Source organism: Microbulbifer discodermiae, assembly GCF_040742695.1.
Lineage (GTDB): Bacteria > Pseudomonadota > Gammaproteobacteria > Pseudomonadales > Cellvibrionaceae > Microbulbifer.
In genome coordinates this window covers 1-45,611 of record NZ_JBFLAB010000033.1, presented here as the reverse complement: position 1 = coordinate 45,611, position 45,611 = coordinate 1, and the positions used below count along the sequence as shown (strand labels likewise).

Below are 45,611 nucleotides of genomic sequence, written 5' to 3'. Positions count from 1 at the left end.
GAGGAACAGTTCGCGCCGTGTTTTGCGTTTCTTGATAGTGTATTCGGCTTCGGCGAAGGTCAGTTGGCTCATGATTGAATCTGTGTATGTTGGAAATGGGGTAAATTATGCCAGACTGGAGCAGTTTTTCAGAGGTTCCTTAGGAGATAGTGTAGTCAAACACCGATAATCGGCTGGCAGCGCCAGCCATGGTGGGAATATATGCTTAATAGGGTTGTGGGCCGTTGTAGTCGTCGCTATCGCCCTGCAGACTCAGCTCACCGGCCGCCTGCTGCAGGTATTCTGCATCGGATTCGGATTTGAGCTTGATCAGCAGGCGCAGGTCATTGGCGGAATCGGCGTGGGCGAGGGCGTCCTCGTAGGTAATTTCACCGCGGTCATACAATTCGTACAGGGCCTGATCGAAGGTCTGCATACCCTGCTCGGTGGAACGCTTCATCAACTCTTTCAATTTGTGGACTTCACCTTTGCGGACAAGATCCGAAGCCAGAGGCGTGTTGATCAGTATTTCCAGACAGGCGCGGCGGCCATCACCGTCCGGTGTCGGAACCAGCTGCTGAGCCACCATGGCCTTGAGATTCAGGGAGAGATCCATCCACAGCTGTTCGTGCCGGTCGGCGGGGAAAAAGTGAATAATGCGGTCCAGCGCTTGGTTGGCGTTGTTGGCATGCAGGGTGCAGAGACACAGGTGACCGGTTTCGGCGAAAGCGATAGCATGGTCCATTGTCTCGCGGGAGCGCACCTCACCAATCAGGATCACGTCCGGCGCCTGGCGCAGAGTATTTTTCAGGGCCACTTCGAACGAGTCGGTGTCCAGCCCCACCTCGCGCTGGGTGACAATACAGCCACGGTGCTGGTGGATAAATTCGATCGGGTCCTCAATGGTAATGATATGGCCCTTGGAGTTTTCGTTGCGATAGCCAATCATTGATGCCAGTGAGGTGGATTTACCGGTACCGGTGGCGCCGACAAAAATAATCAGTCCGCGCTTGGTCATGGCCAGATCTTTGAGCACGTCCGGCAAGCCGAGGCCATCGACGGTGGGAATCGTGGTTTCAATGCGCCGCAACACCATACCCACCAGATTGCGCTGAAAAAATGCGGAGACCCGGAAGCGTCCCACATTGCGCACGGCTATGGCGAAATTCAGTTCCTTGTTTTGCGCAAATTCCCTTCGCTGCTTGTCGTTCATAATACCCACGACCAGTTCGCGGGCCTTTTCCGGCGACAGGGCATTGCTAGTCACCGCCACCACCTTGCCGTGCAGCTTCAGGGAAGGGGGCACACCGGCGGTCACGAACAGGTCTGACGCGCCCTTTTCCACCACCAGCTGTAACAGTCGTTCGATTTCCATTTGCGCTACTGCTCTTATCTTGTTGTATTCGGCCGGGCCCCTGCCCGCTGGCAACAACCCGGTAACTTATTGAGTTGCCGGGTTAATGAGTTAGAAGTTTTCCGGCATCTTGGCCTTTTCGCGCGCGACCTCGCGAGTGATAACCCGACGGGCAACCAGGTCCTCCAGACACTGGTCCATGGTCTGCATACCGACGTTGGCACCGGTCTGAATCGCAGAATACATTTGCGCGATCTTATCCTCACGGATCAGATTTCGGATAGCCGGGGTGCCGCGCATGATCTCGTGGGCGGCCACCCGTCCACCCCCACTGCGCTTCAACAGGGTCTGGGAAATCACCGCCTGCAGCGATTCCGAAAGCATGGAGCGCACCATGGCCTTTTCTTCGGCCGGAAACACATCCACCACCCGGTCGATGGTTTTGGCGGCGGAGGTGGTGTGCAATGTGCCGAACACCAGATGGCCGGTTTCCGCGGCGGTCAGTGCCAGACGGATGGTCTCCAGGTCCCGCATCTCCCCCACCAGGATGATGTCCGGGTCTTCCCGCAGGGCGGAGCGCAATGCCTCGGCAAAGCCGTGGGTATCCCGGTGCACTTCGCGCTGGTTCACCAGGCATTTTTTCGATTCGTGCACGAATTCGATGGGGTCCTCTACGGTGAGGATATGTTCGTACTTGTTGTCGTTGATATAGTCGATCATGGCCGCCAGGCTGGTGGATTTGCCGGAGCCGGTGGGACCGGTCACCAGTACCAGACCCCGCGGGGTATCCGAAATCTGCCTGAACACCTGCCCCATACCCAGGTCTTCCATGGTCAATACTTTGGAGGGAATGGTCCGGAACACAGCACCCGCACCGCGGTTGTGGTTAAAGGCGTTCACGCGGAAGCGCGCCACCCCGGGCACCTCGAAGGAAAAATCGGTCTCCAGGAACTCCTCGAAGTCCTTGCGCTGCTTGTCGTTCATGATTTCGTAGATAAGGCCGTGCACCTGCTTGTGTTCCATGGGCGGCAGATTGATGCGGCGCACGTCGCCATCCACGCGGATCATGGGCGGCAGGCCGGCGGAGAGGTGCAGGTCGGAAGCATTTTGTTTGGCGCTGAAGGCCAGGAGTTCTGTGATGTCCATACTGCTACCTTATTCTTCTCAGGGGATTGCCGTAGAATCCACGCTTTCTGATGCCGGACTAGTATATGCGCAAAGGGGAGATCACCGAAAACCTTGTTCGCGTGCGTGAGCGGATTGTCACATCTTGCCGCTCTTGCGGCCGCGACCCCGACGAGGTGACCCTGCTGGCGGTGTCCAAGACGCGACCGGCGGCGGATCTGCGTCTGGCCTTCGCGGCGGGGCAGCGCCACTTCGGCGAAAACTATTTGCAGGAGGCGCTGGACAAGCAGAAACAATTGCGGGATCTGGCTATCCAGTGGCATTTCATCGGCCCGTTGCAATCCAACAAAACCCGGGCGGCGGCGGAAGCTTTCGGCTGGATTCACAGTGTGGATCGATTAAAAATCGCACAGCGCCTGTCCAGTCAGCGCCCGCCACAGATGCCACCGCTGAACTTGTGTCTGCAGGTCAATATCGACGGCGAGGCGAGCAAATCCGGTCTCGCCCCTAACGGGGTTCTGCCACTGGCCCGGGCACTGGCCGGACTGCCAAACCTGCGGCTGCGCGGCCTGATGGCAATTCCCGCCCTCAAGCCGGGCCGGGAGGCGCAGCGGGAATCGCTGCAGCGGCTGGCCAGACTGTTGCACGAGCTGGACGAGGCGCTGCCGGATCAGCCTCTGGACACATTGTCCATGGGCATGTCCGGGGACATGGAGGCGGCAATCGAGGCCGGTGCCACTATAGTGCGCATCGGCACAGATATTTTTGGCCCGCGTCCTGCCGCGCCGGGCAAAAGGATGGAGGAACACTAAATGGAGCGGGAAAAACTGGTCTTTATCGGTGGCGCCGGCAATATGGCTGGAGCCGTAATCGGCGGCCTGCTGACCAGCGGTTATCCGGCGGAGCAAATCCTGGCCACCGGTCGCAACAATGACAAACTGTCCAAATTCAAGGCGCGCACCGGGGTAGAGGTCACCACCGACAATGCCGCCGCTGCGTCCGTGGCAGACGTACTGGTGCTGTCGGTGAAGCCCCAGATGATGAAGGATCTGTGCACCACTATTGCCAGTCCGGTGCGCGAGCGCAAACCCCTGGTGATCACCCTGGCCGCGGGCATACCGCTTGCGGCCTACAGGCGCTGGCTGGGTAGTGGGGTGCCGATAGTCCGCGCCATGCCGAATACCCCCGCACAGGTGGGCGCGGGGGCAACTGGCCTGTTCGCCGCAGACGGGGTCAGTGCGGCGCAGCGGCAGATCGCAGAGGAGATGGCGACAGCGGTGGGCATTGCCGTCTGGGTAGAGCGGGAAAGCGGTATCGACCAGGTGATCGCGGTTTCCGGCTCAGGCCCGGCGTATTTTTTTCAGTTTATGGAGTCCATGATCGATGCCGCCGCAAAGGCCGGTATGCGGCGCGAAGACGCGGAGCGCCTCACCTTGCAAACTGCGCTGGGGGCGGCGAAACTTGCGCTGTCCAGCGATGTGGATGTGGCACAATTAAAGCGCAATGTCATGTCGCCCAATGGTACCACCGAACGGGCCATTCAGCGCTTCCTGAGCGGCGGCCTGCCGCAGCTGGTAGAGGAGGCCATGCGGGATTGCGCGACGCGAGCGGCGGAGATGGCGCGCGAGCTGGACACCTGACAGGTTGTTGAAAAAGCCTTCCCTGGCTTTCCTCAACCGGGGTTTGCGGCGTATGTCCGCAAACCCTCAACGAACAATCAAGCAGTTATACGCTTGATATGTGGCCCCATCAGGCCACATATCAAGTTGGATGTAATGCGGCTCCCCGGGGGCGCGAGCGGGCCAGTCTCTGCCGCTCCCGGACGTCGCGGGGACCATGCAGGAAACTCAGATGACCAGTACTTTCAGTAATATCGGTGTATTTCTCGTTGCCACCCTCGGCATTCTGGCCCTGTTCGCCGTCTTGTTGCGTTTTCTGCTGCAGCTGGCGCGCGCCGATTTTTACAATCCCATCTCCCAGGGCATCGTCAAGGTCACCAACCCGCTGCTGCTGCCCCTGCGCAAGCTGGTGCCGGGGGTATTCGGCCTCGATATGGCTTCGATTGTGCTGGCGCTGCTGGTGGGCTGGGTGATGATCATGGTCTGCGGCATGCTCGCCGGAGGTGGGTTCTTCAATCCCCTCAGTGCTCTATTATGGTCGCTTCTGGGCGCGGTATCGACGACCATAGCGATCCTCTTTGTGGGCATGTTGATTTCGATCATATTCAGCTGGGTGGCGCCCCAGAGCAGCCATCCGGCGCTGATGCTGCTGCGCCAGCTGCTAGAACCCGTCTATGCCCCGGTGCGCAAGGTGATCCCGCCGCTGGGCATGATTGATATCAGCCCTATCTTTGTCTTTATTCTGTTGACGGTGGCCGACAAGTTGCTGCTTGGTTTTGCACAAATGGCAAACATGCCAGCTTTCGTTTACAGCCTCTTCTGGCACATCCCCGGTTTCTGATACCTTCTGCGACGTTTTTCCTCGACTGCAGCACAGTTTTCGCAGTGCCGCGCTTCTATTCTGCCGCGGCTTAGTCGAGAATGAGCAGTTACAGAAAGCGCCACTAAAAAGAAGAAATCACCATGGAAGATGCCATTTTGCGTCGGCACATTGCCGACTATGATCGCTGGAGGAAATCGCTCGACAGCCAGTTTGCAGCGTTCAACCTCTGGCTGAAGGAACACTTTCCCAACTCCGCCGGGGCGCGCCAGGTGGTGCAGCAGGCTCGCGCCCTGTTGACGGAGGATCAGTTTACCCTGGTGCTGGTGGGTGAGTTTTCCCGCGGCAAGACAGAACTGATCAATGCCCTGCTGTCCCACACCTATGGCAAGCGCCTGCTGCCGTCCCGGCCGGGACGCACCACCATGTGCCCCACAGAAATCTTCAGCGACGGGGGAGAACAGGCCAGCCTGCGCCTGCTGCCGATCGAGACCCTGGCGACCAGCACCAGCCTGGAGAGTTTCCGCCGCATCCCGCAAAAGTGGGTAACCCATGAATTCAATGCCGAAGACGCAGAGGCAACCCGCGATGCCCTGCTGCGTGTGGCGGCCACCAAGTCGGTATTGCCCGAAGAGGCCGCGCGCTACGGTTTCGACCGCAACCACCTGGATGGCAAGGGCAATCTGGTTGAAATTCCAGCCTGGCGCTTTGCACTGCTGTGCCTGCCGCACCCGCTGCTGGCACAGGGACTGCGTATTATCGATACCCCGGGGCTGAATGTCCTGGGCAACGAGCCCGAGCTTACCCTCAGCACTCTGCCCAGCGCCCAGGCGGTGGCCTTTCTACTGTCGGCGGATACGGGTGTGAGCGGCACCGACCTCAATATGTGGGAGACACACCTGGTGCCTCTGCGCCAGCATCGCGGCACTGCGGTCATGGCCCTGCTCAACAAGATTGACACCACTTGGGACGACCCGGACGAGGATCCGGAGCAGCTGTTGTTGCAGATGCGGACCCAGGTGGGCGAACTGTTGAATCTGCCCCCGGATGGTGTGGTGGGCGTATCGGCGAAAAAAGCCCTGCTGGCCCATGCCCGCCGCGACCCGCAGTTGCTGCGGCAAAGCCACTTCGAAGAGTTCGAGGCGCTGCTGGTGCAGCGCTTGGTAGAACACCGCCAGAAATTGTCCGAACACCGCTCGTTGCACCAGGCCCTGACCCTGATGGCGGATACCCGCGATCTGCTCAAGCGCCGCCTGAACAGCAGTCGCACGGCGCTCACGCAACTGCAGCGCAACAAGGTCGGCAACGATACGCAGTTTGCGGAACTGGCCCAGTTGCAAAAAGCGGCGCAAGAGCAACACCGCACCTGCCACCACGAGCTGCTGACCCTCAAATCGAGCCAGCGCATGCTGGCGCGCAAGCGGGCAGCGCTGCTGGCCCCCATTTCCAGCCAACAGCTGCAGTTGTTGATCAATGAAACCAGCAACACCCTGCACCAGCGCTGGACGCCACTGGGGCTGGCCAAGGCCATCGACAGTTTTATGGAGGGTGTCGATCACCAGCTGGCCAACCTGGAGAGTGAAGTGGAGCGTGCCAACCGGGTCGTGGATGCGATTTTTGAACGCTCCACCCTGAAGAATGTGGACGTCAGCGCGCAGTATTTTAACGCCGGTATCTTCCGCCTCTCCCTGCACGGCCTGCACCGCCAGGCGGCCCAGCTGCGCCGCTCACCACAACTGCTGCTGGCACGTCGCAACCGCCTGACCCAGCGCTTCATCACCACCCTGGCCAACGAGGTGGGCCGCCTGTACACCCGGCTCACCGCGGCCACCGACACCTGGCTGGAGCAGGCGCTGGAACCGCTCAAGCAGCATGCGCAATACCACAAGCACCTGCTCAACCGGCATATGATCAGGCTCGCCGAACTGAAGCAGAAGACCCACAGCAAGCGCACAGACCTGCGCGCCCTGGAAACGGAGATACTGCGCAACGACAATGCGCTGACCACTCTGGAGGAGCTGCTGGGTCAGAGTACAGCCGCGCCCCTGCCGGCGGCCCCCGCACCCCGGGCCGACAATGTCACCCCCCTCAAGGCGCCTGCCAGCCACTGAGGCGGATCGCAGCAAGCCGCCGCCCCCCAGCAAACCCTGAGCGGGGCGGCGAAAAGGTCTCCGGGCGGCAAAACCGCTGGCACTGATTTGTATTCGTGCGCAGGGCTCCCGTACACTTGCCCCAGCCCTTCTTCAATTGCGATTTACCCAATAGCGTGGCCGCCTTGTCCCAGGAAAAACTGTCACCGCCCTCCGCGGCCGCCCACAACCGAAATGCTGCCACATCCGATAGCGTGGAGACCGGGTCCGTCGGCATAGTGGCGCCACAACAGCACAGTTTCGGCGAACCGCTGGCGCTCGCCTGCGGCCGCATTCTCCGGGAGTACACCCTGGTCTATGAGACCTACGGCGAATTGAACACCGAGCGCTCCAATGGGGTACTGATCTGCCACGCACTGTCCGGGCACCACCACGCCGCCGGTCGCCACAGCGCGGACGACAAGCGCCCCGGCTGGTGGGATCACTATATAGGGCCCGGCAAGCCAATCGACACCAATCATTTTTTTGTAGTCTCGCTCAACAATTTGGGCGGCTGCCACGGATCCACCGGCCCCGCCTCCATCAACCCCGGGACCAGGCGCCCCTGGGGGCCGGAATTTCCCACACTGCGCGTGCGCGACTGGGTACACAGCCAGGCGCGGCTGGCGGATCTGCTCGGCATAGAGCAGTGGGCCGCAGTGGTCGGCGGCAGCCTGGGCGGCATGCAGGCCATGCGCTGGGCGCTGGAGTACCCCCAACGTCTGCGGCACTGTGTGGTGATCGCTTCCGCCATGAAGCTCTCGGCACAGAATATCGCCTTTAACGAAACCGCCCGCCAGGCCATTACATCGGACCCGGATTTTTGCGACGGCCGCTATCTGGAGCTAAACAAACAGCCGCGCAAAGGGTTGGCAGTGGCGCGGATGATCGGCCACATCACCTACCTGTCGGATGACGGACTGGGCAGCAAGTTTGGCCGCGAACTGCGCTCCGGCACTCTGGAACCGGGGGTGGAAGAGCAGGTGGAGTTTCAGATACAGAGTTACCTGCGCCACCAGGGGGACAGTTTCTCCGGCAGTTTCGACCCCAATACCTATATCCTCATGACCCGTGCGCTGGATTACTTCGACCTGGCCCGCGAGTATGACGACGACCCGGTGGCCGCCTTTTCCCACGCCCGCTGTAAATTTCTGCTGGTATCCTTTACCTCCGACTGGCGCTTTGCGCCAAAGCGCTCGCGGGAAATCGTCGACGCACTGATGCACGCCAACCTGCCGGTCAGCTACGCGGAAATAGAATCCTCCATGGGCCACGACGCCTTTCTGCTGCCGAACCAGCGCTACCAGCGTATCTTCTCCACCTATATGCACCGGGTGGCGAAGGAGTCCGCACTGGGCAGGGAACAGTGATGCGTATCGATCTCGATGTCATCCAGGAACGGATAGCGCCGCACACCCGCGTGCTCGACCTGGGTTGCGGCGACGGTCTGCTGCTGCAACAACTGGCGGAGCGCAAACAGGTGCAAGGCTACGGCCTCGAAATCGGCGCCGAGCAGATAGCCCTGTGCCTCGCCCGGGGTGTCAACGTGGTGGAACAGAATCTGGACCGAGGGCTGGGCAACTTTGCCGACAACAGCTTCGATACGGTGGTGATGACCCAGGCCCTGCAGACCCTGCGCCAGCCACATCTGGTGGTGCGGGAAATGCTGCGGGTGGGGCGCGAATGCATCATCACCTTTCCCAACTTTGCACAGTGGAAGGCCCGCTGGCACCTGGCGTTCTCCGGGCGCATGCCGGTGTCGGACCTATTACCCTACGAATGGTATGACACGCCCAATATTCACTTTTGTACTTTCCGGGATTTTGACCTGCTGTGCCGACAGAACGACTGGACTATCCTGCACCGCGAGGTAGTATCAGAGTCCAAACTAGGCCGGATTTTCAAAGATGTATTGCCCAACCTGTTTGGCGAGACCGCAATTTACCACCTGACTCGCTAGACTTAATGGGTAGACAACCAGGCGCCAGCAGCAGTCCGCAACCAGCCGCTCTGAGGGCGCACCAAAATCGACCAAGGAGGTGAATCTTGAAGCGCATACTGACAGCAGTCACCGCCGCGGCCCTGCTTATGTGGGCCATCAGTGCGGCGACGCAGGAAGCCAAAATCATCAAGAGTCACGATGATTTCGGCAATTACCGCGTGATCTATACGGTGTTCAACAGCGAATTTATCAAGCCGGAGATCGCACAGAGCTACCGGCTGGTTCGCGCTGGTGACCGGGCCTTCGTCAACGTCACCGTGGTGGAACACCCGGAGGGCAAACACGGCCTCGGGTCTGAACTTACCGGTACCGCCACCAATCTGATGCAGCAAGCTCGACCGCTGAAATTTATGGAGATCCGCGAGGGGGACGCGGTTTATTATCTGGCCCCGCTGCGCTTCGAGGACGAGGAAACACTGACTTTCGCCATCGACGTGAAGCTGCCCAACGGCCAGACCGAAAAAGTCACCTTTCGCCGCAAGCTGGAAAGAAATTAACCCGCCCGGCACGAGTTGCCGGCACACCGCAAGCGAGCGCCAGGCGCTCGCTTTTTATTGATCAACAGGAAATTGCCCCCCAGTGGAAAAAATAGTGTTGGCCAGCGGCAACGCGGGCAAACTGAAGGAGTTCGCCCAGCTATTTGCCGGCTGGGATATCCAGGTAGTGCCGCAGGTGGAATTCCGGGTGCCGGAGGCGGAGGAAACCGGCCTTAGTTTTATCGAAAATGCGCTGATCAAGGCGCGTCTCGCCAGCCGCGTCAGCGGACTGCCGGCACTGGCCGACGATTCGGGCCTGGCGGTGGATGCGCTGCAGGGCGCGCCGGGAATCTATTCCGCGCGCTACGCCGGCGGGGACGCCACGGATGCCGATAACAATCGCAAACTGCTGGCGGCCATGGCAGCCGTTGCCGATGACCGCCGCGGAGCCAGCTTCCACTGCGCACTGGCGTTTGTACGCCGCCACGACGACCCTGTGCCACTGGTTTGCAGCGCCCAGTGGCGAGGTAGAATTTTGCGCCAACCGGCCGGCGAACAGGGTTTTGGCTATGACCCGCTCTTTTTTGTGGATTCCGAGGGACTGACCTCCGCGCAGTTGCCCCGGGTGCTCAAGAATCGCATCAGCCACCGCGCACAGGCCGTCGCCCTCTTCTCCAGCCTGTGGGCCGAAGCCGCTCGCTCCGGAACCCTTGAGTGACATGCGACAGCCGGAGCTGAAGCTGCCGCCGCTGGGCCTCTATGTGCACATTCCCTGGTGTGTGCGCAAATGCCCCTATTGCGACTTCAATTCCCATGCCGCCGGCAAAAACCTGCCGGAGGCGGAGTATGTCGCACAGCTGCAGCGGGACCTGCGCAGCCAGTTGCCCTGGGTACAGGGGCGCCGACTCGGCTCGATTTTCTTCGGCGGCGGCACGCCCAGCCTCTTCTCACCGGCGGCCATTGGCGCAATCCTTGAGACCGCGGCGGCGGACATCGGCTTCGCCACCGATATCGAAATCACCCTGGAAGCCAATCCCGGCACTAGCGAACAACAGAAATTTGCCGGCTACCGGGCGGCCGGCGTCAGCCGCCTCTCCATCGGGGTGCAGAGTTTTGACGACCGGCAGCTGGAGAACCTGGGCCGCATACACAGCGGTGACGATGCCACAACGGCTGTGGAGGCAGCGCGCCGGGCCGGTTTTGACAATCTCAACATCGACCTGATGCATGGGCTGCCGCAGCAGACCGAGGAGGCGGCACTGGCAGACCTGCGCCGGGCGGTCTCGCTGACCCCGGAGCATATCTCCTGGTATCAGCTCACCATAGAGCCAAACACAGCTTTCTACAGTGCACCACCGGCGGTGCCGGCCAGCGGCCATATCGCTTCCATGCAGGGCAGCGGGCGCGGCTTTCTGGCCCTGGAGGGCTATGGGCGCTACGAGGTGTCCGCCTACAGCCGCGCCGGGCGGGTGTCGCAGCACAACCTTAACTACTGGTCATTTGGAGACTACCTGGGCATCGGCGCCGGCGCCCACGGCAAAGTCACCCTGCCCCAGGCGGGCATTCTGCGCAGTCGCCGCACCCGCGCGCCGCGACACTACCTGGCCGCCCCCAAAACCCGGGACGGCACTGGGCTGCTGCCACCAACCAGCGCGGCGGTCGAGCGGGACGAGTTGCCGCTGGAGTTCCTGATGAACGCCCTACGGCTGGTAGAGGGGGTACCCCTGGAGAGTTTCGGCCACTATACGGGTCTGCCCATCGCAGTGCTGGAGCGCCAGTGGCCGGCGCTGGAGGCACTGGAACTGGTGCAGCCATTGCGGGGGCGGATCGCCGCCAGCCAGTTTGGCTACGACTACCTGGACGAGATTCTGCAGCGCTTTCTCGAGCAGTCTTGAAAGCTGGCGCCCATGCCCCCATATGGCAGGAAGTCGCGCCTTGCGAGTGAGTCGGGGCCTTCTTATCATGTGCCCAGGTGCCCGCGGGCTCAGCACACCGACCAACCCAAGAACAGGAAAGCAACATGAGCGAGCAAATCGTCAACGTCACCGACGCCGAATTCGAAGCAGAGGTATTGCAGGCCGAAGGCCCGGTACTGGTGGATTTCTGGGCCCAGTGGTGCGGTCCCTGCAAAATGATCGCTCCGGTGCTGCAGGACCTGGCCGGCCACTATGGCGACAAGCTGAAAATCGTAAAGGTAGACGTCGATTCCAACAAGGAGTCCGCGGCCAAATACAATGTTCGCGGGATTCCCACTCTGCTGTTGTTCAAGAACGGCTCTGTGGAAGGCACCAAGGTTGGCGCCCTGTCCCGCGCCCAGCTGACTGAGTTTATCGACAGTCAGCTGTGAGACGAACGCCATCCTGCGTCAGGTCAAATACCTCTTGCAGGATGGCATTCTGCCGTTATACTGGATACTATTCTTTAAACCGCTCAGGCACCAAGGCAGTTGAACTGGTCCGAGCTGAGCCAACGCCCTCCTTCGCAAGGTCCCTGAATATCGCCGACACGTAAGCTTCTCAAGTTGAACTTTTCCGCAGCAGTGTTATTTGCGGTGGAAACAGTAAGTTCTCCTGACTGATCTCGCACCCGGTGAAACTGGTAAGGCCCAAGCGTGGGTAATAGTGAGCAATTTTCAAACCCCTCCCCAAGAATCTGGTGTGTTCGCGCCAACTCATAACAGAAACTTTATAAAGCAATTCGTATGAACCTATCCGAATTAAAAACAAAACCCATTGAAGAACTGATCGAAATAGCCACTGGCATGGGCCTTGAGAACCTGGCCCGTTCGCGCAAACAGGACATTATTTTCAATATCCTCAAGCGCCACGCCAAAAGCGGTGAAGACATATACGGCGATGGCGTATTGGAAATTCTTCAGGATGGGTTTGGCTTTCTGCGCTCCGCCGACTCCTCCTACCTGGCGGGTCCGGACGATATTTACGTTTCCCCCAGCCAGATTCGACGTTTCAACCTGCGCACCGGCGACTCCATTTCCGGCAAGATCCGCCCACCCAAAGAGGGGGAACGCTACTTCGCACTGCTGAAAGTCAGCGAGATCAACTTCGACAAGCCCGAAAACGCCCGCAGCAAGATCCTGTTTGAAAACCTCACCCCGCTGTTTCCCAACGAACGCCTCACCCTGGAGTGTGGCAACGGCTCCTCCGAGGACCTGATCGGCCGCATCATCGACCTGGTGGCCCCTATCGGCAAGGGCCAGCGGGGCCTCATTGTCGCCCCGCCCAAGGCCGGCAAGACCATCATGCTGCAGAACATGGCCCAGGCCATCACCCGCAACAATCCCGAGTGCCACCTGATCGTTCTGCTGATCGACGAGCGCCCGGAGGAAGTCACCGAGATGCAGAGGTCCGTGCGCGGTGAAGTGGTCGCCTCCACTTTCGACGAGCCGCCGGCGCGACATGTGCAGGTGGCCGAGATGGTGATCGAAAAAGCCAAGCGCCTGGTGGAGCACAAGAAAGACGTAGTGATTCTGCTGGACTCCATCACCCGCCTGGCGCGCGCCTACAACACCACCGTGCCCAGCTCCGGCAAGGTTCTGACCGGCGGTGTGGATGCTCATGCACTGGAGCGCCCGAAGCGCTTCTTTGGTGCCGCCCGCAACATCGAAGAGGGCGGCAGCCTCTCCATCATCGCCACCGCGCTGATCGATACCGGCTCGAAAATGGATGAAGTGATCTTCGAGGAGTTCAAGGGCACTGGCAACATGGAATTGCAGCTGGACCGCAAGATCGCCGAGAAGCGCGTCTATCCCGCCATCAATGTACGCCGTTCCGGCACCCGTCGCGAGGAGCTGCTGATGCCGGAGGGCGAACTGCAGCGGGTGTGGATACTGCGCAAGCTGCTGCACGACATGGAAGACCTGGCGGCGACGGAATTCCTGGTGGACAAGCTCAAGGACTTCAAGACCAACGACGAGTTCTTCCTGTCCATGAGACGCAAGTAACAGCGCCGGTGATACCCCTGTCCGGGTTGAGCAGAGGATAAAACACGACGAATCAGGCGATTGTTTGCGCCGAATCCGATTGAAAAGGCGCATCAATAAGCATATAAAGGCCCACAAGCTAGTGCCGCACAGGGAATTGGCACGCAACGAATTGACCTCTGTCAGCCGCTATCCGGCCGGCAAAAGGGGGCAATCTCAGATGAATGATCTGGTGGAGCTGGTCATTCGTTTGTGACTTTACGACAGCCCACGTATTCAGTGAGAACTTTTTGTGAATATCTATATTGGAAATCTGGCCTACGGCGTAACCTCTGAAGACCTGCAGGAAGCATTTGGCGCCTTCGGGGAAATCTCTCGGGCTACTGTCATTACCGACCGTGAGACTGGCCGCTCTAAAGGCTTTGGTTTCGTCGAAATGCCGAACGACGATGAAGCACGTAAGGCAATCGAAGAGATGAACGATCATCCGCTATCCGGCCGCAACATTCGTGTTAATGAAGCCAAGCCGCGAGAAGATCGTCCGCGCCGGCCACGCTTCTGAGCTGATTCGCGCTCAAGGATTTTGCCCCGCCACAGTTCCGGCGGGGTGTTTCATACCCCCCTCTCCTGAGTTCCCCCAGCAGGGAGCCACTCCCCCTTTTGTGCCCGGCCATTTACACTGTGCCAACCCAATAGACCCCCACCCAAGCGATGAAATACAAAGACCTGCGCGACTTTATCCAGCTGCTGGAACAAAAACACCTGCTCAAGCGCATCGAGCATCCGGTCGACCCGCACCTGGAAATGACCGAGATCGCCGACCGTGTATTGCGCGCCGGGGGCCCGGCGCTGCTGTTTGAAAACCCTGTCGGCTTCGACACCCCGGTGCTGGCCAACCTGTTTGGTACGCCGGAGCGGGTGGCCCTGGGCATGGGTCGGCGAGATGTCAGCGAACTGCGCCAACTGGGGGAACTGCTGGCGTTTCTCAAAGAGCCGCAGCCACCGGAGAGTCTGCGCGACGCCTGGGGACAGCTGCCGCTATACAAGCAGGTGCTCAACATGAGCCCCAAGGTCGTTTCCCAGGCCCCCTGCCAACAGGTCAGCCTGAGTGGCGACCAGGTCGACCTGCACCAGCTGCCCATCCAAACCTGCTGGCCCGGCGACGCCGCCCCCCTGGTCACCTGGCCCCTGGTGATCACCCGGGGGCCTGAGAAGCGACGCCAGAACCTGGGCATCTACCGCATGCAGCTGATCGGAAAAAACCGCCTGATCATGCGCTGGCTGTCACACCGCGGCGGCGCCCAGGACTATCGTGACTGGTGCCTCCGCCACCCCGGTGAACCCTACCCGGTGGCGGTCGCCCTGGGAGCCGACCCGGCCACCATCCTCGGCGCCGTGACCCCTGTGCCGGACACACTGTCCGAGTACGCCTTCGCCGGACTGCTGCGCGGCGGCAAGACCGAAGTGGCCAGCGCCACTCTCAGCGATCTCCAGGTACCCGCCAGTGCGGAATATGTGCTGGAAGGCTTTATTTACCCCGACGACATGGCCGACGAGGGCCCCTTTGGGGACCACACCGGCTATTACAACGAAGTGGACCGCTTCCCGGTATTCACCGTCGAAAAAATCACCCACCGGGAAAACCCCATCTACCACAGCACCTACACGGGCCGGCCCCCCGACGAACCCGCCATTCTCGGCGAGGCCCTGAATGAAGTCTTCGTGCCCTTGCTGACCAGGCAGTTTCCGGAAATCGTCGACTTCTACCTGCCGCCGGAGGGCTGCTCCTACCGACTGGCGGTAGTCAGTATGAAAAAACAATATCCCGGCCATGCCAAACGCGTGATGATGGGTGTCTGGTCCTTTCTGCGTCAGTTTATGTATACCAAGTTCGTTATTGTCACCGATGACGACATCGACACCCGCGACTGGAAGGATGTGATCTGGGCCCTGAGCACTCGTATGGACCCTGCGCGGGACACCGTCATGATGGAAAATACCCCCATCGACTACCTGGACTTCGCCTCCCCCGTATCGGGCCTGGGCTCCAAAATTGGTTTCGATGCCACCAACAAGTGGCCCGGTGAAACCGATCGCGAGTGGGGCCAGCCCATCCGCAAGGATCCCACAGTGGTAAAAAAGGTGGATGAGATGTGGACCAGCCTGGGGCTTTGAGGCTTCGCATATTTGCGCAGCTTTTCAACGGTGGCAATCCAGTTGATGAGAGATCATCAACCGGATTGCCGGGTTGATCACTGCCCGCACGGGAGCCAGGCGCAAGCCGACCCATCGATCTGTATACGATAACAACAAACCTAAATATCATGGCAATTCACGATACCGCGGCCACCGCCCTCAACTCCGATAACTTTCTGTCCGATGAAGACAGCTCCATCTGGTGGCCAGTCCGGAGCATAGAACAGCACAGCCTGAGCTTTCACACCGGTGGATACCACGACGATTTCTTCTCCATACTGGGGATTGAGCGGCCCGATACACTCGACCGCGCCGTGCCAAAACGAAAAGCCGAGTTCCTGGCCGGGCGCTACTGTGCCAGAGAGGTGTTGCTGCGCCTGGGGGAAAAGAAGACCTTCGTCGACATCTGCGCGGATCGCCAGCCCGGGTGGCCCGGCGGCATTATCGGCTCCATCAGCCACAGTAACGGCAGGGCCGCCGCCATAGCCAGCCGTGACAAATCCATTGTCGGCGTCGGTATCGATATCGAGGACCTGGTGGCCCCCCGCCTGGTAGAGGAACTCCATCCACAGGTGCTGAACAGCAGCGAGCGGCAGTGGCTAAACTGGGGAGAGTTGGACCCTGCCATCGTATTCACACTGATTTTTTCCATCAAGGAAAGTTTTTTCAAAGCCCTGTACCCGCTTGTCAGACGTTTTTTCGGTTTCGATGCAATCAGCATCTCCGCGATTGAGCCAAACAGCCGCAGGGCCCATTTCAGTATCAATCCACAATCCATAGTCGGCGAATTTCTTCCGTCGGCAGACTATACCGCCCATTACCATCAACCCAGTGAAAACAGCCTCGCCACCTGTGTCGTCATAGCGGGAGAAACCCAAGGAGGCCGTTGAAGGAGACCGCAAAAATGGTTCATGGAAAATGCCACTGCGGCAATGTCAGCCTGACAATTGACAAGCCTTCCGCCGAGGCAACCCAGTGTAACTGCTCAATTTGCAGTCGCTATGGGGCAATCTGGGGCTATTTCCAACCGGCCCAGGTCGCCGTGAGCATCGGTGAGAAAGGCGTGTCCGCCTACAGCCATGGGGACCAGTGCATCCGCTTTATCAGCTGTAGTCACTGCCACTGCGCCACCCACTATCACACGACTACCACCGTTTCCCCGGCCAGACTGGCGATCAACTACAGAATGTTTGATGCCGAAATACTGGAGGCCATCAAAATCCGCTATTTTGATGGCGCCGGACGGAGACCAACGCGAGTCCTTGCAAAGCAAAACGGTTCCACCTAGTTGCACGGCTTTGCAGGAGCGGCAATCCAACGGATGAGCGATCATCGATTGGATTGCCAGATTATCAATCGCGTTTATACAAGGCCTCAATGGTACTGGAAGCCAGTGAATGGGCCTTGACCATATATCCGGTCAAAGCCGCCGAAGCATCTTCCGACAACTCCAGTCTTTTTGACAGGGCATGTATCGTAAACTGGTAGCGATGCGCACCGTCCCCCTCTGGAGGGCAGGCGCCACCAAATCCCTTTACACCGTAATCGTTCCTCATCTGCATACTGCTTTCCGGCAGGCGTTTCTGCCCCGCATCACCCGCGCCCCCGGGCAGAGCATTCACATCTTTGGGAATATTCACCAGCTGCCAGTGCCACCAGCCGCTGCCGCTGGGGGCATCGGGATCATAGGCCAGCAGTGCAAATGCTTCGGTTCCCTCCGGTGCACCAGACCAGGACAACTGTGGGGACAAATTACCCCCACTGCAGCCAAAGCCTTTGAACTCCTGCGCTTTCGGCATAAATTCGCCATGGGCGATTTCCGTACTTTTCAGGGTGAGTGCATCCGCCAATGCAGAACCACTGATCAACATGACCAGCAGCGCCGATTTGCTAGCTAGGTGCCACATAAGACCTCCGACACAAGAATGGCTAAAGAGGGCCTATCATAGGCGTCAGGGGACAACCGGATTCGCCCGAAACGGTCAACCATTCGCCCTAATTCGGCATCCTGGTCCTTCTCAGCTCTGTCGGGGTGAGGCCAAACAGCTGTTTAAACTTATCGGTGAAGCGGGATTGGGAAAGGTAACCGCACCGTTCAGCGATAATTCCCACGGGTTCCAGGGTGCTTTGCAACAGGTGCAGGCCGTGACCAAGCCGTGCTCTGTCCTTAATAACCTGCAGGCTGGTCCCCTCCCCGTGCAGCTTCCTGCGCAGGGTAGATTCACTCATCGCCAGCCTGGATGACAGGGCATCCGCGCTCGGGTTGGCCGACATATCGGCGGCGATGATCGTGTAGAGTTGATGGCTCAGGCTCGGGGACTTTACCACTGCGCCCAGTTGCGTATAGCCCGAGTGATAAAGCAACTGCAGGATTTCCCGTCTGCGCATCGCCCAAAGCTCGGGGGGAGCCAATCCCGACCACTCCACCAACTGCTGTAAAGTCTTCCGTAAAACCGCATCCATATCACCGGTGAAAAAGGTTTTCGCCGCGGTCTTTTTGCTTGTGAAGATATCGAAATCCGCAAACTCAAACTCGATAATCATTGCAAAGTAGGCGATATCATCCGGGATATTGCGCATCTCTACCTTGGGATTGTTGGATAAAAAAAGAAAGCTACCGGCTGGACAACTGAGTTTGCTGTCCCTGCCCAGCTTTTTACAGCCTTCAAGAATACAGATCAGGGTGGGATTAATAACCGGAACATTAAAAATATGCTGCTCCTTGATGGAGGCATAAACCGAAAAGGGCAAGGGGTTTGCCCGCTGCAGTGCCCGCCTCGATAAATCGATTAACTCTTGCATCTGGCGTGACACCTCAAATCCCGTAAGTTTGTCAGCTATATCATAGCCCCTGCGCGCTATTGACCCGGTCGGCGGTGCAAAGGGTAGTGCGTCCCCGCGCCAAAGGAACCAGTCTCCCCCTATTGGCAGGGCATATTCGGGGGTTGGGGATCATAACGTCCGGCAGACTGCAGAGGCAAGCCACTTTCGGCTTGCCTCACGGCGGGAATATTGGCACCCCGCCTATCGGCACAGCAAAACCTCTGTGCTTCCTGCAACACCAAAAGATAACGCTGCTGGGAAAGCGTTTGCTATGGCGACTATTACCCTGACCATACAGTCGACGCCCTCTTATCCAACAGCCTGTCTCCTTTGAAAATTGCGCAGTCAATCGAAATCACCTGTATTTCAAGCACTTTCGCCAGCCTCTACCCGTTGGTGGCACAACCCTGTACCAAATTGACCCAGTAATTTTTTGGCAAACTGTTAGTTCGCGGGTTAATTTTCTGGACCACGATTAACGTGAAACAATTCCGACTCATCGTTCAGGTCAGTATTAGGGCACTTCTAACGCAAACCTGTGGAGTTTCCTCAAGACATTCAGTAAAAATCCTTATATTCTCGCCGCTGACGTTCCTGTTAATCATTCAATCCCAATGGTTGTGACGTCTAATAAACTTCCCATAATTTCAACAATAATGGAAATGGATAATGAAATTCACATTCACAAAGGTCTGGGCGTCGATTCCCATACTGATGGCCGGTATCTCTTCCCACCTAGAGGCCAATACCGTCGAAGCCTCCTACGCCCTGGCCCAAGGCTGTTATGCGATTAAAGCCCCGCAAACTGGTCGCTATATGCATCCCGGTGGTGGCGACTACCGCTTCGATGCTATTGATGTGACCGCTGCGTCCCACTTTTATTTCAAGCCCACCAGGCTTGGCATGTATATGCTGCGGGACAGAACCGGCAACTTTCTCACCACTCGGGGACCTCTGGATATAGCGCGCAATACCGCCGCCTCCGAATGGGCCCAGTGGTCCGTCGAGCCGGCCGGGAACGGCCATTTCAGGTTATTCTCGACCAAGTTCTGGAAGGACCTGCGATATAACAAAGGCGATGGCGGCACTTATTTATTCGACCTGTTCAACCTGGGCAATCGCAATAGTGAAAACGTTTTCGAACTGGTTGAACAGAATGACTGCGCACCTTTCCCGGAAGCGCAATTGAATGCGGAAGTGAATCCGGCGGCCCCCGCCACCGGGGATGCAAGTCAGCCAGTGGTGGGTTTTGCGGATGTACACACCCATTTGAATTCCAATGAATTTATGGGTGGCAAGTTTTTACACGGCCGCCCTTTCCATCCCTACGGCATTCAAAATGCACTGGACGACGGCAGTGGCATACACGGCCCCTATGGCGGCCTCGACATTATCGGCAACCTCCAGGATGGCGGCAATCTCGATGCCCGGCATGCCACCGGCGGCTGGCCCAATTTTCCCTACTGGCCCAACTACCACACCCAGTCCCACCAGCAGGCCTACTACAAGTGGATAGAGCGGGTGCATAGGGCCGGTTTAAAGCTGATGGTTACCAATATGGTGCAAAACGAAGTTTTGTGCGAAGTGCAAAGGGTCGTAAACCCGGTATCCTGGGTCAATCCCAATGCCTGTGGTGACTCCCCCAGTATCGATCTGCAGTTGAGGCGCGTCTATGAAATGCAGGACTATATCGATGCCCAGGCAGGCGGTGTAGGCAAGGGATTCTTCCGTATCGTCACCAGTGCCGCAGAAGCCCGCTCAGTGATTGCCAGTGGCAAGCTCGCCGTCGTCCTGGGGGTAGAGGTATCCAGCGTCCTGGACTGCGATGAGGGCAGCGGCTGCTCCGAGGCCCGGATCGATCAAAAGCTACAGTACCTGTATAGCCGTGGAATTCGCAGCCTCTTCCCAATCCACAAGTTTGACAATGACTTCGGCGGCCCCCATATGCAGGGCGCGGATGAAATTATCAATATCGGCAATAAGCTGCAAACCGGCCACCTCTACCATATAGAGGCCTGCCCCCCGCAAGAGCCCAGCGGGCGCAAGCTGCCCAATGGCTTCCCGTTGCTGGGCAATGTGCCTTTTATTCGCGATATCATCAACCTGCTGGGTGCGAACCCGAATTACGACCAGAGCATAGACCAGCACTGTAATCGCAAGCACCTCACCGCCATGGGGAAATACCTGATTCACCGCATGATCGACAAGGAAATGATTATCGAGGTGGATCATATGTCTGCGGGCGCTTTCGCCGACACCATGGATATTGTCGAGAGTCGCGGTTACTCCGGTGTGATTTCAAGCCACTCCAATCCAAAACTCAATGGCGCTTTAAGCCCATTGCAGCGGCGTTTGTTGAATGCTGGCGGTGTCATGTTTCCCTACAACGGCCCCAGTAACTACAATATCCACAATATCGATATTATTCGTACTGAACTGGCATCAACCCCCTACCTAATCGGCGTGGGTATCGGTACGGATACCAATGGCCTGGCGCCACAGGCGGGACCCAGTACCACCTCCGGCACCAACCCCATCACCTACCCTTTCCGCTCCTACGATGGCCGCGTCCTTTTTGATCAGCAGACAACGGGGAATCGCAGTTTTAACCTCAACACCGAGGGCTTAGCCCACTATGGCCTGCTGGCGGATTTGGTGGAGGATATGCGAATCAATGCCTCCCCGCAGACAATGGAAGCATTTTTCAATTCCGCTGAAGCCTATTTGCAGATGTGGGAACGCGCCACGCCCACAAGCAACCGCCAGTATGTACAGATCCGGGACAAGCGCAGTGGCCAGTGCCTCGATGTGCCCGGTGTGGACAACGGAGTTACCAACCTCGCAAAGGTTCAACTGGAAACCTGTACACGCAACCATTTTGACCAGCATTGGCTGGTGGATTGGAGCACCGGCCTGATTCGCAACCGCATGAATGACGATCTCTGCCTGACCCACGCCGATGGCACTTCCGTCAATGGATTAAGGGCCTCTATTTACGCCTGCTCCATTGACCACCGCTGGACCCTGGACGGTGACGTGATACGTGACGCCAGCAACCCCAACATGGTCCTGGATGGTTATGGAAACACCAAAGGCGCCACCGTTGGCATGTGGGCCTTCCACGGCGGTATGAATCAGCGCTGGGCCATCACCGAAGTGGCGGCGGCGAATTCCGGCTATAGAAACCTGGCTCCGGAGGGCACCGCCACGCAATCCGATACCAGTTATGGCGGTTATGCCAGCAGGGCCATCGATGGCAACCTGAGTGGCCGCTGGGGGGATGGCAGTGTCACCCATACCAGTGCCAGCGCCAATTCCTCGTGGACGCTGGACCTCGGCTCTATCAGGAAGATTGAGAATATTGCCATCTGGAACCGCACCGACTGCTGTACCGAGCGCCTGCAGGATTTTCATGTATTTGTATCCGACCTGCCTTTTACCGGATCAAATATCGAAGACGCACGAGCGCAGAGTAACGTGAGGGAGTTTTTCCTCCCCGGCCCCGCCGAACGGCTGAAATATGTCATTAATGTGGGTATGGGACGCTATGTGCGTATCCAGCTGACCAGCTCCGACCAGGCACTTTCACTGGCTGAGGTACAGGTATTTGGCCAGTAAGCCGCTGTACTAACCCAGCAATTTATTAACCCGGCAATGAAGCAAATTGCCGGGTTAATACGGTACAGGGATGTGCTAACGCCGGATAGCTTAAACAACCTGTCGGGGTTAGCGACGATCAATCACCGTTACCGAACCCTGGAAGTTCTGTATCAAGGCCTCGCGAATCACCGCCGCAATACGGCGATAGAGATGTCTTTCAGCACTACCGGGGCGGTAAACCAGAGCATGGTCACAGTACAAAACATTACCTGAAAACCGAATCACTTTTAGCTCTTCAGGCCGATGTATCTCGCTGTGAATGTACAGCGCAGGTAAAAAAGCCACGCCCATATTCATGCTGATCATTTGGCGCAGTGTATCCAGGCTGGTACCTTCGTAGTCGCGATTAAGCCGCGCCCCTGTTCGCTGGCAAATCCGCTTTACCTGTTGCTGCACATGGTGGCGATCATCCAGGCCGAGCACTTCCACACCGGCAAGGTCGGATTCATCGATAACCCCCTCCGAACCGATATCCATCTCAGTAGGCGCAACCAGGGACAATGGCTCGCGACAGAGCACCTCCATTCCCAAATTTTCATTTGCAAGTGGCAAGGTTGCCAGTATCAGGTCATGGCGCCCCTCTAACAAACCCGCCTCTAAATCCGCCTGGGACTCTTCCCGCACATACAGCTTTAACCTGGGAAAGGTACTGTGTAAGGCGGGTGTGATGCGCGGCAGCAAATAGGGGCCAAGGGTCGGCGGCACACCCAGGCGGTGGGTGATGGCTGCGCTATCGGATAGGGAGTGTGCAAGCTCTTCCAAATCGCGCCACTGGGAAATGAGATTGCGAGCTGGATGCAACAGCTCTCGGCCCTGTGGCGTTAGCGTGGTCTTGCTGCGCGAGCGCTCCAGCAAGGTGACACCAAGCTTTTCTTCAAGGGCGTTGAGCTGGGTAGAGATAGTGGGCTGTGTGACGCCCAACTTTTCGGCCGCCTTGCGGATAGAGCCGTACTCGGCGACACCGGAGAAATACTGAATCTGTTTGAGATTACTCATCTAAGTACCACTTTTCGGTCAGCCGGCACAACTAAGCAACACCCATATTCAAGAGGCATCGCGGGGTTACGGCCTTCCCAATGATGAAGAACCAACAGCGATAGATCATATCTATATATGGTGATAAGGGATACAGCTTTTGAACTATTTCAGTGATAGTAAATTTCTATAGGGTAGTCACATAGGTTTTAGATTCTCTTCCTTCTGTCGAGCGGGCAGAATCCTCAACACCATTTGGCAACAAACAACTCAACCTCTGTGTTTTGTGAGGTAAACCATACCCATGAGGAACCTTTTTCGCATCGACCTGTCCCACTGGCGCGGCGACCTATACGGTGGCCTGACCGCCGGTATCGTCGCCCTACCCCTTGCCCTGGCTTTTGGTGTCGCCTCCGGCTTAGGCCCTATGGCAGGGCTTTACGGTGCCATGATTGTCGGTTTTTTCGCATCCTGGATGGGCGGCACACCCACCAACGTATCCGGGCCCACGGGGCCTATGGTGGTTGTGTTGGCAAGTTTGTTTGCCAGTTTATCGGGTGATGTGGGACTGATATTAACCACCGTGTTTATAGCGGGCCTGCTGCAGGTAGCATTTGGCTTCCTTGGACTTGGACAGTACATACGTCTGGTGCCCTACCCGGTTATCTCCGGCTTTATGAGTGGCATCGGCCTGATCATTATTACTTTGCAGAGCAGTGCATTTCTGGGGCACAGCTCCGAAGGCAACGGCCCCGTAGCAGCACTGCTGTCCCTACCCGGCGCAATCAGCCATATCAACTATTCTGCCCTGTTTATTGGCGCACTCAGCCTGGCCACTGTCTATCTGTGGCCCGCCAAGTGGGGCCGCTTTTTGCCAGGACCACTGGCTGCGTTGATTTTGGCAACAGTGATTGGTCTGGCGCTACCCAACCTGCCGGTGCTGGGAAACATACCCACAGGCCTCCCCTCATTCCAGATGCCCAGCTTTGATATGGATATGTCAGTGCTGATTCTCGAAGCCGCTTTCATCCTCGCCATCCTGGGCACCATTGATTCCCTGTTGACTTCACTAGTTGCCGACAACATGACCCGAACCCGGCACGACTCCAACCGCGAGCTTATTGGGCAGGGTGTTGGCAACGCAGTATCCGGTTTATTTGGCGGAATTAGCGGCGCCGGCGCCACCATGCGCACGGTAATCAATATCCGTACCGGTGGCAGCACGCGCTTGTCGGGCATGGTGCATTCCGCTGTACTCGGCGCAGTTATCTTGGGCATAGGCCCATTGCTGTCTGAAATACCACACGCCGCACTGGCCGGTGTACTGGTGAAGGTGGGAATGGATATTGTCGATCTGAATTATTTAAAACGTGCTCACCGCGGGCCTCGCTGGGACCTGCTGCTGATGGTATTGGTACTGAGCCTCACAGTGATGGTGGATTTGATTACCGCAGTGGGCCTAGGTGTTGTATTGGCCGCTTTGGCCTTCGTCCGCCAGATGGCTCAATTACAGTTGCAACAGCTCGGCGGACAAGGCTTCACCAGTAAGGATACGGAAGAAGCGCGATTGCTCAAGGAAGCCAAAGGCAAGGTAACCCTATTCGAATTTGACGGCCCACTCAGTTTTGGTGCGGCAGCCGACCTTGGCCACCATATACGCAGCCTTTACGAGGGCACGTCCAGCGAAAGTATCATTTTAGATTTCAACCGCGTCCCCTATATTGACGTATCCGCAGCGATGGCAGTAGAAACCATTGCCCGGGATGCGAACGATGCGGGCAAAAAGCTACTGGTTTGCGGTATGTCTGCTCAAATTGCGCAGACCCTAGATGGATTAGGCATGCGCGAACTCATTCCCGCGTATACGCGATTCGAAGCGCGCTTCGAAGCACTGCAAAGTGCTCTACAGAGCGCCGGACTTGATAAACAGCAACACAGCACCCGCCATTTAACACTTGGGCTACCTGCGGCCACCAGTTAATTATGTTTTGGCAAACAGGGGGATGGCGCAGCCTCTTTTTCCCTAGCAGGTTGTTGAAAAAGGCATCCTGCCTGTTTCAAAACACGAAAAGCGAAAAATGTGATTTTCACTTTTCTCCCAAAATCAACGACTAAGGCGTCGTCGATTTTGCCGGAACATCCATATTCCGGTACCAGGCGTCGAAATTCTTCGAATTTCAACAGCCTGCTAGATATAAAACACAGAAACCAGGAGCAAAAATGAACGAAGCAACAGCGAAGGGCGTATTTAAACTGTGGAACGATGCGCTTGCCAGCGGTTCGCCCAGCAGGGTTGCTGCACTCTATGCGGAGGATGCGATTTTGTTACCTACTATTTCAAACCAAGTGCGTCACAGCACCCCCGAGCGTGAAAACTACTTTCACCAATTTCTGCAAAAGGGCCCTCAGGGCGAACTGGTGGAATGCAATGTACGCGAACTTTCTGCTGATACCTTTATCAACTCCGGAACTTATGAATTTACATTCGCAAACGGCTCTAGCGCCGCAGCGCGCTTCACTTTTGTTTATCGACGCACAGGTAATCAGTGGTTAATCGTCGAGCACCACAGCTCAGCAATGCCTGAATAGTCCACCTTCTGTCAGGTCTGCTTAAAGAGAATCGAAGTTCAAAATAGCCACCGTCTTCCTTTTTCAATGGGCATCATTCCCGATGGTCACTGTATATCCCGTAGCAAGTATTCTGATCTATCCAGATACAGGCGGCCGGAGTAACTGCGTCGGATGGTGAGGCGCTGGGCAGTGAGAGATCCCTCTGCTGGGTCAGGTCGCTGCTCCAGTCGCCCTGGTGATGGCTGCCATTTACTCCAACCCCATTATTTCAGGCCCGTTCTACGGGACATTGCATCGAGCCCACCCACAGCATTGCGTTTGAAAAGCAACCGGGCTTCCTGCACGGCAGCGACTTACTGGCGAACTCGACGCCAAACCTGAGCCTGCACCGAATTAATCCGCGGCTCCTTAACGCCTGAGAAGACACGCGGGCTTTTGACATCACTCTTACAGTAGTTACTATATGATTAATTATTTCGATCTAAGTTTTTCAATAATCTGCGCATCCACCCACATTATTTCAAAATCTGGAGGAACACAACGGCGACAATAAAAAAGATATTTTCCGTCCGGCGTTACGTACCCTCCACCGTCCTCACCATCCGTGTTTATCTTTTCTCCGAAGTTAATGGCTGCACCCCATGAACCATCTTCCTGCCGAAAACTGATATACATATCACTATCACCGTACCCGCCGTCTCTTTCACTATCCCAAATTATGTAAGATTCATCCGGAGCAATGAAGGGGTGAGCAGTCCATTTACCAGTATTTATCTCTTCACTAAAGGGTCTCGGCGCTTCACGCTTGCCGTTTACCAGTCGTGAATATCGCAGAATACCATCTCCGTTTGTACCCACCTCATCAAAAACATAGGTTCCTTTTAACGAAGCCGTAAGGCGCATGATGCGGAAGTCTTCAAACAGAGGGCCAAGGCTCTTTAACTCTGACCAACCGTCACCGATGCGCTCCCTAAATTGTTTGCCATTATGCATAGTCTTCCCATCAGGTGAGATAAAGCCTCCCCAGGGCACTATTGACTCATGCCATCGATTATTGTTGGATTTAAAAACAACATTCGACGATTTTCCACTATTGTTGTTTCTCCTACCAAAGTAGTACTCCTTCATGTCGGGTGTGAAACTACCGCCCCAATCACGATATTCTGTTGAGACACTAGGCGCGAAAACTTCAGGGATCAAGCCAGGGGGCTTTTGTCCAATATAAGGGCCTTCTAGAACTGCAAGTTCTTCTTGACTAAAACTTTTGCCACTTATAACTAGAGTAGAGAGCAACAGGATAATTGATTTACAAACATCTTTCATAGTTCATCCTTATTTTCATATGGTGTGGTTTAACAAGTCATCAGTTTATTTGAAACCAACCTATAAACTTCTGACGTCCTTATGACTTTCAGATGATTTTTTTCTCACAGTGATGATCAACTCACTAGCAGGTTGTTGAAAAAGGCATTCTGCCTGTTTCAAAACACCAAACGTGAAAAGTGTGGTTTTCACTTTTCCACCAAAATCAACGAGTTAGGCGTCGTCGATTTTGCCGAAACGTCCATATTCCGGTGCTAGGCGAATATAACGCCCAAAGCACCGCGGCGACGCTTGCCGCGTCCGCTGACTTTGTCGCCAGACAAGAAACGTCTCAATAGGCGTAAAAAACCAGCTCAGTGGCCGGTTTGGATGGGTCAGTAGGCCGCCACCACACCCGCAGTGACAATGGGAGAAAGTAATCGCTTTCACAAGCGAGTTTAAAGCGCGCTCAATCCCCGTCCCCGGAGCTGTTGGACTCGGAATCCTGGTCCTCCTGTAACCAGTGCCCCAGCTTGCCCTTTTTCGTCGACAGATACTCGATATTGTGGGGGTTGCGGCCTGTCTCATGGGGCAAACGCTCCACCACTGCAATACCGAGATCCTGTAATGCCTTCACTTTACGCGGGTTGTTGGTCATCAGGCGCATGGACGTGATTCGCAGGTGGGTCAGCATGGCCCGCAAAATAGAGTAGTCGCGCATATCGGCACCGAAACCCAGTTGCTCGTTGGCCTCGACGGTGTCGGCGCCGCAATCCTGCAGGTGATAGGCGCGGATCTTGTTCAACAGGCCTATACCCCGCCCCTCCTGGCGCAGATAGAAAATTGCACCGCGCCCCTCCATGGCGACACGGTGCAGGGCGTGCTGAAGCTGGGCGCCACAGTCGCAGCGCAGGGAAAAGAGTGCGTCACCGGTGAGACACTCGGAGTGAATGCGGGCCAGTACCGGGGCGTCGGTATCCAGGTCCCCCATGGTGAGCACCAGGTGCTCCTTGCCGGAGTCGGTGTCTTCAAAGCCGTGCACTGCAAACATGCCCCAGGAAGTGGGCAGTTTGGAGGACTCCACATAGCGAATGGTCAAGCTGTTACCTCTTCAGTCAATGGCGCGCGCGCAGTATTAGCATTCCCTGCTGTTGCTCCATGTCCACCCGGCTAAGAAAACTGTTACCCAACAGCACAATGCCGGGAAAGTCGTCGGTGTGCACAGTGGCATCCACATTATCGAGTTTGATACCGCCGATGGTGACGCTGCGCAACCGGATGCGATAGGCATCGGCGATACCATTGGCGGTGGAAACCCGGATGGGCTCTGCCCGCTCCAAATTAAGTCCCAGGCGCCGGGCGGTGGGATAGTTGAAGGCCATGCTGGTGGCACCCGTATCCACCAGCACCGATACGCGACGACCATTGACCCAGGCACTGGTACTGTAGTGGCCGCGGCTGTCCGGCAACAACCGCACTTCCGCGCGGCTGTTGCGCGCGTAGCTGGCGGCGACCGGCGCATCGAGGGTGAGTTTGCGCTCGCGGCCGCCAACCAGCACCCGGGCGTAACTGCTGGTGGCCTCGACCAGTTCGACCCCCTCGGGGGATTTCTGCCCCGCCTTCAGCAGGCGCTGGCGGCCGTCCACCTGCAGCAGGGCACTGCCATCGAACAACCCCTTCAACTGTACCTGCTGCGCGGCCAGGGGCAGAGGGATCAGGCACAGCCAGCACAGAAACAGGCGGGATATCATTGCGGTCTCCTAAGCCCTAGGCCACCCAGAGGGCAGTGAGCTGCAGCACCAGCGCTGCGTAGCCAGCTGCCAGTATATCGTCCAGCATGACGCCCCAACCACCGCGCACCTGGCGGTCGGCCCAACGGATGGGCTGCGGCTTGGCGATATCGAACAGGCGGAACAGCAAAAATCCGTACAGTGCCCAGCCCCAGCCGGCCGGGGCCATAAACATGGTGAGCCAGTAACCCACCATTTCATCCCAGACTATGCCGCCGTGATCGTGCACCCCCAGCGCCCGGGACGCCGCACCGCAGAGGTAACAGCCCAGCAGTGCCGCCGCAACCACTATGGCCAGATACCAGGCGGGTGGCAGGCTCTGCAACAGCCACCAGAAAGGAACCGCCATCAGGGTGCCGGCGGTGCCCGGCGCTCTGGGCGACAGGCCCGAACCAAAGCCGAACGCCAGCAGCAGAGTGGGGCTGCGCAACACTTGTCGTAGAGTAGGCTGAGTCATCACTGAAAATGCCGGTAGCCACTTTGTTTGCAATGCCAGGGGCGCCCCTGCAGCCGGCAGCGTACCGGCTCTCCATCGCCCCGGCGTTCAGTCACCCGGCCTATGTGCACCGGTTCGAAACCGGCCGCCGCGCAGCGCCGGTACAGCTCTTCGGTGCGGCTTTTGGGCAGGGTAAAACACAGCTGGTAATCGTCTCCGCCCGCTGCCGCCAGCGCCAGCGCCTCCTCCCCCGCCAGCCGCCGGGCCAGCCCGGCGACCGGCAGTGTCTCCAGCGCCAGTTCCGCGCCGACACCGCTGGCGCGACAGAGGTGTCCGAGATCCGCCAGAAGTCCGTCGGAGATGTCGATGGCGCTGTGGGCTAGATCGCCGACTATAGTGGCGAGGGCCAGTTGTGGTGCCGGCCGGTAGTAGGCGTCGCACACCTGGTGGGACTCGGCCTCACTGACCCGGCGCTGCCCCAGAATCACCGGCAAGGCGGCCGCCGCCGCGCCCAATGGCCCTCCGACAAATATATCGTCACCGGGTGCGGCGCCGTCGCGCCGCAGCGGCTGTTGTGCACTGCCGGTCACCTGCACGGTGATCGATAATGGCCCGGCGGTGGTATCGCCCCCAACCAGTGAAATATCGAATTCAGCGGCGGTCTCCAGCAGGCCGGCGGCAAAGCCCTGCAACCAGGCGGCGTCGCTGCGGGGCAGGGTCAGCGCCAGGGTAAACCAGAGGGGCCGGGCGTTCATGGCCGCCAGATCGCTGAGATTGACCCGCAGGGCCCGCTCGGCAACCAGTTCCGGGGGGGCCTGGCGGGGGAAGTGAACCCCCTCCACCAGGGTGTCGACACTGGTGGCCAGCAGGCCCTCGGCGGGGGCACTCAACAGGGCGCAGTCGTCGCCGATCCCCAGCACCACCCCGGGCCCCCGGGGGGCGCGGGCAAAATAGTCGCGGATAATTTCGAATTCACCGGGGTTGGCCTGCACCCTGCTCTCCGCTGTTTCTGGCGGCCGCCACTTCCGCCGCGCGCAAATCCTCGGCGGTTTTGTCCAGGATGCCATTGATAAATTTGAAGGCGTCGGTGGGGCCAAATTTTTTCGCCAGCGCCACGGATTCGTTGATGACTACCTTGTAGGGCACGTCGACACGCTGCTGCAGTTCGTAGGTGGACATGCGCAACAGGGCGCGGGAGACCGGGTCCAGATCGTCGATCTGCCGGTCCAGGTGCGGCGCAAAGGCGGCTTCCACCCGGTCGAGATTTTTCGCCACTCCGTGGAAGAGATCGCGAAAATACGGCACATCAGTTTTGCTCATATCGTTGTCGGCGTGAAATTCGGCCTCAATTGCGTTGAGACTGGCGCCAGCCATCTGCCACTGGTAGAGCGCCTGCATAGCGAAGTGGCGCGCCTTGCGGCGCGCAGATGCGGTCACTGTCATAACCCTGTATCCGATAAACTTGCAGCCGGTTAAATCCTGCCCAGCAGGGAGACCATTTCCAGTGCGGTTTGCGCCGCTTCGGCGCCCTTGTTGCCGGCCTTGGTGCCGGAGCGCTCCACAGCCTGTTCGATGGAGTCCACGGTGAGCACACCAAAACTGACCGGGATGCCGCTGTCCAGGGACACCTGGGCCAGCCCCTTGGTGCACTCGCCGGCGACGTATTCAAAGTGCGGCGTACCGCCGCGTATGACGGCACCGAGGGCGATAATCGCGTCAAAATTTCCGCTGGCGGCGAGCTTTCTGGCCACCAGGGGCAGTTCAAAGGCTCCCGGCGCGTAGCAGATGGTGATCTTCTCTTCCCCGATGCCCTGGCGGCGCAGGGTATCCAGCGCCCCGTCTTTCAGGCTCTCCACTACAAAACTGTTCCAACGGCTGACCAGCAGTACAAACCTGCCCCGGCTGTTGACGAAATCACCTTCGATTACCTGGATGTCGCTCATTGTCGTGTCCTGCCTAGTTCCAGTCAGCGTTCAGATACTCTTCCACTTCCAGATCGAACCCGGAAATGGCATTGAATTTAAACGGCGCGCTCATGAGGCGCATTTTGCGCACTTTGAGATCGCGCAGAATCTGGGAGCCGGTGCCCACCTGCTTGTACACCAGCGCCTGGCTGGGGCGCTGCTGTTTGCCGCTGATCAGCCAGTCGATGCTCTCTTCGATCTCTTCGGTAGTCTCGTTGTGGCAGATAAGCACCACGACGCCCTTGCCCTCCTCGGCCACCCGTTGCATGGCGCGGCGAAAGGTCCAGGGGATAAATTCTTCGTCGCCGCGGCGGATGGTCAGCACATCGCGCAGGGTGTTGCCCACATGCACCCTGACCAGGGTAGACTCTTCCGGCGCGGGCTTACCGAGTACAAAGGCGAAATGGCGCTCGCGCCGCGCCTTGTCCAGATAGGTGCGCAGTTTGAACTGGCCGAACTCGGTCTGCACCTGGCGCTCGTTGGTGCACTCGACTGTCTTTTCATTGAGCGCGCGGTAAGTGATAAGGTCGGCGATGGTGCCGACCTTGAGATCGTGGGTGCGGGCGAATTTCTCCAGGTCGGGGCGGCGCGCCATGGTGCCGTCCTCATTCATGATCTCGACGATCACCGCCGCCTGCTCGAAGCCGGCCAGGCGCGCCAGGTCGCAGCCGGCCTCGGTGTGGCCGGCGCGGCTGAGCACACCGCCGGGCTGGGCCATGATCGGAAAAATGTGGCCGGGCTGCACCAGGTCCTGGGGTTTGGCGTTGCGCGCGGCCGCGGCGCGGATGGTGCGGGTGCGGTCGGCAGCGGAGATACCGGTGGTGACCCCCTCGGCGGCCTCGATGGAGACGGTGAAATTGGTACTGAACTGGGCGCCGTTGTCCCGCGACATCAGCGGTAGATCCAACTGCTCGCAGCGCTCCCTGGACATGGGCATACAGATGAGTCCGCGCGCATGGGTGGCCATGAAATTGATATCTTCGGCGCGCACCTGCTCCGCCGCCATCACCAGATCGCCCTCGTTCTCGCGGTCCTCGTCATCCATCAGTATGACCATGCGGCCCTGACGGACGTCGTCGATCAATTCTTCAACCGTATTTAATTCCATCGTACTCTCTCGGCGGTTCGGGGATCTGCCCCGGTATCGAAATTCGGAATGCGCTAGCGGCCCGTGGAAAAACCGTGCCGGGCCAGTAATTCGACTGTCAGGCCGGCACTGTCTGACGCCGCGGCCCCACCACCCAGCAGCAGGCGCTCCAGGTAGCGCGCGATCAGGTCCACCTCCAGGTTGACCCGGGTGCCGGCCCTATAACCGCCGATAATGGTCTCCTGCAGGGTGTGCGGCACTATGGTCAGCTCGAACTCGGCGCCATCCACGGCGTTGACGGTGAGACTGGTGCCGTCCACGGTGATGGAGCCCTTGTGGGCGATATACCTGGCCAGTGTGTCGGGGGCTCGCAGGCGAAAACGCTCCGCCCGCGCCTCGCGCCGGCGCCAGATCACTTCGCCGATGCCGTCCACATGGCCGCTGACAATGTGCCCGCCGAGGCGGGTACGGGGCGTCAGCGCCTTTTCCAGATTGACCCGGTCGCCCCGCTTCCAGCTTGCGACACTGGTGACGTCCAGGGTCTCGGCAGAGACATCGGCCCAATAGCCGTCGCCGGGAAGCTCCACCACCGTGAGGCAGACACCATTGGTGGCGATGCTGTCCCCGAGCTGCACGTCCGACAAATCCAGCCGGCCGGCTTTGACCCGCACCCGCAGGTCACCGCCCTGGGCTCTGAGCTCGGCTATCTCACCGATGGCTGCAATAATTCCAGTAAACATCAGAATCGGCCCTAGCGTTCAATATCCGTGGTGGCGGTTATACGCCAGTCGTGGCCTACCGCGCGCATATCGGTAATGGTGACAGGCAGAACCGAGCCCATGCGCGCGATGGGCAACTCAAACAGCGGCCGCGCACTGCTGCCCAGCAGCTTTGGCGCCATATAGACGATCAGCTCGTCCACATGGCCGCGATAAAGGAACTCTCCCGACAGGGTAGCGCCGCTTTCTATCAACACCTCGTTGCACTGGCGGCGCGCCAGTTCCCGCAGCAGTGCCGAGAGGTCCACGCGACCGCCGCTATCGGCGGGCAGGGCCAGCACCTCGGCACCGGCCCCCTGCAGGCGCTCGCTTCGGGAGGAGTCGGCCCGCTCTGTGGTGCAAATCAATGTGGGGGCATCCCCCTGTAAAATAAAGGCGTCCACCGGTGTGCGCAGCTGGCTGTCCACAATCACCCGCAGGGGTTGCACCCGGGCGGCCTCTTCCGCGGAGAGCAGTTCCAGCGCCATCTCATCGGCGCGCACATTCAGGTTGGGGTTGTCGAAACGCACGGTTTCGACACCGGTGACGATTGCACAGCTGCGCGCCCGCAGCCGCTGCACGTCGGCCCGGGCCGCCGGACCCGTCACCCATTTCGATTCACCGCTGGCCATGGCGGTACGCCCATCCAGGCTCATGGCCGACTTGCAGCGCACCATTGGCAGTCCCAGTGTCATGCGCTTGATAAAGCCGGGATTGAGGGCCCGGCACTCTCTCTCCAGCACAGGCCCCTCTACCTCAATACCGGCCTCCCGCAGTTTTTGCAGACCTGAGCCGCTAACAGAGGGATTTGGATCCTCCATACCAAACACCAGCCGCGCCACGCCGGCGGCGACCAGCGCCTCGACACAGGGGCCGGTCCTGCCCGTGTGACTGCAGGGCTCCAGGGTGACGTAGACAGTTGCGTCCGCAGCGCGTCCGCCGGCAGCCTGCAGGGCTTCGATCTCGGCGTGGGGCAGGCCGGCGCGGCGGTGCCAGCCCTCCGCCAGGATCGCACCGGCGGCATCGGCGATAACACAGCCGACCCGGGGATTGGGCATGGTGGTGTACAGCCCCCGCTGCGCCAACTGTACGGCGCGAGCCATAAGGGACTCCGCTGTGGGGATCATTTGATCTCCGACGGCTTGCGGGTCAGGCGCTCGATTTCCCTTCCGAAGTCACTGACGTCCTCGAAACGGCGATAGACCGAGGCGAAGCGCACATAGGCTACCTGGTCCAGTTCGCGCAGCTGCTCCATCACCAGCTGGCCGATGGCCCTGGCGGGCAGCTCGCGCTCGCCGGCGGCCCGCAATGAATGCTTGATATGCGCCACCGCCGTCTCCACCTGCTCGGTGCTGACCGGGCGCTTTTCCACCGCCCTCTGAATGCCGGCGCGGAGTTTTTTCTCGTCAAAGGACTCGCGCTTGCCGTTCTGCTTGATGACCCGCGGCAGCAACAGCTCTGCGGTCTCAAACGTGGTGAAGCGTTCGCGGCAGCCCAGGCATTCGCGCCGGCGGCGCACCTGGTCGCCCTCCGCGACCAGCCGGGAATCGACCACCTTGGTATCCTCTGCGCCGCAGAAAGGGCAGTGCATGGAGCTGTGTCCCTGTATCAAAATAGACCGCAGTCTACCACAGCCATTGCACTGGGACCGCGGCCCGGACAGGCCGATACAAACCGCAACCCGGCAAACCGGGCGGCGGTTCAATGTCGATCAGTCGTTTTTATACACCGGAAACTGCGCGCAGATATCCAGTACTTTTTCTTTCACCTCGGCAATGGTCGCCTCTGCATCCTTCTTCTCCAGCGCATCCAAAACATCACAGATCCAGTGGGTGAGCTGGCGGGTTTCGTCCACACCAAAACCGCGGGTGGTGATGGCCGGTGTGCCCACGCGCAGGCCACTGGTGATGAACGGCGAGCGGGGGTCGTTGGGTACCGCGTTCTTGTTCACGGTGATATTGGCCCGGCCCAGGGCTTCATCCGCATCCTTGCCGGTGTATTCCTTGCCGATCAGGTCCACCAGCATCAGGTGGTCGTCGGTACCTCCAGACACGATGTTGATGCCCCGATCGAGAAAGGTATCCGCCATGGCGCGGGCATTCTGTACCACGGCCTTCTGGTAGGCCTTGAATTCCGTACCCATCGCCTCTTTGAAGGAGACCGCCTTGGCGGCGATGACATGCATCAGTGGGCCGCCCTGACCGCCGGGAAATACGGCGCTGTTGAGTTTCTTTTCAATCTCTTCGTTGGCGCGCGCCAGAATGATGCCGCCGCGCGGGCCGCGCAGTGTTTTGTGGGTGGTAGAGGTGACCACATCCGCATGGGGAACGGGGGACGGGTATTCACCCGCTGCCACCAGACCCGCCACATGGGCCATATCCACCAGCAGATAGGCGCCGACCCGGTCGGCAATAGCGCGGAAACGGGCCCAGTCCATCACACGGCTGTATGCGGAAAAGCCCGCCACCACCATCTTTGGCCGGTGCTCCAGCGCCAGCCGCTCCACCTCTTCATAGTCCACTTCGCCGGTATCCGGATTCAAACCGTACTGCACCGCCTTGTAGATCTTGCCGGAGAAGTTCACCCGCGCGCCGTGGGTCAGGTGACCGCCGTGGGCAAGGCTCATGCCCAGGACTGTATCCCCGGGCGCGCACAGCGCCTGGTAGACGGCGGCATTGGCCTGGGAACCTGAATGGGGCTGCACATTGGCGTAGTCAGCACCAAACAGCTTCTTCGCGCGCTCAATGGCGAGGGTCTCGGCCTTATCCACATACTCACAGCCACCGTAATAACGCTTGCCCGGGTAGCCTTCCGCATACTTGTTGGTCATGGTGCTGCCCTGAGCCTCCATCACCAACGGGCTGGTGTAGTTCTCGGAGGCAATCAGCTCGATATGCTCTTCCTGGCGGCGGTCTTCTTCCTGGATAGCCTGCCAGATTTCGGGATCGAATGAGGCCAGTGTCACGGACGAATCAAACATGGTATTCCCTCGGCAAAGCGGGTTGCTGGCGGATGCCAAATTCCACGATTTCAACGGTTAATCGGGCATTCAAACAGACCTTACGCGACCTTTTTGATCGCTGCCCCACCCCTGGCAATTGCGCCAGGTGGCTGGTATGACAGGGGCCGGTGGCGCATTGAGGCGGCCCAGGGCCGGCAACTCCGGCGCCGTGGCTACAGTGTAGTGTCGCCACACCCCGCAAGGGCGCGCATTGTACACCAACACGTTACGGGTTTGGGGGCCGGCTGCGCAGCCCCTCTTCGCGGCAGCACTCCGGGGGAATCAGCGCAGCGCCCGGTGGGCCGGAGATACGGGCGGCAGGACGCCGCCCGCAGGGATCAGAAGGATAGCGTCATGCTGCCGGACCAAAAGCCTACGTCCTGCTCAATTACGGTGTATTCCAGCTCCAGATTGGTGTTGGGGCTGATATTGAAACCAACGCCACCGCCGAGGGAAATACCCGTATCGTTGTCACTGGCACTGCCAATACTGACATCTTCGAACAGGAGACCCAGGCGACCCTTGAAATAAATATCGCCGTGGGAGCGGTAGGTGCCGTAGCCTGCCAGCGTCTGGATATCCACATCCGCTGGACCGCGAAACAGATCTGCTTCACCGCTGACCAGGGAGTTGGTGTACTCGGCTTCAAACCCCCAACCGGACGGGGAAGTGAAACCTCCGCGCAGACCGACATTGAACGGGCTGTCAGCATTCCCCAAGTCGATATCCATTATGCCCGCAGTGACACCCCAGTAGGCACCGCCCTGTTGCGCCATGGCGGCAGCGGAAGTCAGGCTCAGGGCAAGCGCAGCCGCGCCCATTACAAAATTACGCATCATAATCTCCTGTGTTTTGTCGGATAAAATTGCGCGGATTGTAGCGGGCTTCTCAGGCGCCGAACAGCCACGGGTTCACATCAATACCCGGGCGACATAAATCGATTCTACGGGCCGGGCTACGAAATCCATCGACATCACCAAACTCAATGTCAGCCGTTCGGAACCCAAACCCCTTCCGCCTGATCCAAATCAAGCGGGGCAACTGCGCGGCCGGGACAATTGTTCGGTATAGACCCGGCAACGCTGACACGGGGGCGGCGAATACTGAAGCAGGGAACCTCTGAAATCTGATAGTGGAGAAAGTGATATGCAAGAAGCCGACAGACACGGTTTATCCATTGGAATTCAACGCACCAACGACACTGTGTTTCTCTATTTGAAAGCCACCGGCAAGCTGACCCACCGGGATTACGAAATCATCGTGCCGATGATCGACCGCGCCCTGGAGGCGGTCACTGAGCCAAAAGTAAAAGCACTGTTCGACGCCCGGGAACTGGAAGGTTGGGAACTGCGCGCGGCCTGGGATGATTTCAAGCTGGGGCTAAAGCACGGCAATCAGTTCTCCCGCGCGGCCATCGTCGGCAATCAGCACTGGCTGCGCGCCGCTTCGGCAGTGGCCGGCTGGTTTGTTTCCGCTGAGATAGAGTTATTCGACTCGCCCGAGCAGGCGGTGTCCTGGCTGGAAAAACCTGTATCGGAAACCGGCGCAGACCCGGGCTAGGGCCTGTTCACACTAAAGGAAAGCCGGGGAAGGCTTTTTCAACGAGCTGCTAAAGGTTTACCGCCCGCCCAACGGCGTTCTCATCGCAGACAAAATGCGTACCGGCCAGCTCGCTCAAGGCGATGATGTCCAGAATTTCCACGTCGCGGCCGGATACCCGCAGCAACCCATCGCGCTGAAAGGCGGAAAACAACCGGCTGACGGTCTCCGCCGTTAGGCCCAGGTAATTGGCAATATCCGTCCGCGGCATGGACAGCACGAAGCGGCTGGCGGAATAGCCCCGGCGCGCATAGCGACTGGAGATATTCACCAGCAGTGCGGCCAACCGCACATTGGCCGAGCGCTTACCCAGCAGCAGCAGAATTTCGTTTTCCTGGCGCAGCTCCTCGGAAAAGAGTGCATAGATCTGCTGCTGCAACGCCGGTATCTGTTGCGCCAGCACTTCCAGCTGGGCAAATGGGAAGACGCACACGCTGCTGTCTTCCAGGGCCCGGGCAAAGCTCGGGTGACAGCGGGTGCTGTAGGCATCCAGCCCCAGCAGTTCGCCGGGCAGGGCGAAGTTGGTCACCTGGACGTCGCCGTCCGCCGACAGCACTGAGCACTTGAAACTGCCGGAGCGGATGGCATAGAGGTTGTGGAAAGGGTCGCCGGCTCGGTACAGGGCCTCCCCCGACTTTACCGTGAGCCTGGCGCCGGTGAGCGCCTCCAATCGCTCCAGGTCCGGCTCGGGCAGCCCCGCTGGCAGGCACAGCCGCCTGACCGTACATTCACTGCACTTCACCGCCGCCGAATTTCTCGCCATATCCGCGCCCCTGCCGCCATTACATTCACCAGGCGCCATTGTAACCGCTGAACACTTTTTAGTCGCCATATGCCAGTCAAAGCACCCGGGAATAGCGACCGGTATCCGCCTCACTGTGCAGATAGCTGTCGAACGCAGAGGCGGCATTGCGGGCGAACCAGCGGCCCTCCTCGGTCAGGTAGAGGGAGTCCGCATCCTGGCGCAACAGGCCGCAGTCGAACATGGGCTGCAGGCGCCGCAGCTCCTCCGCGAACCTCTTCTCAAAGGGCCCACCGGCGCGGTCTGCCAGATCGCTTTTATCCAGGCGCATGCGGCACATCAGCTCCATCACCAGATGCTGGCGCAACCGGTCGTCTTCGCTCAGGGTCCAGCCTCTGTAGGCAGCACTGCCACAGGCGCGAATCCGCTCCACATAGTCCTTCAGGCGGTGGTGATTCTGCCAGTAGCCATCGGCGCTATAACTGATGGCGGAGGCACCCAGGCCGATCAGCGCATCGGCAGGCATCAGGGTATAACCCTGGAAGTTGCGCCTCAGCCTGCCCTCCCGAGCGGCCAGGGCCAACTCGTCGTGCGGAAGAGCAAAATGATCCATGCCCAGGAATTGGTATCCCGCCGCACCCAGCTCTTCCAATGCCGCCAGTTGCATTGTGATCTTTTCCTGTGCCGACGGCATGGCATCGGAATCGATCAGTCGCTGGGCTTTGAACCGAGCGGGCAGATGGGCGTAGTGATAGAGCGCTATGCGGTCTGGGGCCAGCTGCAGCACTTTTTTCACTGTGGCGCGCATGGTGTCGGCACTCTGGTGCGGCAGGCCGTAGACCAGGTCGTAGGAAATGGATCCAAATCCACAGGCCCGCGCGGCCTGGGTCAGGTTCGCCACCGAGCGTTCGTCACAGACCCGGTTGATCGCCTGCTGAACCCGCGGATCGAAATCCTGTACACCCATACTCAGGCGGTTAAAGCCCAGCTCGCGCAGGGTTTCGAGGGTCTCCGGATCCAGGGTGCGGGGGTCCGCCTCAACACTGTACTCGACTTGGCCCGGAGGATGCAGGTTGAACACTTCCGCCAATCCGGAGACCAGCCGGCGCAGGTCGGCATCGGTCAGGAAGGTGGGCGTTCCACCGCCTAGATGCAACTGGATAACGGGCAGGTCCGCCACCTTGTCGCGGTACCAGTGCGCCTCTTCCAGCAATCGGTCTATGTAGCTGGACACCAGCCCGTACTGCTGGGTAATCACCTTATTGCAGGCGCAGAAGTAGCACAGGGAGCGGCAAAAGGGGATATGCACATAGAGCGACAGACTGGTACTACCGCGCAGAGCCCGCCAGGGTTCTGCGGGCGAGTTGCCGGCCTCCAGGGGCAAAAACCGGTCCGCAGTGGGATAAGAGGTATAGCGGGGACAGGGGCCGGCGAAGCGGCTGAGCATTTCGACGGACAGGGCGCCGGCACCGTCTTGCGGGCAGGCGTCAACTGGGGCCATAGGGCAACCTCATGCAACGATATGGTCGCGGCGAGGGTAACCGACCGGCTGCAGCACCCGCTTGATCCACATCAATCTCCGTATCGGTCATCGGGACTCGGTAGCAGGACTCTGACTACGCCATAGGGCCCATGGGCGAAACCCTTTGGGCGACTCTTCTCCCTTGATTGACTTTCCCGCCAAATCTTTCGCAGACCGGCTTCACCAACAGGCTGGCTATATATTAACCACAAAAAAACAGGCGCCAGTTAAATTAATAAAATTTCACAACAAATTGGTTTTTTTTAAAAAAAAATAACGCTTAAACGATTTAAGGCGGGATATTTCCCCCGCCATGTCGGCCAACAAATAGTCGTTACGGCTATTTTTAAATCAACACAATCAACTGAAAGAACTGACAATTAATTCTTAAAATTCCCCATGCCTATTTAGTACATTAAAGTCGATTAGTTCCTTAAAAGAAGTAAATATACAACAGATAAGTACGTCATATATCTCACATAAATACCTTGCATTTCTAAGGATAAATCATGATCAAGACCCCACTGAGTGTTGCTATTGCGGCTCTCGGCGCTGTCGCCGCCGCCAGTGTATCGGCACAGAACTCTGCGCCTGACCCTACCGTAGAAGAGGTTGTCGTTACCGGCTCGCGCATCCAGCGCGCTAACGATGTCAGCATCAGTCCGGTAGCTACCGTGGATGCCGATGAATTTAAGGCAACCGGCACGGTGCGCGTCGAAGACCTGATCAACGACCTCCCCCAGGTTGCCGCCACCCAGACCGCCGGCGTAGCCAACGGCGCCACTGGTACCGCCACTGTTTCCCTGCGCGGCTTGGGCTCGCAGCGCACCCTGGTACTGATCGACGGCCGCCGTATGCCAGCCGGCTCTCCGCTGGCAGGCGGGTCCGGCGCCGACCTGAATCAGATCCCTGCAGCTCTGGTGGAGCGGGTTGAGGTTCTGACCGGTGGCGCCTCCGCGACCTACGGTTCGGACGCTATCGCTGGGGTTGTGAACTTCATCATGCAGGACGACTTTGAAGGGGTGCGCTTCGAGGCCCAAACCGGCATCTACCAGCACAACAACGATAACAGCGGAATTCAAAGCGTGGTGGAAAACGCCGGCTTCGAAGCGGCCGATGGCAGCGTGACCGACGGCGAAACCAATGACTTCTCCTTAATCATGGGCGCCAACCTGGACAATGGCCGCGGCAATGTTACCGCCTATGCCAACTATCGCAGGATAGACCCAGTGCTGCAGGCCGACCGCGACTACAGCAGTTGCGCGCTGGGGGGCAGGCCCGGCGCCTTTAGCTGTGGCGGTTCCCCTACCACACCCGAGGGTCGTTTTACCGATTTTGGCCTGAACGAGGGCGACACCACCGAAGGATTCGAGTACGCGGTTGACGGGAACAATTTCGTTCCGCCCACCAGTGACTACAATTTCGGCCCACTGAACTATTTCCAGCGCCCGGACGAGCGCTGGACCATGGGCGCCTTCGGTCACTATGAAGTGAATGACCAAGCGGAGATCTATACGCAGCTCATGTACGCCGACGACCGCTCTGTGGCGCAGATAGCTCCGTCAGGCGCCTTTTTCGTCACCAATGACCTCTTTTGCGGCAACCCCTTTCTGTCCGATGCCCAGTTTGACGCCATCTGCGGCGTTTACGGCCTGACGGAGAACGATTTCGTCAGCGACCTGACGGTGACCAATACGGATCCGGATACAGGCGCAGTCACCAGCACTGATGGAGCTATCTACATCGGCCGCCGCAATGTGGAGGGCGGAGCCCGTCAGGACGACTTGCGCCACACCACTTTTCGCGGTGTGTTCGGTCTTCGGGGCGACCTCAACAACAACTGGTCCTACGATGTCTATTGGCAATATTCAGAAGTGAGCCTGGAGGAAACCTACTTCAACGACTTCTCCATCAACCGCATCCGCCGCGCCCTCGACGTGCGCCGGGACGAGAACGGCAACCCGGTCTGTCAGTCAGTGCTGGACGGCTCGGATCCCAGCTGCGTACCCTGGAACATCTTCCAGGAGGGCGGCGTCACCCAGGAAGCCGTCGACTATCTGGTACTGCCACTGTTTGCCCGCGGAACCACCGAACAGGAAATCTTCTCCAGTTATGTTTCCGGCGACCTCACCGACTATGGGGTAAAGCTGCCCACCGCCGACACAGGCGTAGCGGTGGTCCTGGGCCTGGAAAGCCGCCGCGATTCTCTGAATTTCTCCCCCGACAACGGTTTTCAGACCGGTGACGGCGCGGGCCAGGGCGGCCCGGTTCTACCGGTATCCGGCTCTCTCAGCGTGCAGGAAGTGTTCGGTGAAATGAGTGTGCCCTTGGTGAGCGATCGACCCGGCATTGAGTATCTGGGCCTGGACCTGGCCTATCGCTATTCCGACTACTCCACCGACGTGCAGACCGACACTTACAAGCTGGGCGTCGAGTGGCAACCTACCGAGGACTTGAAGTTGCGCGGCAGCTTCCAGTCCGCGGTACGTCACGCGAGCATTCGCGAACTCTTCCGCCCCGAAGCGATCGGATTATTCGATCTAACCCAGGACCCCTGCGGCTCGCGCACCGACGCTAGCGGTAATCTCATAGGCCCTACTGCCACTTTGGAACAGTGCCAGAACTCCGGTATCACAGCGGCCACCTATGGCGATGCTATTGACAATTCGGCCGGCCAGTACAACGTAGTCGGCGGCGGCAACCCGGACTTAGCCCCGGAGGAGTCTGAAACCCTGTCGTTTGGTTTTGTCTACTCGCCGTCCTTCGTGGAAGGCCTGACCTTTAGCGTCGATTACTTCAATATCCAGGTCACCGACGCTATCGCCGGCATCGACCCCGAAACCATTCTGAATAAGTGTCTGGAAACCGGTGACGCTCTCTTCTGTGATGCAATCAACCGCGGTGCCAATGGCAACCTATGGATTGGCTCCGCCGGCATCACCGCCACCGACGTCAATATCGGCTTCTTCGAAACCGAAGGCATCGACATCAACTCCAACTACGGCTTTGACATCGGCTCTCTGGGCGCAATCGACATCAACTGGATCGCCACTTACCTTACCAAATGGGATCAGCAGGAGTTTATCGGTGAACCGGTTCAAGACTGCGTCGGTGTCTGGAATGGTGCCTGCGGCGAACCAACTCCTGAATTCGCCAGCACGGTCCGCGCGACTTGGGTCTCGCCCTGGGATGTTGACGTAACTGGCGGGTGGCGCTATATCGGAGCAGTTGACGACCTGGGCGCCAATGGCGCCAACTTCGATGCGGTGAATTACTTCGATTTGTCGGCGTCCTGGGTCGCCACCGACAATGTGACCTTGCGCGGCGGAATCAACAATGTGCTGGACGAGGAGCCGCCTCTCACCGCAGACGCCGGAGCCGATATTTTCGGTAACGGCAACACCTTCCCAGGCACCTATGACGCACTGGGCCGTTACGCCTTCCTGGGCATGACGCTGGACTTCTGATTTTTCAGTGCCATAACCCGGCAGCCGAACTGGCCGCCGGGTTAAAGTCCTAATAAAAACAAGGGCGCGATGGAAATTCTATCGCGACCTTGTTTTAAGGCTGCTTTTCCAGCAATAGGTCGGAGAGGTATTTCTCCAGCACCCCCAGGTGAGACTGGTAATGCCGGTAACGACCGACGGATCCGCGGTGGATGCCTTCACGTACCTGCCAGATACTCGCAGTTTTCACATAGTTTTTTCGTTCGATAAAGTTCATGCAGGCGGGATCCCATGGCAACTGCAGAAAGCGCAACAGTCCGCGCGTCTCCGCCTCCGGCTCGGCCACCAGCTTCTCGTAATTGACCTCGATAATACTGTCTGGAAACAATCCCTTCCAATGCTCCATCAGCCGCAGCTGTTCAACGCAATAGTGACCAATACTGTCGAGATCTGCGGAGTAATTCATACCCCCACCCAACTGCTGAAAGTAAATGGACAGGCAGTTGTCGAGAAAAGCGCGCCGGGTCCAGATTATCCTGGCACCGGGGAAAATACTCTTGATCAGGCCAATATGCAGAAAATTATCCGGCCGCTTATCGGTGACAATATCCTCAGATGGAAATCTTCTTTTAAGGTAACTCAGGTAGTCACCGCCGTTCCGGCGAAAAAAATCACTACCCTTGTCCTTTATTGCCTGTGGATAATGCTCCCCCATGGCCGCCACCAAAGCGGGGAAAAACTCCAGTTCTCCTCCTCCAGTGACCTGGTGATGACCGCTTACAATTTGCTCAACCAGGGTCGAACCGGAGCGGAACATACCACAAATAAACACCGGCGTATCGGGTAAGCCCCGGCGCTCCCCGGAAAACCAATCCGGCGAAAACACCTGTATCAACCGGTCAACCAGCTCCGTGTGACCCGCCCGACTGTAGGGCGCAAGACGCCGTATACCCAGCTCATTGGCGGCCTTGTAGGAGGAAAATGCCCTGTCGTAGCTGCCACAGTTATCCAGCAGCTTGCCAAGGGCAAAATTCAGTTCTTCCAACTCCTCCGGGGGTATCCCCTGCCTGACGAATTGGGAAGAAATCTGTTGAATGAGTGGATCCTCTGCACTGTGCGCCCTGTGTAGATAAGCCAGGCGGGACAGAGCCAGACTATAGTTGCCGTCGATGGACAGGACTTTCCGGTAGTAATCCGCTACGGATTCTCTATCGCCTTCTTCCTCTAATAACCCGGCGAGATTCACCAGCGCCGGAATATAGTTGGGGTTGATGTCCAAAGCTTTACCAAAACTCTGGCGCGCCTCCTGCTCCTGCCGCAGCTCGGAACAGATCACGCCGATATTGGTATAAACTTCCTCCGGGTGTGAGATATTTTTACTCAGAGCTTTCCGATACTGCTCCAGGGCCTCCTCCAGGTGGCCAGCCCCCTTGAGCAAGCGGGCAAAGTTGTAGATATTGTCCGGCCTGTCCGGTAGCCGCTGCAAAAAACTGCGATAGGCACCGATGGCCTTGTCAAGATCTCCCATCGACTGCGCCAGTTCCGCCACACGCAACCAGTAGCCTGGTTTCGCTGGGAACTCATTGGCCAGCTGGTGGAGGCAAACGGACGCTTTGGCCAATTCCTTTTGTTGCATATGCAGCTGGAAAATCTCGCGCAACAGTCCCTCACGCCCCTCTCCAGTCTCCAAAAGCTGTCCATACAGCTGTTCCGCCTGATTGAACCGCTTCTGGGCCACCAGGGCCCGGGCCCGGGCCAGGTGCGACAAAAACTCTTTTGTAAAATTCATAGGCACAAAAATCAGGGGTATCCTTGGCAACCTCCTAGGGTGCAGCAATTGCCCCACTATTTCCAAGGGTTTCGGGTCGCTATATCAGTTGTGCCCCCATCAGCAGCACAGCGAGCCTGCTCTACGCAAAGCCCCGCAGAGCGGGCCTGTGGCAGTACTGAATTGATCAGAGGTTCTTTAAGATGAATTTGATACTCATAGCCGTAACGCTCTACCCTATGTATCTACCAGCAACCTTGTTAGGTGTCTGGGGATTATCGCCGATAGAGGCGAGAACCCTGCCCTGGGACTGGGCTTATACCGGGGAAGAGGTCCACCAAAATAACGGTTTTATCGATGGAGTTTGCGCGGGTAGTCATTACCCTGCTAGGGCCTGTTAACACTAATTAGCCGGTCAGCGATCAATGAAAAGTTGATGAAGAACTTAAAAACGACATCCAACTTATCAAATCGACTAAATATTCTTCGGAAACCTTTCAAGCGGCGAAACAGACGCTCTACTTCAT

At 58.3% G+C, this 45,611-nt stretch carries 41 protein-coding genes; 20 read left to right on the top strand and 21 right to left on the bottom strand.

Annotation, left to right across the window (positions count from 1 at the left end):
- Positions 1 to 205: 205 nt before the first annotated feature.
- Positions 206 to 1,354, bottom strand: a complete 1,149-nt coding sequence (locus AB1S50_RS12570; RefSeq protein WP_367151106.1) for a PilT/PilU family type 4a pilus ATPase — start codon at positions 1,352 to 1,354, stop codon at positions 206 to 208.
- Between the two features lie 90 nt (positions 1,355 to 1,444).
- Positions 1,445 to 2,479 (bottom strand): type IV pilus twitching motility protein PilT, encoded by a 1,035-nt coding sequence (locus tag AB1S50_RS12565; RefSeq protein WP_367151105.1) that lies wholly within the window; start codon positions 2,477 to 2,479, stop codon positions 1,445 to 1,447.
- A 65-nt stretch (positions 2,480 to 2,544) separates the two neighbouring features.
- Here AB1S50_RS12565 and AB1S50_RS12560 point away from each other — a divergent pair, with 65 nt between their 5' ends.
- From AB1S50_RS12560 to AB1S50_RS12490, 15 genes are all read left to right on the top strand, one after another.
- Positions 2,545 to 3,270: a YggS family pyridoxal phosphate-dependent enzyme gene (locus AB1S50_RS12560; protein WP_367151104.1), complete on the top strand. Its 726-nt coding sequence runs from the start codon at positions 2,545 to 2,547 to the stop codon at positions 3,268 to 3,270.
- On the top strand, positions 3,271 to 4,098 hold the full coding sequence (gene proC, locus AB1S50_RS12555) for a pyrroline-5-carboxylate reductase (protein ID WP_367151103.1): 828 nt from the start codon (positions 3,271 to 3,273) through the stop codon (positions 4,096 to 4,098). It begins immediately after the preceding gene.
- Between the two features lie 211 nt (positions 4,099 to 4,309).
- Positions 4,310 to 4,918 (top strand): YggT family protein, encoded by a 609-nt coding sequence (locus AB1S50_RS12550; RefSeq protein WP_367151102.1) that lies wholly within the window; start codon positions 4,310 to 4,312, stop codon positions 4,916 to 4,918.
- Between the two features lie 122 nt (positions 4,919 to 5,040).
- Entirely contained in the window at positions 5,041 to 7,008 is a 1,968-nt protein-coding gene (locus AB1S50_RS12545; protein ID WP_367151101.1) for a dynamin family protein, read from the top strand.
- 233 nt (positions 7,009 to 7,241) lie between these two features.
- Entirely contained in the window at positions 7,242 to 8,396 is a 1,155-nt protein-coding gene (gene metX / locus AB1S50_RS12540; protein WP_367151108.1) for a homoserine O-succinyltransferase MetX, read from the top strand.
- Complete coding sequence (metW, locus tag AB1S50_RS12535) at positions 8,396 to 8,986, top strand: methionine biosynthesis protein MetW (protein WP_367151100.1); 591 nt, start codon at positions 8,396 to 8,398, stop codon at positions 8,984 to 8,986. The genes metX and metW overlap by 1 nt, the downstream gene beginning before the upstream one ends.
- Positions 8,987 to 9,072: 86 nt before the next feature.
- Entirely contained in the window at positions 9,073 to 9,525 is a 453-nt protein-coding gene (locus tag AB1S50_RS12530; RefSeq protein ID WP_367151099.1) for a DUF4426 domain-containing protein, read from the top strand.
- Positions 9,526 to 9,607: 82 nt separating this feature from the next.
- Positions 9,608 to 10,222, top strand: a complete 615-nt coding sequence (gene rdgB / locus AB1S50_RS12525; protein WP_367151098.1) for an RdgB/HAM1 family non-canonical purine NTP pyrophosphatase — start codon at positions 9,608 to 9,610, stop codon at positions 10,220 to 10,222.
- Position 10,223: 1 nt separating this feature from the next.
- The gene (hemW, locus tag AB1S50_RS12520) at positions 10,224 to 11,399 is read left to right on the top strand and encodes a radical SAM family heme chaperone HemW (protein WP_367151107.1); all 1,176 of its coding nucleotides are present in this window, start codon (positions 10,224 to 10,226) and stop codon (positions 11,397 to 11,399) included.
- A 125-nt stretch (positions 11,400 to 11,524) separates the two neighbouring features.
- Positions 11,525 to 11,851: a thioredoxin TrxA gene (gene trxA / locus AB1S50_RS12515; RefSeq protein WP_367151097.1), complete on the top strand. Its 327-nt coding sequence runs from the start codon at positions 11,525 to 11,527 to the stop codon at positions 11,849 to 11,851.
- Between the two features lie 354 nt (positions 11,852 to 12,205).
- A complete protein-coding gene (rho, locus tag AB1S50_RS12510; protein ID WP_367151096.1) occupies positions 12,206 to 13,465 on the top strand; it encodes a transcription termination factor Rho in 1,260 nt (419 codons plus the stop codon).
- A gap of 271 nt (positions 13,466 to 13,736) precedes the next feature.
- Complete coding sequence (locus AB1S50_RS12505) at positions 13,737 to 14,006, top strand: RNA recognition motif domain-containing protein (RefSeq protein WP_367151095.1); 270 nt, start codon at positions 13,737 to 13,739, stop codon at positions 14,004 to 14,006.
- A gap of 149 nt (positions 14,007 to 14,155) precedes the next feature.
- Positions 14,156 to 15,619, top strand: coding sequence for a 4-hydroxy-3-polyprenylbenzoate decarboxylase (gene ubiD, locus AB1S50_RS12500; RefSeq protein ID WP_367151094.1), 1,464 nt, complete (start codon positions 14,156 to 14,158; stop codon positions 15,617 to 15,619).
- A 149-nt stretch (positions 15,620 to 15,768) separates the two neighbouring features.
- Entirely contained in the window at positions 15,769 to 16,530 is a 762-nt protein-coding gene (locus AB1S50_RS12495; protein ID WP_367151093.1) for a 4'-phosphopantetheinyl transferase family protein, read from the top strand.
- A gap of 14 nt (positions 16,531 to 16,544) precedes the next feature.
- On the top strand, positions 16,545 to 16,928 hold the full coding sequence (locus AB1S50_RS12490) for a GFA family protein (protein WP_367151091.1): 384 nt from the start codon (positions 16,545 to 16,547) through the stop codon (positions 16,926 to 16,928).
- Between the two features lie 64 nt (positions 16,929 to 16,992).
- Here the strand turns inward: AB1S50_RS12490 and AB1S50_RS12485 are convergent, their stop codons facing one another.
- Positions 16,993 to 17,547, bottom strand: a complete 555-nt coding sequence (locus AB1S50_RS12485) for a YbhB/YbcL family Raf kinase inhibitor-like protein (RefSeq protein ID WP_367151090.1) — start codon at positions 17,545 to 17,547, stop codon at positions 16,993 to 16,995.
- A gap of 88 nt (positions 17,548 to 17,635) precedes the next feature.
- Complete coding sequence (locus AB1S50_RS12480; protein ID WP_367151088.1) at positions 17,636 to 18,442, bottom strand: helix-turn-helix transcriptional regulator; 807 nt, start codon at positions 18,440 to 18,442, stop codon at positions 17,636 to 17,638.
- 690 nt (positions 18,443 to 19,132) lie between these two features.
- Here AB1S50_RS12480 and AB1S50_RS12475 point away from each other — a divergent pair.
- On the top strand, positions 19,133 to 22,081 hold the full coding sequence (locus tag AB1S50_RS12475) for a ricin-type beta-trefoil lectin domain protein (RefSeq protein WP_367151086.1): 2,949 nt from the start codon (positions 19,133 to 19,135) through the stop codon (positions 22,079 to 22,081).
- 108 nt (positions 22,082 to 22,189) lie between these two features.
- Here the strand turns inward: AB1S50_RS12475 and AB1S50_RS12470 are convergent, their stop codons facing one another.
- On the bottom strand, positions 22,190 to 23,119 hold the full coding sequence (locus tag AB1S50_RS12470; RefSeq protein WP_367151084.1) for a hydrogen peroxide-inducible genes activator: 930 nt from the start codon (positions 23,117 to 23,119) through the stop codon (positions 22,190 to 22,192).
- Positions 23,120 to 23,402: 283 nt separating this feature from the next.
- Between AB1S50_RS12470 and AB1S50_RS12465 the strand changes: the two genes are divergently transcribed.
- Together AB1S50_RS12465 and AB1S50_RS12460 are read left to right on the top strand one after the other, a co-directional pair.
- Positions 23,403 to 25,079, top strand: a complete 1,677-nt coding sequence (locus AB1S50_RS12465) for a SulP family inorganic anion transporter (RefSeq protein WP_367151083.1) — start codon at positions 23,403 to 23,405, stop codon at positions 25,077 to 25,079.
- Positions 25,080 to 25,318: 239 nt separating this feature from the next.
- The gene (locus AB1S50_RS12460) at positions 25,319 to 25,687 is read left to right on the top strand and encodes an SgcJ/EcaC family oxidoreductase (protein WP_367151081.1); all 369 of its coding nucleotides are present in this window, start codon (positions 25,319 to 25,321) and stop codon (positions 25,685 to 25,687) included.
- Positions 25,688 to 26,140: 453 nt separating this feature from the next.
- On the opposite strand, the gene AB1S50_RS12455 is transcribed toward AB1S50_RS12460, so the two are convergent.
- The 13 genes from AB1S50_RS12455 to AB1S50_RS12395 form a co-directional block, all read right to left on the bottom strand.
- Entirely contained in the window at positions 26,141 to 26,992 is an 852-nt protein-coding gene (locus AB1S50_RS12455; RefSeq protein ID WP_367151080.1) for a TolB-like translocation protein, read from the bottom strand.
- Positions 26,993 to 27,440: 448 nt separating this feature from the next.
- Positions 27,441 to 28,070 (bottom strand): GTP cyclohydrolase II, encoded by a 630-nt coding sequence (gene ribA / locus AB1S50_RS12450; protein ID WP_367151078.1) that lies wholly within the window; start codon positions 28,068 to 28,070, stop codon positions 27,441 to 27,443.
- A 16-nt stretch (positions 28,071 to 28,086) separates the two neighbouring features.
- Positions 28,087 to 28,722, bottom strand: a complete 636-nt coding sequence (locus AB1S50_RS12445; protein ID WP_367151077.1) for a retropepsin-like aspartic protease family protein — start codon at positions 28,720 to 28,722, stop codon at positions 28,087 to 28,089.
- A gap of 16 nt (positions 28,723 to 28,738) precedes the next feature.
- A complete protein-coding gene (locus AB1S50_RS12440) occupies positions 28,739 to 29,218 on the bottom strand; it encodes a phosphatidylglycerophosphatase A family protein (protein ID WP_367151076.1) in 480 nt (159 codons plus the stop codon).
- Entirely contained in the window at positions 29,218 to 30,189 is a 972-nt protein-coding gene (gene thiL / locus AB1S50_RS12435) for a thiamine-phosphate kinase (RefSeq protein WP_367151074.1), read from the bottom strand. Before thiL ends, AB1S50_RS12440 begins: the two co-directional genes overlap by 1 nt.
- Positions 30,170 to 30,640: a transcription antitermination factor NusB gene (nusB, locus tag AB1S50_RS12430; RefSeq protein ID WP_367151072.1), complete on the bottom strand. Its 471-nt coding sequence runs from the start codon at positions 30,638 to 30,640 to the stop codon at positions 30,170 to 30,172. The genes thiL and nusB overlap by 20 nt, the downstream gene beginning before the upstream one ends.
- Before the next feature lie 29 nt (positions 30,641 to 30,669).
- Positions 30,670 to 31,140, bottom strand: coding sequence for a 6,7-dimethyl-8-ribityllumazine synthase (gene ribH / locus AB1S50_RS12425; protein ID WP_367151070.1), 471 nt, complete (start codon positions 31,138 to 31,140; stop codon positions 30,670 to 30,672).
- Between the two features lie 13 nt (positions 31,141 to 31,153).
- Positions 31,154 to 32,269 (bottom strand): bifunctional 3,4-dihydroxy-2-butanone-4-phosphate synthase/GTP cyclohydrolase II, encoded by a 1,116-nt coding sequence (gene ribBA / locus AB1S50_RS12420; RefSeq protein WP_367151069.1) that lies wholly within the window; start codon positions 32,267 to 32,269, stop codon positions 31,154 to 31,156.
- Positions 32,270 to 32,322: 53 nt separating this feature from the next.
- Positions 32,323 to 32,988 carry a riboflavin synthase gene (locus AB1S50_RS12415; protein WP_367151068.1) on the bottom strand — a complete coding sequence of 222 codons (666 nt, stop codon included), beginning with the start codon at positions 32,986 to 32,988 and terminating at the stop codon, positions 32,323 to 32,325.
- An 11-nt stretch (positions 32,989 to 32,999) separates the two neighbouring features.
- Entirely contained in the window at positions 33,000 to 34,109 is a 1,110-nt protein-coding gene (gene ribD, locus AB1S50_RS12410; RefSeq protein WP_367151066.1) for a bifunctional diaminohydroxyphosphoribosylaminopyrimidine deaminase/5-amino-6-(5-phosphoribosylamino)uracil reductase RibD, read from the bottom strand.
- Positions 34,110 to 34,129: 20 nt separating this feature from the next.
- Positions 34,130 to 34,597 carry a transcriptional regulator NrdR gene (gene nrdR / locus AB1S50_RS12405; RefSeq protein ID WP_367151065.1) on the bottom strand — a complete coding sequence of 156 codons (468 nt, stop codon included), beginning with the start codon at positions 34,595 to 34,597 and terminating at the stop codon, positions 34,130 to 34,132.
- Between the two features lie 120 nt (positions 34,598 to 34,717).
- Entirely contained in the window at positions 34,718 to 35,986 is a 1,269-nt protein-coding gene (gene glyA / locus AB1S50_RS12400; RefSeq protein ID WP_367151064.1) for a serine hydroxymethyltransferase, read from the bottom strand.
- A gap of 359 nt (positions 35,987 to 36,345) precedes the next feature.
- Entirely contained in the window at positions 36,346 to 36,843 is a 498-nt protein-coding gene (locus tag AB1S50_RS12395) for an outer membrane beta-barrel protein (RefSeq protein WP_367151062.1), read from the bottom strand.
- A gap of 310 nt (positions 36,844 to 37,153) precedes the next feature.
- On the opposite strand from AB1S50_RS12395, the gene AB1S50_RS12390 reads away from it, so the two are divergent.
- Complete coding sequence (locus AB1S50_RS12390; protein ID WP_367151060.1) at positions 37,154 to 37,567, top strand: SpoIIAA family protein; 414 nt, start codon at positions 37,154 to 37,156, stop codon at positions 37,565 to 37,567.
- Between the two features lie 49 nt (positions 37,568 to 37,616).
- Here the strand turns inward: AB1S50_RS12390 and fnr are convergent, their stop codons facing one another.
- Both fnr and hemN read right to left on the bottom strand, forming a co-directional pair.
- A complete protein-coding gene (gene fnr, locus AB1S50_RS12385; RefSeq protein WP_367151058.1) occupies positions 37,617 to 38,369 on the bottom strand; it encodes a fumarate/nitrate reduction transcriptional regulator Fnr in 753 nt (250 codons plus the stop codon).
- A gap of 76 nt (positions 38,370 to 38,445) precedes the next feature.
- On the bottom strand, positions 38,446 to 39,849 hold the full coding sequence (hemN, locus tag AB1S50_RS12380) for an oxygen-independent coproporphyrinogen III oxidase (protein WP_367151057.1): 1,404 nt from the start codon (positions 39,847 to 39,849) through the stop codon (positions 38,446 to 38,448).
- Between the two features lie 530 nt (positions 39,850 to 40,379).
- Here hemN and AB1S50_RS12375 point away from each other — a divergent pair.
- A complete protein-coding gene (locus tag AB1S50_RS12375) occupies positions 40,380 to 43,337 on the top strand; it encodes a TonB-dependent receptor domain-containing protein (RefSeq protein ID WP_367151055.1) in 2,958 nt (985 codons plus the stop codon).
- Between the two features lie 94 nt (positions 43,338 to 43,431).
- Here AB1S50_RS12375 and AB1S50_RS12370 read toward each other — a convergent pair whose 3' ends face one another.
- A complete protein-coding gene (locus tag AB1S50_RS12370) occupies positions 43,432 to 45,105 on the bottom strand; it encodes a tetratricopeptide repeat-containing sulfotransferase family protein (RefSeq protein ID WP_367151053.1) in 1,674 nt (557 codons plus the stop codon).
- Positions 45,106 to 45,611: the final 506 nt, after the last annotated feature.

Coding starts and splice junctions, on each gene's coding strand:
- AB1S50_RS12570 (WP_367151106.1), bottom strand. CDS start 1,354: ATGGAAATCGAACGACTGTTACAGCTGGTGGTGGAAAAGGGCGCGTCA.
- AB1S50_RS12565 (WP_367151105.1), bottom strand. CDS start 2,479: ATGGACATCACAGAACTCCTGGCCTTCAGCGCCAAACAAAATGCTTCC.
- AB1S50_RS12560 (WP_367151104.1), top strand. CDS start 2,545: ATGCGCAAAGGGGAGATCACCGAAAACCTTGTTCGCGTGCGTGAGCGG.
- proC (WP_367151103.1), top strand. CDS start 3,271: ATGGAGCGGGAAAAACTGGTCTTTATCGGTGGCGCCGGCAATATGGCT.
- AB1S50_RS12550 (WP_367151102.1), top strand. CDS start 4,310: ATGACCAGTACTTTCAGTAATATCGGTGTATTTCTCGTTGCCACCCTC.
- AB1S50_RS12545 (WP_367151101.1), top strand. CDS start 5,041: ATGGAAGATGCCATTTTGCGTCGGCACATTGCCGACTATGATCGCTGG.
- metW (WP_367151100.1), top strand. CDS start 8,396: ATGCGTATCGATCTCGATGTCATCCAGGAACGGATAGCGCCGCACACC.
- hemW (WP_367151107.1), top strand. CDS start 10,224: ATGCGACAGCCGGAGCTGAAGCTGCCGCCGCTGGGCCTCTATGTGCAC.
- trxA (WP_367151097.1), top strand. CDS start 11,525: ATGAGCGAGCAAATCGTCAACGTCACCGACGCCGAATTCGAAGCAGAG.
- rho (WP_367151096.1), top strand. CDS start 12,206: ATGAACCTATCCGAATTAAAAACAAAACCCATTGAAGAACTGATCGAA.
- ubiD (WP_367151094.1), top strand. CDS start 14,156: ATGAAATACAAAGACCTGCGCGACTTTATCCAGCTGCTGGAACAAAAA.
- AB1S50_RS12495 (WP_367151093.1), top strand. CDS start 15,769: ATGGCAATTCACGATACCGCGGCCACCGCCCTCAACTCCGATAACTTT.
- AB1S50_RS12490 (WP_367151091.1), top strand. CDS start 16,545: ATGGTTCATGGAAAATGCCACTGCGGCAATGTCAGCCTGACAATTGAC.
- AB1S50_RS12485 (WP_367151090.1), bottom strand. CDS start 17,547: ATGTGGCACCTAGCTAGCAAATCGGCGCTGCTGGTCATGTTGATCAGT.
- AB1S50_RS12480 (WP_367151088.1), bottom strand. CDS start 18,442: ATGCAAGAGTTAATCGATTTATCGAGGCGGGCACTGCAGCGGGCAAAC.
- AB1S50_RS12475 (WP_367151086.1), top strand. CDS start 19,133: ATGAAATTCACATTCACAAAGGTCTGGGCGTCGATTCCCATACTGATG.
- AB1S50_RS12470 (WP_367151084.1), bottom strand. CDS start 23,119: ATGAGTAATCTCAAACAGATTCAGTATTTCTCCGGTGTCGCCGAGTAC.
- AB1S50_RS12465 (WP_367151083.1), top strand. CDS start 23,403: ATGAGGAACCTTTTTCGCATCGACCTGTCCCACTGGCGCGGCGACCTA.
- AB1S50_RS12460 (WP_367151081.1), top strand. CDS start 25,319: ATGAACGAAGCAACAGCGAAGGGCGTATTTAAACTGTGGAACGATGCG.
- AB1S50_RS12455 (WP_367151080.1), bottom strand. CDS start 26,992: ATGAAAGATGTTTGTAAATCAATTATCCTGTTGCTCTCTACTCTAGTT.
- AB1S50_RS12445 (WP_367151077.1), bottom strand. CDS start 28,722: ATGATATCCCGCCTGTTTCTGTGCTGGCTGTGCCTGATCCCTCTGCCC.
- AB1S50_RS12440 (WP_367151076.1), bottom strand. CDS start 29,218: ATGACTCAGCCTACTCTACGACAAGTGTTGCGCAGCCCCACTCTGCTG.
- nusB (WP_367151072.1), bottom strand. CDS start 30,640: ATGACAGTGACCGCATCTGCGCGCCGCAAGGCGCGCCACTTCGCTATG.
- ribH (WP_367151070.1), bottom strand. CDS start 31,140: ATGAGCGACATCCAGGTAATCGAAGGTGATTTCGTCAACAGCCGGGGC.
- ribBA (WP_367151069.1), bottom strand. CDS start 32,269: ATGGAATTAAATACGGTTGAAGAATTGATCGACGACGTCCGTCAGGGC.
- AB1S50_RS12415 (WP_367151068.1), bottom strand. CDS start 32,988: ATGTTTACTGGAATTATTGCAGCCATCGGTGAGATAGCCGAGCTCAGA.
- ribD (WP_367151066.1), bottom strand. CDS start 34,109: ATGGCTCGCGCCGTACAGTTGGCGCAGCGGGGGCTGTACACCACCATG.
- nrdR (WP_367151065.1), bottom strand. CDS start 34,597: ATGCACTGCCCTTTCTGCGGCGCAGAGGATACCAAGGTGGTCGATTCC.
- glyA (WP_367151064.1), bottom strand. CDS start 35,986: ATGTTTGATTCGTCCGTGACACTGGCCTCATTCGATCCCGAAATCTGG.
- AB1S50_RS12395 (WP_367151062.1), bottom strand. CDS start 36,843: ATGCGTAATTTTGTAATGGGCGCGGCTGCGCTTGCCCTGAGCCTGACT.
- AB1S50_RS12390 (WP_367151060.1), top strand. CDS start 37,154: ATGCAAGAAGCCGACAGACACGGTTTATCCATTGGAATTCAACGCACC.
- fnr (WP_367151058.1), bottom strand. CDS start 38,369: ATGGCGAGAAATTCGGCGGCGGTGAAGTGCAGTGAATGTACGGTCAGG.
- hemN (WP_367151057.1), bottom strand. CDS start 39,849: ATGGCCCCAGTTGACGCCTGCCCGCAAGACGGTGCCGGCGCCCTGTCC.
- AB1S50_RS12375 (WP_367151055.1), top strand. CDS start 40,380: ATGATCAAGACCCCACTGAGTGTTGCTATTGCGGCTCTCGGCGCTGTC.
- AB1S50_RS12370 (WP_367151053.1), bottom strand. CDS start 45,105: ATGAATTTTACAAAAGAGTTTTTGTCGCACCTGGCCCGGGCCCGGGCC.